The organism is Undibacterium sp. SXout7W (assembly GCF_049339385.1).
Lineage (GTDB): Bacteria > Pseudomonadota > Gammaproteobacteria > Burkholderiales > Burkholderiaceae_D > Undibacterium.
Map to the genome: position 1 here is coordinate 57672 of NZ_JBMPPF010000015.1, position 54055 is coordinate 111726.

Below are 54055 nucleotides of genomic sequence, written 5' to 3' on the forward strand. Positions count from 1 at the left end.
ACATTTAATTCCCTGTAGAAGCTCACCTTATTGTATTAAGTTATTTTTTTGAAAAATAATCTTAAAGAATCTTATTAAAAACATCTTTATGTTAACTCCCCGTAATAACTCACCATTCATAAATGGGTACATCAAATCGTTAGTTTTTACAAAATAAATAAAACTTTTAGAAACTCAATCTATATTTTTGGTGGCGATGATGAAGTTGCTTAAGTTATCCCTGTAAAGGCTCACCTTTGACAGTGATAAAGGGATATAGATCTAAAAAAAATCGCAAATCATTTGATTCGCGAAATATATTCCCGTAAAAGCTCACCATTTAAATATATCTACTCCCCGTAACTACTCACCTTCAATTTATAAAGCAGTGTGACTAATCCAGTTTTTTGATTTTATTTTTTTAACCTATTGATTTTTAAAGAGTCGATATTGCTAATTTTGCTGATTATTAAATGTTAAAAGGACCGAGGGCAACCATTTCTAGAGCAGGTGATTTATTGATATATGTTATTAATTCAGCCTAAAGGTGTAATTTTAGCAATCCCTGTAAAAGCTCACTCTTATGAACATGAATTCTCTTTCAGAGGCTTTTATTTTTCTTTTCCAGCTAAATTGACATAGTTTTCAAAAACGAGCCATATATGAACAGTTAGTCTGTTGAATATGTGTGTTTACAAGATCAGGAAGTAATTTGATTCCTGTATATGCTCACCTTTAGTCTGTAGTGATCCCTGTAACGTCTCACCTTGATACTCTATGACACTAAAAAAGGCGCGATTTGTTGTGCAATTTATTGCACAAGTTTAATGTCGGCAACACGAACCCCTATTTTTCTATATCAACAGAAGATTCTTAGCTTAATCAAGGCAGGAAATGGAAAAGAATATTGAAATATTAAGTTTGTTTGAATTGTGCTCGAAGTAGTTTTAGCTCACTCTGCATATCATCTATGCGTTGCATGAGAGTCAGTGCCAACATCATGCCGTGACTATCTAATTCAAAGTCGTCGCGCAGTCGGCGGGCGCCACTCACAATCGCTATGGAATGGATAGGAAATATCTTCACCAGCGCGTTGCTATCAATAGGAGTGAGTATATTATTTTCGATGAATAGATTGATTTCGCGTTCGGATAATCCTGATATTTCGCAGAGATTGGTGATAGAAAAGCTATTTTGAGCGTTGATTAGTGTCCATTCCGCGATTTGAACGTTCATTTTAACTCCATGTCAAAGCTGGTTCGTGGCTGAAAATGAGACGTACGAGAGAGCTGTTGGTAAAGGTCTTGTTCGGCTTTACTAATTTCTTTTGGAATCTGGATTTGCACAACAGCATAAAGATCGCCAGTTTGTCCATCAGCTTTGGGTAATCCTCGTTTTGACAAGCGTAGACGCTGTCCTGAAGATGTACCAGATGTGATCTTGAGTTCCACATTCCCCCCAGGGGTCGGTATCTGTATGTTCGCGCCCAGAGCAGCTTCCCAGGGGGATAACGGCAAGTCAACATACAGATCACTGCCATTCACCCTGAACAAATGATGCGAAGCAATCGTCAAAATCGCATACAGATCACCAGGTTGACCGCCGTTACGGCCAGCGCCTCCTTTGCCAGTAAGTCGCAGGCGTTGACCTTCTTGTGCACCTTTTAAGATGGTGATCCGAAAAGTATGCTGCCGGCGATGTGGCAAACCATGCTGATCATATTCAGGCAATTCGACAGACACATCAATTGCCCCACCCTGAAAAATTGTTTCTAACGGCACAGAAACAGGTATTGAATAGTCCTCCCCCTTGGCTGGAGAATAAGCCGTTGTTTTCCCTCTGGACCTGAATGTGCTGAAGAAATCAGAAATATCAACGTCATCAAAGCTTGAGGCATTTGTGTTGTATTGTGCTTGCCATGCAGGCGGCGGCGTGAAATTTTCACCCTCTTTATGACTACCGATCATGTCGTAATCTGCACGCTTTTCAGTATTCTTTAAAGTGGCATAGGCTTCAGCAATTTCTTTGAATTTTTCCTCACCTTTTGGGTCTTTTGATATATCGGGGTGATAAAGATGTGCCAATTTACGATAAGCTGTCTTAACGTCATCTAATGTCGCGCTTCTATCAAGACCCAGAATTTCGTAATAATCTTTATATTTCACGGTAGTCCTGTCTTTAATTTAGCCAGCGCCAATCACGTATTTCGGGTAGATCCTCGCCGTGCTCGTATATGTAGCGTTTATGTCTTTCTATCGCCGTCCAATATCGTGCCTGGGCATTCTCAATTTGATTGTTAAAGCGTGGTACGCGCATTATTGCGTCGAGAGCCAATTGGTAGCGGTCAAGATTATTGAGTACTACCATATCAAATGGTGTCGTCGTGGTACCCTCGCCACGATAACCACGAACATGAAAATGATGATGGTTTTGTCGACGGTAAGTTAATTGATGTATTAATTTGGGATAACCGTGAAATGCGAAGATAACGGGCTTATCCGTCGTAAATAATGACTCAAAATCATGATCATCCAGACCATGTGGGTGCTCGGATGAGGGCTGTAATACCATCAGATCGACGACGTTTACCACGCGAATACGAATACCCGGGATATCGTTACGTAACAAACTCACTGCAGCGATAGTTTCCAGTGTGGGCACATCACCAGCGCAAGCCATCACAACATCAGGGTTGCCCATGTCATTGCTAGCCCAATGCCAGATACCAGCACCAGCCGTGCAATGTCGAACCGCTGCCTCCATATCAAGCCATTGCCATTCTGGCTGTTTGCCAGCCACGATGACGTTCACGTAGTTACGACTGCGTAAGCAGTGGTCAGTCACTGATAACAAACAATTAGCATCGGGGGGCAGATAAATACGAACGACCTCAGATTTTTTATTGGCAACATGGTCAATGAAACCTGGGTCTTGATGCGAGGAACCATTATGATCCTGCCGCCAGACATGCGAAGTGAGCAAAAAATTGAGTGAAGCAATTGGCATACGCCATGGAATGCGTTGGCAGACTTTGAGCCATTTTGCATGTTGATTTAGCATCGAATCAATAATCTGAATGAATGCTTCGTAGCAAGAAAATACGCCATGCCTGCCTGTGAGCAAGTAGCCTTCCAGCCAGCCTTCACAAAGATGTTCGCTTAACACCTCCATCACCCGGCCATTGACGCTGAGATGAAGGTCAACCGCCTTCGTATCTGCCATCCACGCTTTACCGGTGACGTTAAAGACGGCATCAAGGCGGTTAGATGCGGTTTCATCAGGACCAAACAAGCGGAAATTCTTTGTGTCAAGGTTATTGAGCATCACCTGCCGCAAGAACTCACCCAGTACGCGCGTTGCCTCCGCTTTCACCGAACCTGGCTTCAACACTGGCACCGCATAGTCATACATAGGTGGCATTTGAAGTGCGTGTAATAGCCCGCCACCGTTAGTATGTGGATTGGTACCCATACGACGATGTCCGGTCGGAGCTAATTCTGCTAACTCTGGCAGTAATTGTCCGTGTTCATCAAAAAGCGTATTGACCTCATAGCTTTGTAACCATGCTTCCAGTTGTGTCAGATGTTGTGGATTATTGAAGTCAGCAATCGGAACCTGATGCGCCCGCCATGTATTTTCGACGGCAAGGTCGTCAACGAATTTGGGGCCCGTCCAACCCTTGGGGCTGGACAAGACGATCATCGGCCAGCGTGGTCGTTGTAGCTTATCTTTGGCAATCGTGTTGCGTGCAAGGTGTTGAATATCTCTGATTTTTTGTAATACCGCGTCCAGTGTGGCAGCAAAGGCTTGATGCATCAACGCAGGATCATCACCTTCAACAAAGTAAGGTTCATGTCCAACACCCCGTAAAAAGTCGCTTAATTCTTCGCGGCTGATGCGCGCCAGCAGTGTTGGGTTGGCGATTTTGTAGCCATTTAAATGAAGAATCGGCAGAACGACACCATCTTCTGCGGGATTCAAAAACTTGTTCGAATGCCAGCTGGTTGCCAGTGCGCCGGTTTCAGCTTCACCGTCACCAATAATGCAGGTCACAATCAGATCAGGGTTATCAAAGGCCGCACCATAAGCATGTGCCAACGAGTAACCTAATTCACCACCTTCATGGATAGAGCCAGGGATATCAGCCGACACATGACTAGGAATACCACCTGGCCATGAGAATTGGCGAAACAAACGCAATATACCGTTTTCATTTCTCTCTATGGCCGGGTAACGCTCTGTGTAGGAACCTTCCAGATAGGTATGCGCCACGATGCCTGGACCTCCGTGTCCGGGACCAATTACATACATCATATTGAGGTCATTTTCTTTGATTAACCGATTTAAATGTACATAGATAAAATTCAAACCGGGAGTAGTACCCCAATGGCCTAGCAGGCGCGGTTTTATATGTTCCAATGTCAACGGTTGACGGAGTAGCGGATTCGCTTGCAGATAGATTTGCCCTACTGACAGATAGTTTGCCGCCCGCCAGTAGGCATGCATTTTTCTCAGTAAGTCAGCAGAGAGAGGATTTAACGTATAGGGATTAAACGATGCCATGATCTATGTCTCCTCGTCAGTAGGTGAAATGGCCTTATCTACAATGGCTTGCGCTTCATGAATAATCTGCTGAAGATGAGCTTCACCCAGCATGCTTTCGGCATATATTTTGTAGGTATTTTCCGTGCCGGATGGTCGTGCGACAAACCAGGCATTGGTAGTCATAATCTTGATACCTCCAATAGCAGCATTGTTGGCGGGGGCGTGACTAAGTATTTTTTCTATTCTATCGTCTCCCAGATGGCTGACATCTATTTGCCTTGCTGATAATGCGGCGAGTTTTTGTTTTTGCAGCTTTGCGGCTGAGGCATCTCTCCGTTCAGAAAAATATTCTCCTAACTCACCAACCAGAGTTCGATACAGCACTCCCGGATCATCGCCTGTCACTGCCAGCATTTCTGCGGCAAGAAGGGCGGCGGAAATACCATCTTTGTCAGTCGTCCACACAGAGCCATCCATGCGCAAAAAACTTGCACCAGCACTTTCTTCGCCGCAAAAACCTAATTCACCATTATGTAAACCATCCACAAACCATTTGAAGCCCACCGGTACCTCATATAAGCGGCGATTGAATTTTTTGGTCAGGCGATCAATCATTTGTGTCGTGACGATTGTTTTACCAACGCCAACATTGCCGCTCCAATGGGGCCTGTGCGTAAAAAGGTAGTCAATTGCGACCGAAAGATAATGGTTGGGCGGCATCAAACCAGCAGTTTTACTGACGATACCATGTCGGTCGTGGTCGGTATCGCAGGCAAAAGCGATATCAAACTTGTCTTGCATGTTGATCAGACCTTGCATGACATAGATGGAAGACGGATCCATACGAATTTGTCCATCCCAATCGAGTGGCACAAATGCAAAGCGGGGATCAATCACATCATTGACTACCGTCAGATCTAACTGATAACGATCTGCGATAGCCTCCCAGTAATGGACACCAGCCCCACCCAAAGGGTCTACGCCAATATGTATCTGCTCATCACGAATGGCATTCATATTGATGACACTGCTCATTTCGCCCACATAAAAATCCATGAAGTTATAGCGATAAGTGGTGTTTGCCTGCATTGCCTTGCTGTAGGTGATGCGAAGCACACCAGCCAGTTCAGTATCGAGATATTGATTTGCTGCGTTTTCTATCCATTTGGTTATATGCTGATTGGCAGGTCCTCCATTGGGGGGATTGTATTTAAACCCGCCATCACGCGGTGGATTGTGTGAGGGTGTCAGAACGATGCCGTCTGCCAAGCCAGTAAGATGGTCTCGGTGTTTGTTATAACTTAATATAGCCAGTGAAATTGCTGGTGTTGGCGTGTATTCGTCCTTGCTGGCTAACATCACGTCTACGTGATTGGCGGCTAACACTTCCATGGCAGTAGTACATGCTGGTTCTGATAAGGCGTGCGTGTCCATCCCCAGAAAAAGTGGACCGTTGATATCGTTGAAGCTGCGAAAATCACAAATGGCCTGTGTGATTGCCAGTATGTGGGTTTCGTTAAATGAACAATCACATGCTGAACCGCGATGTCCTGACGTGCCAAATTTGATTCTGTGTTCCAGAATGGATGGATCCGGTTTTAAAGCGAAATAAGCCGTGATTAATGTCGCCACGTTGATCAGCGACGATACTGGTGCCAGTGTGCCGGCCAGTGGATGTATGGAGGTTCTCATGCCTATCCTCCGATGGATACGCGATGAAGTAAAACCTGTGCTCTGGCTGCGGCGACAATATGAGGGACATCGAAACCGAAATGTACTTCAATAACTTTTCCTGGCGCAGAAAGTCCAAATGACTGCATAGAGATCATCGTGCCATGCTGACCGGTATAACGCTCCCAACCGAATGCTGATGCCGCTTCGACGGATACTCTTGCTAACACGGTTGGTGGCAATACATGATCCTGATAGACCTTACTCTGGCGTTCAAATAAATCCCACGATGGCATACTGACCACGCGGGCGGCAATGCCTTCAGTCTTCAACTGTTCGTAAGCAGCGAGGCAGAGTGCGACTTCGCTGCCTGTTCCCAGCAAGAGTATGTCCGGCACTTGTTCTGCTGCGTCGGCGAGGATATACGCACCATTGGCGACGCCGTTGGCACTGGCGTATCTGTTTCTATCGATTGTTGGCAAGCTCTGACGTGATAACACCAGGCTGACTGGTGCATCTTTGATGTTCATCATTACACGCCAGGCTTCCCGCACTTCATTGGCATCTGCCGGACGTAATAGCACCATGCCTGGCATAGCTCGAAATGAAGCGAGTTGCTCTATTGGCTGGTGGGTAGGTCCATCTTCACCCATGCTGATGGAGTCATGTGTCCAGAGATAGATGACAGGTAAGCCCATCATTGCCGATAAGCGGATGGCGGGACGAGCGTAATCAGTAAAGACAAAAAAGCTGGCGGCAAATGGTCGTAATTTAGATAGCGCCATACCATTGGTGATGGCGCACATGGCATGTTCACGTATGCCAAAATGGAAATTCCGACCTGCATAGCTGGCGGACTGACTTCCTGGCTCTGCGCTGAAGTCGTGATTATCAGTGCTGACGGCGGCTTCAAAATCACCTGCCGCATTAAAACTTAAATGCGTCTTGGTCGATGGTGCCAGATCGGCTGCGCCACCGAGTAGCCATGGCATGTGTGTCGCAATGGCGTTCAGGACTTTACCTGATGCTTCACGGGTGGAAAGACCTTGATCATCTGCCTCGAAATGTGGCAAAGCGTGATCCCAGTCATCTGGCAGCGCGCCTTGCTGCATACAATCAACGTGCATGGCGAGTTGAGGATATTTCTCGCGGTAATCAACGAACAGGTTATTCCAAGTGGTGCGCGCATGACTTCCACGTTGCCCAAACTGTGCGCTGAAATGCGCCTGCACGCCATCTGGTACAAAAAATTGAATATCCGGATCCATCTGGTAAAACTGTTTGGTAAGTCTTACTTCATCAACCCCAAGGGGTTCTCCATGCGCTTCCCGGGTGTCTTGTTTGTGAGGTGAGCCATAACCAATGTGGCTTTGCACGATGATAAGAGTAGGTCGGTCCTGAGTATCAATAAAACTTCGGAGGGCCTTTGCTTGTTGTTCCAGGTTGTTTGCATCTGCGACACTGATGACTTGCCAGCCACACGCACGAAAACGTGCCACGACATCTTCAGTAAATGTAATTGCTGTTGATCCTTCGATGCTGACGTGATTGCTGTCGTATATCCAGCAAAGATTGGCGAGTTTCAAATGTCCTGCAAAAGACGCTGCTTCTGCGCTGACGCCTTCCATCATGTCCCCATCACCACATAAGGCATAGACGTTGTAATCAAACACTGCGTAACCGGGTCTGTTATAGGTCGCTGCCAGCCAACGCTGTGCGATAGCCATACCAACACTATTCGCCAAACCTTGACCCAGCGGTCCCGTAGTAGTTTCGATGCCTGCAGTCCAGCCATACTCTGGGTGACCTGTGCAGCGGCTGCCCGCCTGACGGAAGCTTTGTAGATCGTTCATGCTCACGGCCAGATCATCAGACGCTTGATGAGCATTTGTCTTTACTCCACACAAATACAGCATGCTGTAAAGCAAAGCTGACGCGTGGCCAGCCGATAAGACAAAACGGTCACGATTGAGCCAGTCTGGATCGTTGGAATCAAATGTCAGATAGTGTTGCCAAAGGCAGTACACAGTTGGCGCTGCACCCATAGGCGTGCCGGGGTGACCCGAATTCGCTTTTTGTACCATATCGATGGAAAGCGCACGCAAGGTATTAATGCAAACTTCGTCCAGTGGATCTTGTCCGGAGGTACCGCTATCGGTATTCATGGCGAGTTTTTTGCGACATCGTTGCCCAGATCATGCAACCGGCTGGTATGAACATTCATGATGTTTCCATTGATTGGTTTCGCTGTTAACTGTTGAATGGCCATGCGTTGTCCGCGACAGGACTATCAAAATTGACGAATGCGTTGTATTGCAAGTCCATTAGGTCTCCCAGGTGATCCACACTGATGTCTGCTGGTGGATACATAGCAAGCGTGTCTGCATTCAGCGCAAAGTGACCCTGGCGAACGAATACCGTAGTCAGATGGTGTTGCATCAGTTTTTTCATTGCGGTAAGTACCCGCAATTTATCGTCGATCATCACATAGTGCTGACCAGGATATTGCTCAACAATCGCAGCAATCATTTTTTCTTTGTGAATATAGATGAGTACACGACCATTGACCGCGTCCCATAAACCTGACCGCAGAATCTTTCGAGGTTGATAGGCGATATCGCCATCAGAGACAATCACAGTGCTGCCGATTGTTTCAAGTTGTGCGATCAACTCCTTAGCATAAGGATACAAGCGGTCTGCAAATAAATAATCCATCAAGAAACTTGATATTCTTAGTAATGCCTGATTATTGATTTCGTGTTGATGTCCCGTCTCGTTTCCAGTCAAAAAGGCGTGATCAGACCGAAAGAGCTGCAATGCACCAAAGTAATCAACATATCCTGATTCGATACGCATTTGCTCAACGATATGCCAATAACGTGCTGCACTGGCAGCGCCAAACTCCATATGAAGACGTTGACCGAATTCGTACAAAATCTGGTCATTGTCGAGGAGGGTGTTATCAACATCAATTAAAAATACCAGGTTTTTCCTGACTGGTATTTCGTTCACCCCAAGGTCTGATTCAATTCGCATTATGGTGCACTCTCTGCGGCTTGCTGGCTACTTACTTCCAGATGTCCACCAAATTCATTGCGCATTGCTGACAACATCCGATTAGTGAAGTCGCCTTGTCCACGGGAAGAAAAACGTTCAAACAACGCTGAACTGAGCGTGCTGATTGGTACTGCTTCTTCAATGCCGGCAATGAGCGTCCATCGACCTTCTCCTGAATCCGCCACGTTACCAGCGTAGGCATCCAGATCAGGATCGTGGAGTAAGGCTGATGCCGTCAGATCAAGCAACCAAGAGCTGATGACGCTGCCTCGTCGCCATACTTCCGTGATATCGGGCAAATTCATGTCGTATTGATAAAATTCTGGATTACGTAGTGGGGCACTCTCAGAATCGTGATCTTGCTTAAATTCAAGCTTGCCAATGTTGGCACTATGTAGAATATTGAGACCTTCAGCGTAGGCAGACATCATTCCATACTCGATACCATTGTGTATCATCTTGACGAAATGGCCTGCTCCAAAGCTGCCGCAATGCAAGAATCCTTGTTCTGCATCGTCGATGTCAAGCGACTTCAGTACTCGGCCGGGTGTACGTGTCGTTATCTCAACACCGGAAGCAAGCGATATAAATATTGGGCGCATATGTTCAACAATGTTGATCTCGCCACCGATCATCAGACAATAACCACGTTCCTGACCGGCAATGCCACCACTTGTTCCTACATCAAGATAGTGCATTCCTTTTTCCCGTAATTGAGTACCGCGCCGTATATCATCACGATAGTAAGAATTGCCACCGTCAATCACAATGTCACCCTTGGTAAGCAGGGGTAATAAACTTGTTAATACCTCGTCAACCATTGCTGCGGGCACCATTAACCAAATAGCGCGGGGTTTTGACAGTTGCTGCACCATATCTTTCAGAGACAAAGCTGGGCTGGCACCATCTTTTTCAGATTGTGTCATTGTTTGTTCTACAGAATCATGAACGATGCAGTTATGACCTTTTGCCAACAGACGTCTCACCATGCGTGAGCCCATCCTGCCTAAACCTATCATGCCTATTTGCATAGCTGTTCTCCTGCTGTAAACGAGAGTAGATACAAGCTAAAGACTAGGCTGATATATGCAGAGCATCTGTTCGAAGGCACACGGATGATGACGATTATTCTGCGATACTAAAAAGTGTTTTATTGATAACTACAATGTTATTAAGGTGAGTACTTACAGGGAGTTAATTTCTTTTGCGAGTCAACCTGTCAAGTCTGCATCCCGCAGGTCGGGGATACCAGCGTAGGAGGCGACAGCCTATTTACATAATACGCAGAGTCTGGAGGTAGTCGGATAATGTTGTGAGATCACTTGGGAAGGTCTCGGAATTCGTCATTTAAGTTACGTGAAGCAGATTGAAGGGCAGTGCTCAACGCTGAGAAAATAGTGCCCGATATGCGCTGGGCGATGTTCGGTATGCCCGATTGAAGTGTTGGCGCATTGATACGGCACTACCAAAACCGGCATGCTGCGCTATGTTCTCTATAGGTTGTTGCGTCGTTTCCAGCATTCTTTGCGCATATGCAAGACGTTGGCCAAGCAGCCATTGCCCTACATTTGTTCCTGTTAATTCTCTAAACCTGCGCGTGAAATTGCGTCGACTCATCGCAACGCGATCGGCCAATGTACTGAGATTATGCGGCTCATGAAGATGGTCTACCATCCAATTCAGTAAATCGGAAAGTCGGTCACCACCTTGTCCATCATGTAGCGGCTGTTCAATATACTGCGCCTGTCCTCCCTGACGGTGTGGTGCAACCACAAGTCGCCGCGCGATGCGGTTTGCGACTTCTGCACCATGCCATCGACGCACCAGATGCAGGCAGCAATCCAATCCGGCAGCAGTTCCGGCGGAGGTCACGAGTTGTCCATCGTCTGCATCTACATACAACACATCGGGTACTAGTTTCACATTTGGATAACGCTTGGCAAATATGTCTACACTGCTCCAATGCGTGGTGGCTTGATGACCGTCCAGAACACCCGCCTCGGCTAATACAAATGCACCCAGACATAACCCAACCACTGTTGCGCCACGTGCATGAGCTGATCGCACCGCTTCCAGCATCTGCTCAGGTGGTCGCTCCTGTGCATCCCGCCAGGAGGGAACAATCAGAACATCGGCATGGCTGGCATCTGCCAGAGTCAGTTCCGTTTGTATTGAAAATCCCGCATTCGTACGCAGTGCAGACCCCGGCGATGACTCCGCTGCGCAAATTCGTAATCTGGAAGACGGTAAGCCAGTTTCGGTGCAGTTGTCGAATACAAGACACGGCACCGACAAGTGAAATGGGCTCATGTTATTAAACGCCAGAACAGCAATTTCTTTGGAAGCGTGCATAGCCATATATTGGTGAGATCAGCTTTGTATGAGATGTTGGCCCGAATTCATCGTACATTGGCAACTGGGCCGCTTTTGAATAGCTTAGCGCTAGGGCAAGATTCTGTCTACCGGTTGCCGATGCTTCCGATAAGCCTCAACTTCCACTATCGAAAGGAACCAAATCATGTCCACCATTAAAAAGCGAGCCCTGATTGTTATTGATGTTCAGAATGAATATTTCACTGGCGGCCTGCCTATTGAATATCCAAATCCGCAGGAAACAGTTGTTAATATTGGTATCGCTATGGATGCTGCGCGCGCTGCCGGAATCCCAACTATCGTTGTGCAGCAGACCGCTCCAGCGAGCTCACCTCTTTTTGCTATTGATTCCGATGGCTGGCAATTACATCCAGTGGTGGCATCACGCCCGTCCGATCACTACGTACGCAAGACGTTACCTAGTGCTTATCCTGAGACTGACCTGGCGCAATGGCTCCAGGCTAATGGAGTTGATACTTTGACGGTAGTTGGCTATATGACTCATAACTGCAATTCGTCCACTATCAATCATGCTATGCACAATGGCATGGCCGTTGAGTTCCTGCACGATGCTTCCGGCTCTGTATCGTATCTGAATCAGGCAGGTTATGCGAGTGCAAAAGATATTCATCGCATTTTCAGCATAGTGCTTCAATCACGATTTGCAGCGGTCACTTCAACACAGGAGTGGGTTAAGAGCATTAAGTCGGGTGTAATGCCGATGAGTGACAGTATTTATAAATCCAACCAACGTGCTCGTGGTTTGTTACAGGATGAGGTTACTCCAGCATGACGCCACCCTTATCGAAGCTACGCTCGCTGTCCTTTCATGCTGAAACGCGCTGCCAGACTTATTAGTGGCGTCTCAGAAAATGAAAAATAAAGCGCCGACGTCTCCCAACATTGAAATATTTGGCAATGCATTCTTCCAACAGAGAGGTGAGTAGAACTAAATTATTCCCTTCTCTCGGGCCTTCGAAACTGCTTGTGTTCGATTTTTTGTGCTTAGTTTCAAGTAAATCCGACGTAAGTGTGTCTCCACCGTGTTTTCGCTTACGAATAGTTTTCTGCTGAGCTCCTTATTGGAGCTTCCTTCCACAACTAGCCTGAGGATTTGAAGCTCGCGTGGACTGAGCCCGCCCTCTTCGGTGCGACCTATCATTACCGACGGAGTGGATAGAAGGTATGCAACATTGTTAGCTGTAGAGGCTTTGATCAGTTTGACCTGCACCCCAAATTAGTACGAAACCAAATTAGAGTCCACGGTTAAAAAACTGTCTGCAAATTGATTCGGCGTCAGATAGCCAATCGAGCTGTGCGGTCGTTGCTCATTATAGTCCTGACGCCATTCTTCTATCGTTTCTCTGGCGTAGCGCAGGGAAACGAACCAATGTTCGTTCAAGCACTCGTCCCTGAATTTGCCGTTGAAACTCTCTATGTACGCATTTTGCTGCGGCTTGCCTGGTTCGATAAAGTGGAGTTTAAGCCCCCGTTCATAGGCCCATGCATCCAGCGCCTTACCGGCAAATTCCGGATCGTTATCGACTGTAATCGATGTCGGCAGCCCTCGGTTTTCTGCCAGCCGCTCCAGCACGCGAACGACCCGTAGCCCGGGCAAGGAGCGATCCACTTCAATCGCCAGGCACTGTTTCGTAAAATCATCGACGATGTTCAAGCACCGAATTCGTCGTCCATCCATCAGGCCGTCCGAGACAAAATCCATCGACCAGCTTTGATTCGGTGCCATCGCCGGCGCTTTGACTACGCGTTCGACGCCAGCAATACGTTTGCGTTTCCTTCGGCGAATCATCAGCCCGGCTTCCCGATACAGGCGGTAAGTGCGCTTGTGGTTAATCGCCCAGCTATCCCGCCGCAACAGGATGTGCAACCGCCGATAACCGTAGCGCCGCTTCAGGTTGGCCAAATCGTGCAGTCGTGCTTTGAGCGAGGCGTCGTCCTGCCGCTGGCTTTGGTAGCGGTAGTTCGATCTTGATCCCACAAGCACGGGTAATTCCTAGCTGATGCGCCGTCATCAAATACAAAACGGCGGCACGCTTGGCTTGTGGGCTTACCACTTTTGGTTGACGATATCTTTTAAAGCAGCGTTGTCGAGTATCGATTCCGCCAGCAGGCGCTTGAGTTGGCCATTCTCGACCTCCAAGGCTTTGAGCCTCTGCGCATCAGAGACGCTCATACCGCCGAATTTGGCTTTCCAGTTGTAGTAGGTCGCTTCGCTGATGCCGTGCTGACGACATAGGTCAGCCACTTTCTTGCCGGCTTCAGCTTCCTTCAACACACCGATAATTTGGGTTTCCGTAAATCGCTTTTTCATGCTGCCTCCTATAGGCAGACTCTACATCTTTATCGTACTAATTTTGGGGGGCAGGTCACCACCACCATCACCGGTGGTCAACTCAGCGCAGGTGGCACTGTAACCCTCCCATAAAATCGAGCCATGTATAACTGGAGTTCTTGAGGCAAACTGATATGCCAAAGGAGAACAGAAATGCGTAAAAGCAGATTTACAGAAACACAAATCATCGGAATATTGAAAGCCGTCGGAGCAGGCAGGTTGGTCAAAGACGTTTGTCGTGAGCATAGCTTTTCTGAAGCGACCTATTACCAATGGAAATCTAAGTATGGCGGCATGAGCGTGCTCGACGCGAAGCGCCTGAAGGAACTAGAAGTCGAGAATGTCAGGTTGAAGAAGCTATTGGCTGAATCGATGCTGGAGAACGAGGTCTGCGGAAAAAGTGGTAAGCGCACCGTCACGCCAAGCGCCAGCGCTTATCGCTACCAACCGGCATCGGATCGAAATATCATGCTGCGAGAGCAGATCGTGGCGCTGGCCCAGCGGCATCGGCGTTATGGCTCAGGAATGATCTATCTGAAGCTGCGGCAGTCTGGGTGGTCGCTTTGCATCGGGGCTTACCGCAGGCGATTCGGACCGACTTTGTGGTCATGCGATGCTCACCTGGGCGTATGAACGTGGCGTGAAGCTGTTGCTGATCAAACCGGGAAAGCCGAACCAGAATGCCTATATCGAATCGTTCAATGGTCGCTTCCGCGATGAATGCCAGAACGGACATTGGTTCACCAGTCTGTCGCATACAAAGGTGGTAATCAAGGCGTTGAGGCGGGAATATAACGAGGAGCGACTGAAAAAATCGCTGGGTGGACTCACGCCCGCAAACTATGCCCGGAAACTGGCAGAAAAAGCAGTTACATTAACCCCTGGGCTCTAAAGCCGGGGGCTACTGAATCCGGGGAGGCGTCGGTCTTTCCTTAACTTCGTTTGCGCTTACATCTAGGGTGCTTGATTGTTAACCGCCCCCAGGAATATTTCAAGAACTCATTCGCAAAGAGTATGAAATCTGCATAACGATAATAGGTAGTCAATTTTTATCGGGAGCGATTTATAACTAAAGTGAAGGTGAAATAACTGACTGACTCCATGACTATATTGTCGATTAGTCATTCATATTTGAATGATGCCAGTAGTGTAATCGGTTGTCCTTGAATACAATAATTATCACTTTTACGCGCATATAAAAAAATGAAATACATTTTTATGCGCGTAAAAATGTAAATATATTCATTATTACGCGCATAAAAATGCAAATTTAAGTACAATCAGATCTAAAATGTGACTGGAAAAATATGACAACATCGCTATTATTGCCATATTCTTAGGGGACATAATTGAAACGACAGTTACTTGACAAGCTAATCAATTGGAAATCGCAACAGCAACGCAAGCCGTTGCTGATTGATGGGGCACGTCAAACCGGAAAAACGTATCTGTTGAAACAATTATTCGGACAGGAATTTACTCACACGCTCCATCTCGATTTTCTGGAGCGCCCTGATCTTGCCCAAGCATTTGCGGGATCATTAGCTCCAAACGAAATTCTGTCAAATATTGAATTGCTCACTGGGCAAGTTTTTAATCCAGCTACCGATTTATTAATACTCGACGAAATTGGTGAGTGTGAGCGCGCAATCTCATCCTTAAAATATTTTGCAGAAAAAACTCCAGACTATTACATTGCTGCTAGTGGTTCTAATATTGGATTACTCAATTCTTTTCCCGTTGGCAAAGTCGAGCAATATAATTTGCGTCCTCTGACGTTTTACGAATTCCTACTCGCTTCAAATGAGCCCGCACTGATCAAGGCTTTCGAAAAACAAGTGAATAGCCCCGCAGCACACAGCATATTATTTGATAAGCTTACCGATTACTATTTCACTGGCGGACTGCCTGAGGCGGTAGCAGCTTGGTTTGTGAATCCAGCCGCAAGCATACTCGAACGTATATCAAACGTTACCCAAATTCATACAAATCTGGTAGAAGGGTACCGTCGCGATTTTGGAAAGTATTCAAACAAAGGCGACGCCCAATTGATTGAAGCTGTCTTCAATCAAATTCCTGCGCAATTGTCCGCGGTCGTCGATGAGTCTGTTAATCGTTTCAAATTCAAAGGTGTCTATGGAAAAAAATCACGATACGGCGAATTTGAAACAGCGATCAATTGGCTGCACAGGTGTCGCCTCGCATTGAAAAATCACCCGATAGAAGGAATGCCGAAAACACCGCTGGCTGCTTACCAACAAGAAAACAAAGTTAAACTCTTCATGTTTGACATCGGTCTACTCAACAATATGCTTGGTGTCGGCTACCTCGAAATCAAACGACAGGCATTCGAATATAAAGGTTACATTGCTGAAAATTTCGTCCAACAAGAATTGGCCGCAATTGGCATAGAACCTAGTTTTTCATGGAATGACGCACGCGCAGAAATTGAATTCATTGTCACCAATGATCAAGGCCAAATCATTCCGGTCGAAGTCAAAAGCGGCAAACGCACGCGCGCAAAGTCGCTGCAATCATATATTGAAAAATGCAAACCACATAAAACCATTAAGCTCACTGGCACGCAGGGCTCAGCAGAAATCGAGAAAACTCATATCGTGATGCCGCTTTATTACGCACAATATTTGCCAGCCCGCTGGTAGTGATGTAAGAACTCGGTATCGTTGTTGACCATCCGTCCCTAAATCGCTAGGCAGTCTGGTTACTTCCACTGTGAGAAAAAACCTTCAGAAAATACCAATGTCTTGTCGCTAATAGTTGGCAAAGGTATGAAACCTATATCAAGATCAACGGACAATCGAAATACTTGTATCGGGCTGATCATCGGAAAAAAAGGAGCTTGCGCCTGCATTTACTGGAATACGCATCAGTCAGTCCGGCAAGGTGATTGCATAGGTTAGCCGCCTCGGACTGAATGCTTTACGCTGTCTCGATGAAGTGCAAAGGAAGGAGGGCGCAGCCGAACTCAGAACTTGCCGTCAATGCTGGCGGCGCCGCTGACGCGGGCCAGGCTTGAGCGCGCGCCTGCCACTGCGCGCAAGCGTTCATCAAGGTAGGCGCTCACGCGAGGATGCTGGCTGAAGGCGACGTTGAAGCGGATGTGCTGGTCGGGCGTGTCGTTGGCCGAGAACGCGGCGCCACGCATCATCAGGATCTTGTTGCGGTAGGCGTCCTGCACCAACAAATCCACGTCCAGCCCTTCGGGCATGGTGCCCCACAGGAAAATTCCTGCATCACCGGGTTGTTCGAACAGCACGCCGGCCGCGCTCAGTTGCTGCATGCTGGTATTGCGCGCCACCATGATCTTGCGTTGCAGCCGCTCCAGGTGTTTGCGCAGGTTGCCGGCCTTGAGCACTTCCAGCAGAACGTATTCGTTCAACGCAGGCAAAGTCATGATGGCATGGATTTTGGTTCGCATCAGTAGCTTGAGCAGGGCGGGTGCCGCGGCCAAGTAACCCATGCGCAGGGCTGGGCTCAGCGCCTTGCACAGGCTGGAGTAGTAGATCACGCCGTTCAGCCCGGACAGTGATGCCAGCCGCGTGCTGTGGCCCTGCTGGAAATGGCCGTGCACGTCGTCTTCGGCGATCAGGACGCCATGCTGCTGCGCTACGATCAGCACCTTGTGCAGGTTGGCGGCGCTACTGCTCCACCCGGTGGGATTGTGCAAAGCCGTCTGCACGAATAGCAGACGCGGACGATGCGCGCGGCAGGCGGCTTCCAGTTCGTCCAGATCAAGGCCATCAGGACGGCGCTTGATGGGCACCAAGTGCACGCCTTCCTGGCCTAGCCTGCCGAACATCAGGAAATATCCGGGGTCTTCCACCAGCACCGTATCGCCGGGCTGTAGAAACGTGCGGCAGATCAGATCGATTGCATGAGTACCGCCGAAAGTGGTGAGGATATGGCTGGCGTCCGCAGCGATGCCGATGCTGCGCAACAGCAGCGCGATTTGCTCGCGCAGTTCGGCCAGCCCTTGCGGTGGACAGCGCGAGGCCATACCGGCCGCGCTGCGCGCCAGGCCACGTTGCACGGCGGCGCCCGGCACCGCGTCCTGCAGCCAAGTGGGAGGCAAGGCGCCGCTGCTGACCAGCAGCACGCCAGGCCGCTGGTCGTTCACTTGCTGGCTCAGCCAAACTGGCTCCTGCTCCTGGCCAGCTTCCAGCTCCACCTCGTCGGGAATGGCGCGGCTGGCGTCAGTTGGCGCGCAGACGAAGAAGCCCGTCGTTCCGTGTGTATCGATGACGCGTGAGGCCACCAGCCTGTCATAAGCCACCACCACGGTGTTGGTGCTAACCGCGAGCTGCGTGGCGAGCTGACGGATCGACGGCAGCTTGGTCCCGCCGGGCAGGACGCGTTGCGCAATCTGCTGGCGCAACGCGTCCTCAATCTGCTTGAACAGGGCGATGGGTGAGGAGCGGTCGAGGGGAATCATGGTGGAAGTCTAGCGTAAAAACATCACGGCGAGGAGCAGTAGGATGGCCCCCATCACCAGATTGAATATGCGCTGGTTGCGGGGCGCTTTCAGCATGCTGCGGATCGAGACGCCAAACAGCGCCCACATGGTGTTGCACGGCATGCCCACCAAGGTGCCGATCACGGACACCAGCAGCGCGTTGGCGAGCATGTTGCTCTGCGAAGGCATGAAGACCGATGCCATGGTGATCGCCTTGAGCCAGCTCTTGGGGTTCAGCGCCTGAAACAGCCCCGCCTGCGTAAACGACACTGCCTTCGGTGCGCTGGTTCCCGCCACCGAGGCACCGGCAAGCTTCCAGGCCAAAAACATCAGGTACAGCGCGCCCGTAATCCGCAGTACCTGCTGCGCCATCGTGTACGCGACGAACACGCTGCCCAGCCCCACGCACATGAGCATGGTCTGCACAAAGATGCCGACCTGTATGCCCAGGATAACCGGCAGCGCACCGCGATAGCCGAAATTAGCACCGGTGGTGGCAAGCATGACATTGTTTGGCCCGGGTGTTGCGGACATCACAAAGCAATAGCTCATCAGGGGCAGGAGTTCGGTCATGGTATGCAGTCGTAGCGTCGAGAAGGCCCCAGTCTAGACGCGTGGCACGGCATGGACAAGGCACAAGGTGCAGCTTACAAGCACATGCTGTATCAGTCGAACGACTGCTACAGCGGCGATACAGGCCGCCCCGCCCGGACAAACGTCAGAAACATCGTTTCATCTGTTACCGTGTCAAGCTGCTCGTGCAACTTGATGCGCAGGAGCAAGTGGCTGCTCTTATTGCGTAACGTGTTGGTCAGATACATGATGGTCTAACGGTTGGCCTTGAACTCTGCCGTGTGCACCCTGCGTTTTTTCCTTCAATCATGCGCTACCATCCTTTCAAGGACGACAGCTTAAACTACCATCTCAGATTCGCGGCCCACTTTAGATAGTCGGTTGAGCTTTGGTTGCGGGCGACACTTACTGCTGGCCAGCGTATAAAATAGCAAAGAGCGAATAGAGGGAGTAAACCATGGATAGGTCGGACGAACCATGATGGTAGGCGATGTGACACTGCAGTCTATGTTGGACCATGCATCATGAACCGACTAGCACCACGCGCACGCCTTGACTGGGTGAAACGTGCCGAGCCAATAGATGGCGTCGAGCGCATCGAAGCCTGGTTTAGCGGCAACGCGTATGCGATGCATCGTCATGACACCTATGCGATCGGTCGCACGCTCGCCGGCGTGCAAAGGTTCAGCTATCGGCGTGGCCAGCGAAACAGCCTGCCCGGCAACACGCTCGTGTTGCATCCCGACGAGGCGCATGATGGCCAGGCCGGCACCGATGAAGGGTTCCAGTACCGGATGATCTACGTCGAACCCGCGCTCTTTCAGGACGTGCTCGGTGGACGCGCGCTGCCGTTCCTTGACGGCGGCGTGACGACCGATCCGCGCATTGCTGCAGCAACTGCGACGTTGCTGCAGCATGTCGGTTCGACGCTCGATCCACTCGAACAGAGCGATGCGCTCGCCGAACTGGCGCATGCACTTGCCGCCGTTGCCGGCATGCCCGCGCGACGCCTGAAAGGCGACTACCTCGCGGTACGGCGCGCACGCGACTATCTGCACACGAACTGCACGCGCGTCGTCACGCTGGATGAACTCGAGGCGGCAACGGGCCGTGATCGCTGGAGCCTGTCGCACGATTTTCGCTCGTTCTATGGCACCAGCCCATACCGTTATCTGACGATGCGGCGCCTTGACGCGGTGCGGCGCATATTGCTTGCTGGAACCTCGTTGGCTCATGCCGCTGCGGCCGCGGGCTTTGCTGATCAGAGTCACATGACACGCCATTTCGCGCGGACTTTCGGGCTGACGCCGGGACGCTGGCTCCAGATCGCGGGCGGCCTCCAGCGCGGCTAGAAACACCCACGATCGTTCAATACGGCCACAAGGAGCATGCGTATCCTCGACGCATAGACCCATGAATGGAGAGAATAATGTCATTATCCTTGAACCACAATGCTGTACCTGCCGAGCGCGGCCAATGCCAGACCATCGATCTGATCGGCAAGATCGCACAGATCGACGGTCACTGGCAACCGCGCGTTGTCGCTGAAATGAACGACTATCAATTCAAGGTCGTGAAGGTTGAGGGCGAGTTCCTGTGGCACCGGCATGCCGATACCGACGAGACGTTCGTTGTGCTGGAAGGAGAGTTGCGTATCGATTTTCGTGCTGGGCCCTCGGGGGAAGGTTCGATCATGCTGCGCGCCGGTCAGATGGCGGTGGTACCAAAGGGCGTTGAGCACAAACCCTGTGCAAACGCCGAAGTGAAGCTGTTGCTGATCGAGCCTCGAGGTGTGGTGAATACGGGTGAGGGAGTTGCGAGGGAGCGTACTGTCGAGAACGACCAGTGGATTTAAGGCAGGCCCTCGCGCATGGCGGGTGAGATATCACCCTCACCCTGCGCGGTCTTCTTCGGCACAATCGCTGCCAACTTTGACTAACACTGTCGATGTCCTTTTAATTCTGAATTCGAATTCAAGTTAAATCAAAGACTTATCTTTTTGAGTTCGAGTCTAATCTGAATAAAAAATCAGCTAACTCTGAATTCTTACCGATTTTGTTCACTTAATTTTTCTTCGGATTTCCTGGAATTCTGGACACTTTGAAACATTTGGAAATACGAGGGGGCATGCTTATCTGTCCCCTCACTTAGAAATTAGGTGATATCAATAAGGTAATTAAATTTTATTTTTGCGGACTTAAAAAATTTTCTTATATTGTATGTGTAGAGGGGCCTACGACCCTGATGTGATCCAATTTGGTGGATAGCTTTTTGAGCAGCGAATTACTGTAGAAATTTAATGTAAACAGCATTGGAGTCAATATGCTTGACTCGTCGAGTTCTGCGAGCTTCTATTTGCTGACTCTCCTCTTTTTTAGATATAAAACTACGTTGATTATTCTTATAATCAACGTAGTTAAATTAGTGTAGTTTTGAGCTATACTTTTTCTATCGTTAAAATCTCGGAGTATCATTTCCCTTGAAAAACAAACACTTAATTTTGAAATTCACTTAATCCCGAAGTTTTGTTCAGTTAACTCTGAATTCTTTTGTAGCTTTATAGTCAAAAAAACTCTCCCAGTTTAGGAAGATAAAACGCGCTGGGCCAATATCAAAGGAATGATGCCGCCATGAGTCAAGACCACCATCATCAAGAAAACGACGCCGCATCCACCGAACGCGATAACATACAGAGGCTTGCCTCGAGCTGGTCTGAGTCTCGGGACAATTTGGCTATCGATCGGATATTGCAGCGTGCTGGCCGGCATCACTTCGCATTCTTCCGTGCATACCTTGAAGGTCTGGATCAATATGAAATGGCGAAGCGTTATTTGGAAAACGCCACCACGACCAGGATATCGAGTAAAGAAATAGTGATCACATTGCAATGGATCCGAAAGGATCTGTCTGTTATTGCAAAACGACACGGAAAATTTGCCTTTGCCCGTATTATTAATATTGAACCAGAGCAATTAAAGCCGATTTCTACTGTCGAGGTTCCCTCATTGGATGCGTATCGGGAAGAACGTGATCCCTATGAGATGTATTCCGAAGCAGACTTGATTGAACTATTTCAGGAGGAGTTCGGTGATGTAAAGCCTGATCCACGTCAACAAAGAAAAGCCAGTCTGTTAAGGAAACAAAATGAAGCATTAAACTGGTTGGAAGCCAAGGTGGCGATTGCTCCACTTCTTCAGGATCCTGTCGATGCCTGGATTATTCCTGCTGTGGCGCATAGGCTCATGAGCGCCCGGATTGACACTGTGGGCGCACTTTTGAACACAATTAATCAAAAGGGTCACCTATGGTACCGCCACTTAAATCAGGTCGGTGAAGTTACCGCTGCGCATTTGGTGAAATGGCTGCAGCTGTACGAAAAAGATTTAGGACAATCGGTCAGCACATTTGCCCTCGTTAAACACAGTGAGCTTGATGTGGCTGCACTGGAAGCCACCCGCCCAAAAGAGTTTGGCATCGTTCCACTGGAGTATTTTCTTCCCGACCCGTCGATGGACGGTAGTGTGGGAGAGAACCGTGCCGAACGAAATCGAAGTGGCGTCAATAACGACTATGATGCTATTCAGTTATGGCTCAAGCTGGTAGAGAATAATGCCAACACCTACCGTAATTACAGAAAAGAAGCAGAGCGATTTCTCCTCTGGTCTGTTCTGGAGCGTGGAAAGCCCCTCTCCTCCCTCATGGCTGATGACTGTATTGCTTATAAGAGTTTTTTAAATGACCTGGGCCGATTGACGCCGGAAGCATGGTGTGACAAGTACCGTATGGCACAGGATCACTGGCTTGGGAAACGGAATACTCAACGCTGGAGTCCACAATGGCGCCCCTTTGAAAATCCAGTCCGTGTAAAGAAGTCAGTAACGTCTAAGATCAGGAAGAAATTTGATGGAATGCCTCCAGATCTCTCCATAGAAAAGATTGGTGTACTCTCTTCCTCTTCACAGAAACAGGCAATTACAATCGTCAAAATGCTTTGTGAGACGTTGGTACGCCAGCGCTATCTTGATAGTAATCCTTTTGAGACAGTCAAGGCCAGCAAGTACGGTGTCTTTAAAGCGGACGCAACCAGGTCGTTTACTGAGCAGCAATGGAATTTTTTAATTGGTCACCTCGAAACATACGAAAAAAATAGTCGATATTTCAGGTTACGTTTCATTTTGACATTAGCATATGAAACGGGAATGAGGCTGTCTGAAATGGCTGCTGCACGCGTAGAGGATGTAAAGAGTTTTTCTCTGTTTGGTACGTCGGACTTTGGTTATCAACTCCAGGTATTAGGCAAAGGAAATAAACTACGTGATGTTGCGTTAAGTTATAACGTCATTCAAGAATTGAATGACTACCTTAGTCATCGTGGAATTACATCGTATCAAAATGCACCTGCTGAGACGCCGTTAATTAATGTGATACCTGGCTACACTTTGTATGAAACAGGTGACAAAGGGAAAAAAACGATGGAATTAAGACGACCGGAACGGGCGCTCTCGTCACGCAGAATTTTTGATATTCTTAAAGCGTTCTTTGTTGATGCCGCATATCGCAAGGCCAAAGAGTCTAAGGAAGATGCTAGGCACATGCACCGAGCCAGTACACACTGGTTACGTCATACATGTGGATCGCATGCGATTGCGAATGGTGTTCCTGTACAGATCATCCAAGATCAATTCGGTCATGCATCGATCGATACGACGACGATCTACGTGACGACTGAGCGCGATAATAAGTTCAGGGCTTTTAATCGTTTTTCAGAAATCGTCAATAAATGATCTGGTACTTGGTAATTAATTATGAGTATTTTTCTCCGGTAAACAACGATAAAGAAGTTTCTGAGCTATCTTCATCATTTGGCTTATATATACGGAAGTTGTACGCTGGCATCGCTAACTGTCGTCCGTCATACCAAAAAAGTGAGCGCCGCCCAAGCCTCTAGATTTGGGGAGCACACAAAATTTTCCTCGCATGAACTCTTTGAATTACAGTATTACTACCTTGGAAGTCGCACAGCATTGACTACAAGTGAGAGTGCTGATGAAGAGCAACGACTTGCGTAGTAGAGACGGTAACCAGGAAAGGTGATCACCAAGTCATCAAGAATTGTCACGAGCCGACCCGTGTCGAGATGTGCTTGAACCATGTTATCTAGAAGCCAGGCAAGCCCTGTTCGGCAATAGCAGTATTTGCCATCAGGTCGCTGAGATTGAATACAAGGCGCCCTTCGGCGTAGGCGGTAGAGATTTGCTCATCATTTTTGAATTCCTAGGCCAGTAAGCCGCCGTGGGTCGGTAAACACAAACCGATGCAGTCATGGTTGCTTAAATCGCATTGCATTTTGGGCAGCGGATTACACTCAAAATAGGCAGAACTGCCCACGACGGTTATCTGCATATCCGGTGCAATTCGCAATGCAATCATGTCTTTCCCAACATCACCCTCGAGGCTGGTACTGATATCGAAGCGCTCTGCCACGATATCAACAAATCGGTTGTCATTGCTGATTTCGATTTTGATGTCGGGATAGTTTGGTAACCAAGGTAAAAGTCTTGGCTAAATGATGGAACGTACGGCATGATTGGTCGCGGTGATTCTGATGGTGCCAACATGTCTGCTACGCATGTTGCCAAGAACTGCCAGCTCCTATTCGATTTCTGTCAGGTGTGTCTCTACGATTCAAAACAATTGCTCCTCTGCTTCTGTTGGCACGACGCTTCGCGTTGTTCGGTTAAGCAGCTTCAGGTCAAGCCTTTGTTCCAGTGGTAGTATTGTTTGGCAGAGAGAGGACTGGGTTACACCAATTTGTGCGGTTGTGCGCGTAAAGCTCCTCGTCGGCAGGCTGCAAAAGCAGTAAGGTCATCGAAAATTGCCATTAATTAGGCTGCAATGGCTCTACCGTTTCTGAACTCCGGCTTGGTTGTATGGGGCTTAGCTTTGGCCTTTGCCCCGCTTTTGATAAGGAGGAAGGGATCATCATGGTCAGTCTGGATAGCCATCCTAAACATATTCGAGAAGTCGTTACGCTTCATTGAAACGCTTGCTTACCAGTCATATTGATCCGGTATACCAGTATCGTTATTGAATTGAAATTTTGCTGTGCTGTTTTCAGCGTCAATATTTTGGCTTAAATTGGAATTCTTAATTTATTCCACTGGAATAAATAGCTGCGATTAAAAAATACGAATCGGAATTTGTATCGCATCATTGCAGTCGCGTTATTTTTATCAGCAGTTTTAATCGTAAGCATCTCATTTGTATAGTCTGTAAACTAGCACTTAAAAAGCGTTAAAGTAGTTCACGTTAGATTTTTTCGGAAGCTACCTTGGAGTTATTAGATACACACATTCACAGGACGCGGTGCTCCAACCATTCACCGGTATTCAAGAAGCAGCTTGCGTAGCGTACATCGGAATCTGGTGTGTCGATCTTCTACCACGAGAGAGTGATATCAATGTCAACAAATATACTGTGCAAATGGCACCGGTAATTGCGGGAAAGTCGATTGGATGACGTGATGCATAGGCGACCATGTTGCCAGTCATAATCGACGACGACAATCCAGATCGCTGAAGATGATGCAGCAGGGCAAACCACAGACGTTCCGGCACAGCCACGTCAGAAATCGATCCACAGGCCTTTTCCTGAGAACTTGCTGTGGTGAATAGCAGGTCATTAGGCTATTGGAGCCTGCTAACCTGCAATGCGAAGGTAAACTAAAATCAATGGATGAAGATGTATCCGAACAGCTAGAAGTGATTGAAGCATTGTCGCTACTTTGTGCTTCGTCTTTCAGATTTATACATTTATTCCACTGGAATAAATGTATATAAAAACATGAAAGTTTGTATTCGACTAATCTGCGGTAAGATCAATAGAACAAAAATAGAGTATCTACTATTTTTAATGAATTCAAATTTTGTAGATGTTTTTGTTGGCCTGTCCCTGAATTTAGTCCGAACTCTTTATAGAATTTATGATTAAAAAACTATCTGCAAATTAGTTCGGTGTCAGGAAGCTAAGTATGCTGTGGTGATGCTCCTAATTGCATTTCTGATGCCGTGCTGCGATGACTTTGAGAAAAACCAATACTCATTCAAACATTCATCCCCCTCCAGCTTACCGTTGAAGTTTTTAATATATGCATTCTGCTACGGCTTGCCAAGATCGATAAATAGTAATTGAAGTCGTTTTCGGTAAACCCATTTATCCACACCTTGCTAATAAACTCGGTGTCGTTATCCATAATCGCCGATCTAGGCAACCCTCGACTTTCTGCCAAACGTTCTAGAACAGCCACAATACAGTGGCCAGGAAGTGAAGTGTCGAATTCTATTGCCAAACACTCTTTTGTGAAATTATCGACGATATTTAAACAGCGCAGGCGATGTCCGTCAATAAATTCATCCTATACAAAGTCCATTAATCAACTCTGATTCTGTTCCTCTGTCACTACCTTCAGCTGCCGATCAATGCCGGCGATACACTTATACATGCAACTAGGCACCATCAAACTGGTTACATGGTATACCTGATATATGCCTTATAATTAATCAAGCAATCTTACCGACATAGCAGCACGTGTAGGCGTCGCTATCCTTGGCATCTTTTCTGACCGGCCCGGCCGACAACATTCTTGAGCGTCGCGTTGTCGAGTATTGATTTTGCCAGTAATTGTCTCTGCTTCAAGTTTCTTGAGTCGTTGTGCTTCGGATACTGTCATCCCGCCGAATTTCGCTTTCCAGTTTTAATAGGTGGTGTCGCTGATACCGTGTTTCCAGCAAAGCTCCGATTCTTTTAATGTGCCAATGATTGGTTCTTCCATGAAACATTTTTTCATGCTGCCTCCAGTTGGCAGACGCTAAAATTTTAGCGTACTAATTTTGATAAGCAGGTCTAACGAAATCAGATCTCATCTTACACTCGACCATCTGTGTTTTATTGATTGTACGAGGAGATGCACTACTTACTTATCCTAGTTTTATAACGATAGGAAGGTACGTACTTCATTTCGCAATACTCAATAGGGTCACGCCTGTCAGAAAGCATAACGCGCTCGCAAACCAACAATGGTGTGCCCAGACTGACATCAAGTAAGGTCACGTCGTCAGCAACGGCAGCGACCGCACCAACGCTTTCCAAACTTTCCGATGGATCAATACCGAATTTATCAATAAGGATGCGATATAGAGAACCTGCGCGTTCCAATTCTTTACGTTCCAGTTTAGCGCCTGGTGGTAATTTTAAATATGAATCTTGCAAGCCAACTGGCGCGCCATTCATCAGACGCAGGCGTTTAATTCTCAACAGCGGAACTTGTTGTTCAATTTGCAGGAGACTGGAAATTGCCATACTTGCGGCGACATTTTCCATGAGCAGAATCTTTTGCCCGGGAGTGCCACCTCGTTTGAGAGTATCTTCAGTAAAACTCCCCAATGAGCGCGACATTTGACGAACTGCTTCGGGTGCCGTGAAGGTACCACGACCATGATCGCTGTACAGTACACCCTGTTCTTCCAATAGACGTATGGCCTTTCTTACGGTGTCTCTGCTGACATTATAAGTGAGGGCCAAATCCCGTTCTGTCGGTAACGCTGTATTTGGGCCTAATTTGCCAGACTCCATAGTCTGTTGCAGTGTTTGTGCCAACTGCCGATAAAGCGGCATTGTGGATACTGTCGATGTTTCAGTGGAGGCATGAGGCGATGCTTTTTTTATTGGCATGGTATAGGTTTGTTTGAACGCATTCAGGATAACTTCACTGAAACAGATTGCTTATTTAAAAAATCATGTGCATTTCACATTTCAAAAAATGCTGGGTGCATTTTAAAAAATATTCGCTCTGAATATCTGTTAAAAAATTTGGTACGATCCCAAAATTGGATCGTACCATAAGCCTATTCAGATTTTTTTGGGGAACTATATTTTTCAAAATAAGTTACATGCTTAATCTGTATTTTTGTTTTGTCCCGGAATGAAATCTTCAGTCCGTAATAAGGGGCGACTGCTAATGAAATCACGTAAAACGTCAACGTCAATATAGTCGCTAGATACTATCCCTGGATGATCGGACAGAACAGGATAGCCATCACCACCCTTGGCATTAAAACTGGTGATCGCAAGTCGATAAACTTTGTCTTTTATTATAGGCTGACCGTTAATAAGTAATGACTTGGCTTGATTGCCATCACTGTCAATTTGTACACCCAGCATCTGTGGAAATGCGCCTGAACCCGGGGTCATCCTCGAGATTTGGTGTAAGTACGACTCCAGATCATTCCCTTGTATTTGAATCACATGCAAATGATTTTTAAATGGCAGTACTTTTACAATATCGCGATAGCTGATGTCACCTGCAGGCAGAGAATCGCGTATACCGCCGGAACTGATAATTGCCAGGTCAGCATGCATTCTTTCGCGCATTGCGGACGTGATGAGGATGCCGAGATTGGTTGCCTTATTTCTTATATTTTTTCGTTCCCCATCGAATTTCCCATTGCTCTGACCTACGATCTTCTCCATACCTGAGATGGCGTTTTGTTGAAATGGAAGCAGGAGCTTCAGCATTTCCGGGTCTTCAGTGATGCTGGTAGGCTGTTTTTCTGATGCTGGTGCTGTTAAGTTGACTGGTATCAGCTGGTATCGGATAAGTTTGAGTCCGTCATGAGTGAACTCAAAATCGGCTCGTCCGACAAATTTACCCCATTCCGCAGCCTGAACGATCCAGGTGCCATTCTGATAGTCCGGCATGCAACTATCGCCGGGGGTATAGGCTTCATTGCGTTGATTTTGTTCTGACATACAAACTGGGTGATGGCTATGGCCGCCAACTACCAAGTCAATACCTTTGACAGAGCGTGCTAACTCGACATCCCCAGGTGAGTTCACTCCATGTTTGCCGTCGACATAATGTCCCATATGGGTGAGTGCAATTAGAATATCAGTCTGAGGTTTTAGTTGTGGTAACAAGTCTTGTGCCTCTGTTTCAGGAGCACGAATGGTAATGCTGGGAAATTTTGTTCGATCAATCAATTTATTGGTGTCGTCCGTCGTCAGTCCTATAACAGCCACCTTGACATGCTCAAACTGGAAAAGTCGATAGGCTTCAAAAACTCGTTGCCCTGCTTGGTAAATATTTGCAGATAGCCATGGGAAATTCGACCATTCATGCTGCTGGCGCAGCTGAGTTTGAGGTGTCTTATCAAACTCATGGTTACCTACCGCCATTGCGTCATAACCGATATATGACATACCCCTGAAATCAGGCTCGGCATTTTGCAAATCAGATTCTGGTGTACCGGTATTGACGTCACCGGCATCCAACAATAGGGTGTAGCCGCCCTGAGCTGTAACTTCGTTTCGAATGTTGTCAATCAGCGTTTTGCGTGCAGCGAGGCCATATTCGTTATTTTTATTTTTCCAGAACCTGCCATGGTGGTCGTTAGTATGAAGTATTGTCAGTTTCAGAGAAGGAGAAATATCCTGACCCAGCACAGTTCCTGCATGGTTGCAGATCCATAAGATGATGGCTAGCCGTAGTAGTTTCATAAAAAGTTTCATAATCAGTGATTCAAAAAATGATTCGCCATGACAATCCGTATCTTCAATGAAGTTGGCCGCATATATATTTAAGTAAAAATCATCGCTCTTGGATAGATCGGCATTCATATCGGATCAGAATGTAATGTCTTTCGTGGCGTGGGTTCTTGTAAATTTTTCTTATAGTCGACGCATTGACGCTGCCCTAAATTCATAGAGTGGCCTCCTAACATATACGCCGATACTGTTGATCGTGAATTAAGCCACCGGCTACTTTGTTGAATTTGATAGCATTTCCACGATGTATTTGAGTGCCAGCAATATCCGTAGAGATTCATCGCAACAATGAATCGCGTTCAGCCATGACAAGCATTGCTAAACAATCGCAGCGCCGACACGCTTAATGACGTATCACTCGTTTGTTGTAAAGTGCGTAGTGATCGATTTTCTTTGTGCCTCCATTTTTTAGCCGCGAAAGTACTCATCATTTGACCGGATAAAACTATCCGAGATCCTTCGTCGTTATCAGGTGCGTATAGTAATTAGCCCCGGTAAGTATATTAAAAGCGAGTTTTCATCATTTTTCCGGAGAGTGTAGATTAAATTATTGGTTCGTACCAATAATTTAATCATTTGTTTTTAATTTTTTTTAAAATAATAAAAAACCGGTTTTTGTCATATTCCTGTCATATATGTGTTTGATTTTATACAAAAAATTTTATTTTTTTATAAACCGCATGTTTTTTCAAATATATCTTTGAAAATTGGTACATACCAATATAGAATTAAATCTATCGATCAGCATTGGTAAAAATAAAGCACATCCCTGAATAATTTGCAGATCGGGCACCTTTGGAAAAGTCGTAAATTTACTAACTCAATGGAGGTTATATGTGCAAGAAAGTAAGGTTGCTGGCGGCAGGATCTGCCATGGCAATACAGTGGACGTCAACGGTGCTGGCGCAGGAAAATCTGCAAGGGACAGAGCCTGGTTTGACGAAGGTCGAGGTCATAGGACAATTGGTTGGTAAAGGTGAAGCGCGCGCCAACAGTGTCATTGATAAAGAAATTATTTTGCAGCAACCGGCGGGTCTTGATCCTTTGAAGTTGCTGAATCGTATTCCTGGTTTGCAGGTTGGTTCAAGTGATGCGTTGACAGGTAGTTTTTCTATGCGTCTGTCCATGCGTGGTCTGAACAAAGAACAGATTGGTGTGTCAGTAGATGGCATTCCGAATGGCTCTACATTATCCAACGGTGGCACTATGCCAACCAGATTATTGGATACGGCAAATTTGGTACGTATCGATGCATCACAGACAGCTGGAGACCTTGGCACGCCATCAAATCAAGCATTAGGTGGATTCATTGATTTCCGCACCAGAGATCCTTCGAAAGTGCGCGGCGGTGACGCTGAGGTCTCGATGGGTAGCTTTGGTTATCAGCGTGAATTCGTACGTTACGATACAGGTAAATTCGCTAACGGCCTGAGTGCTTATGGTGACTTGTCGCATTCTTATGTGCGTACTTGGCCGGGCGATCAATCTGGTCGCAGCCGTCGTGATCATGCTGATCTGCGCATCTTGCAAGAATTTGACGGTGGTTCTAGCTTGCGTGCGACGGTAAGTTATAACGACATGGCGGACAATGATTATGATGCTGTGGCATTGACTGCATTGAGTGCGCCATTTTACAAAAGTAATTTTCAGTCCAACCCTGGGACTGATGGTTTAACAGATAGATGGACTGGTGATCCTGCAATTGATCAGAATTATCGTGGTACAAGGGGCATCAATAGTCGCGAACTGTTTGCCCACCTGGATTGGACTTACAAGTTCGGTGAAACCAGTAAGTTAACTGTAAAACCGTACATGCATACCATGAATGGTAATGGCTGGTTCTATGTGCCTTATAAGCAATTGCCTACTAATGGTCAAGTGTACAGTGCTGTTCCAGATGCAGGAAAACCGGTTAGCACCGTTCAGGAATGTTATGCCAATCAATACCAGAAAACGGCAAACGGTGAGTTGATTCCGCTCGCTTCAGCTACTTTCCCGGCAGGTGTCACCGCGGCTTCTTTGAAGGCTGCCGGTTGCCCGGCGGCGGCTAAATATGCAATGAATCCGCAAAATGCCTGGGGCGCACGCGAAGCGACTTCACGCCGTAGTGACAACGAGATTAATCGTAAAGGATTTGTATCTGAGTTAAGCACAAATATCGGTGATGTTCACACTCTGCGCTTTGGTGGATGGTACGAAGATATCGATCGTAAAAAAGTACGAAATTGGTTCCAGGTAACTGATCCAACTCTCAGTAGTGCGTTTAATGAAAGTTCCTTGTATTCCGTCACCCAGGATAGACGTTACAAATCCAAAACGACGATGGCATATCTGCAAGACAAAATGAATTTGCTCAACGATACTCTGGAGTTGGATGTTGGTGTGACCTATCAACGTTTTAACGAGACCTATAAGTCCGCAGTCGAGTTCAATGGCACTCGTGAACTGACAGTGTCATCAGGGCTATTGCCAAAGCTCGCTACGCTGTATCGCTTAGGAAATGACTGGGAGTTGTTTGCTAGTGCATCTAAAAATTTTAGTGCCATCCCAGATAGCGTATTTGAAGGAACTGCTGCAGTAGATTCCAAAAACGGTATTAAACCAGAAACCTCGGTCAATAAAGATGCTGGTATTCGCTGGATTAAAGGTGCTTACGGACTGTCATTGTCTGTTTATAAGATAGATTATCGTGACCGGATTTCTATTCAGAATGGCAATCCGAATGGCGATATTTTTTCTCGTGATGCTACGACCACATTCCAGAATCAAGGAGGTATCAGTTCAAGTGGCGCAGAGATTAGTGGACGTGCTGGATTTGGCAATATTGAACTGACCGGAAATTATTCGTATAACGATGCACATTATGTCTCCGATACTGTTGCTGAGGGTATTAAAGCGGGTGATCCGGTATTGGGTGCTGCTAAACATAATGCTTTTGTTGAAGTAAGCTGGAAGCCATCACAGACATGGCGATTGGCTGCTAATGCGAAGTATATCGGTGAATCTGCAGGTACCTATAACGTTGTTCCCAATACCGTCATCACAGGTGGGCCTGCTGCTTATCCAAGAGAGTACATGCCTTCCTATACTCTGGTTGGATTGTCTGCCAGTTACCGACCAAGTGGCAGCATGATGGGGATGAGCAAATTTGAATTGGGATTCAATGTTGAAAATCTGTTCGATAAAAAATACCTGTCAGGTGTTGGGTCTGAGCTGACGACTTCGAACCCATTGACATCCGGACGTTATTTCCTGGGAAGCCCGAGAACTATGTTTTTCACAGTACGCGCTCATATGTAAATTGACTACATTCTTGGTATAGTTAATTTTACAAAATAGATAAGAATCCTGCTCAAACAATGAGCAAGTAATACACCAGTACTGGATTGATTTTGGCGACAAATAAGTTCGGTACTGGTAAATCAATTCTTAATAAAATGCCGATAAGTATTGTTTTGTAAGAGTACAAGGTCTGTGACCATATTCCATATCCACTGGACGAGCGTTGCATTTGCATTCCTGCCTATGCAGGTTGCAATGTATCCCATTCATACAGTTTCTTGAATCATTGATTGTGAGATGTAGTGTGATGAATTTTTTCAAGACATTGATTTCGCAATTAGCGTGGGCGGCAGGTATTTTGCTGCTGCTGTACGGTGTTGCCGCAATGGGCAGGCTTGCTGAAGGCAGTAAATCTCGCCAGGTTCAATTACGTGTTGCATTGTTCATCAACGGTTCACTGGGGGATAAATCATTCTTCGATTCCGCAGTCAGTGGTTTGTATGCAGCAAAAAAGGACTTTCCCATCATGGCGAAGGTCATTGAAGGTGGAACAGATCCCATGCGCTGGGAATCGGCTCTGACAGACTTGGCGGATAGTGGTGATTATGACCTGATCATTGCTGGTACCTATTCTATGGTTCCGTATGTACAAAAAATAGCCAGTGGCTTTCCCGCAATGAAGTTTGTGGTTTTCGATGCCAGTGTGGATTACGCAGCCTGTGCTTGCAAAAATGTGCATTCCATACTGTTTCGTCAAAATGAGGGCGCGTATTTGGCGGGCTATTTGGCCGCACGTCTGATGGAGACAGGATTGCCAGATGTCCAGGCTGGTAGCGGTCTGGGGGTGATTGGTGGAATGCCAATTCCTGTGGTTGACGATTTCGTCGGCGGATTCCTTTCTGGAGCTAAAGCTGCGGTTCACGATATTCATGTAATGACTCAATATGCCAATGCATTTTCAGACCCTGCTGTTGGCAAAGAAATTGCGAAAGCTCAGTATCAGCAAGGTATTGGGCTCATTTTTCATGCCGCAGGAGCAACTGGGCAAGGCGTCAATGAAGCGGCCGAAGAGGCTCGAGGTTACGTGATTGGAGTGGATATGGATCAGTATGCTTTGTATGAAAAATCCAATCCTTCTCGCGCAGCTCGTATCGTTACTTCAGTCATGAAAGATGTCGGTATTAGTATCTACCGTTCAATACAGCAAGAATTAAATGGGCAAACCACCTATGGAAAAGTGGTATCTCTGGGGCTGGCTGAAGGTGGTATCAAGTTGGCGCGTAATTCCAAAGTGATGGCAAATACAAGACCGGCTATTGTGCAGGCGGTCAATGATCAGGAGCGCGCGATTATTTTACGTAAGGTCATTGTTCCCAGTGTTTTTGGAATGCATGAGACCTCTGTGACGAGCACGAACTCTACGCATACTTTGCCTTCAACCGATAAGGTGAGCAAACAATGATGATGAACTTGTCTGAACAAGACGACTACTCTGTGAGCAAACCGGATCTGATCTTGCAAGCAAACACTATGGTGGAATTACGCGGCATATCAAAGCGCTACGCCAACGGTAATCTGGCCAGTGACAATATCAGCATCTGCATACAGCAAGGTGAAATTCACGCAATTATTGGTGAAAATGGTGCGGGTAAATCTACTTTGATGAAAATGCTGTATGGCATGGAAAAGCCAGATACAGGCGCAATAATCATCAATGGCCAAACTTGTCTCTTTCAGCAACCTGCAGATGCTATTGCCGCAGGCGTCGGTCTTGTTCCACAACATTTACAGTTATTACCTTCTTTTACCGTTGCACAAAATATAGTGTTGGGGCACGAGCCCAAAAAGGGCTTGTGGATTGACGATGCACGTGCTGTGGCTGATGTATTAGCCACTGCGCATCAATATGGATTGGATATCGATCCAAAAGCCATTGTTGCGACTCTCTCTCTGGGGGAACAGCAACGTGTGGAAATTATTAAAACTCTGTATCGAGGCGCAAGCGTTATCTTGCTCGATGAGCCCACTGCGGTATTGAGTCCGCAAGAAGCGGAAGCCTTGTTTGTCACTCTGCGAAAACTGGTCAAACTAGGCGTTACTATCATTCTGATTACACACAAGTTGATGGAAGTACGCGAAGTTGCACATCGATTCACTGTGTTGCGCAATGGCAGAGTCACCGGGATGGGGGAGTCCGGAACTATCAGCGATGAGCAGATGACGCAAATGATCGTCGGTCGTCCACTCAAATCAATCCGAGTCAGAGCCAAGAAAAAGCATGACCCTTTAGCCGATCCTTTGATCACAGTCAGAAATATCTCGCTGACTCATGGGAAAGTCCTTAGTAAGTTGCATGGTCTTTGTTTTGATATCGCACCAGGTGAAATTTTGGGTGTTGCCGGTGTTGAGGGGAATGGCCAAAATCTGCTTGCGGAGATTGTCAGTGGGCTGACTAAACCAGATACAGGCGATATTGCCATCGCCGGAGTAAGCTATTCGGGGAAAGGTATCAGGGCCGCCAGGATGCATGGTGTTGCCTCTATTCCTGAGGACAGATTACACAACGGCATTGCAAAAAATATGAGTCTTATTGAAAACGTCATCGCCGTTGATTATCACAAGGCAACGTTGTCACGTATGGGTGTACTGGATATGCAAGCCGCCAGAAACATGACCGTCGACATTATAGAAAAATTCAAAGTAGTTGCTCATTCCCCCGAACTGTCCATCGGCTCTTTGTCAGGTGGCAATATGCAGAAACTGATCATGGGGCGTGAGCTGTCAACCTCACCCAGATTACTTGTTGCCAGCCAGCCGACTCGGGGCGTAGATATTGGTTCCACTCAGGATTTGCATCAACACTTACAGGATTTATGTAAAAGTGGCGCAGCGATCTTGCTTATCTCTGCAGACATAGACGAAATATTGACGTTGTCGGATCGGATTATGGTGATGTTTCAGGGGCAGATTGTCGCTCATTTTAAAAATGAAAATCTCACCGCGCAGGATTTGGGGGCGTTCATGACGGGAAGTAAGCGGCACGAAGGTGTACAGGCAATGCTAACTTCGCCATTGACTAACCCAACCCTCAAGGCGGCAGTATGAGTTTGCCATCTGGACTGTCTGATCAGCAATCTGATCTTGCTTTGATGCACCGTCTGCGTCTGCCTGTGGCAATTATTTTTGCTTTGGCGGTTGGTTTCGTTGTTACGGCAATATTCAGCAAAGAACCAGTGCGTGCATTCATTATTTTGATTACCGGTGCCTTGCCGGATATTCAATGGAGTGAAACAAGTGGTTGGCACATCATGCGAGTAGTGCGATTTTGTTCTGCTCTTGAAGATGCGATCACATTGACATTCTTAGGATTGGCAATTGCGATACCTTTCCGCGCAAGGCAATTTTCATTGGGTGCCGATGGCCAGATGTTTTTATCTGCACTAATGGCGACGGTCGTGAGTCTCTATTTGCCTGGCCCTGGCTTTTTAGTATTACCAGCGGCGTTTTGTGCAGCCATCTTCACCGGTTTTCTTTGGGGCTTACTACCTGGCTTATTGAAAGCTCGTTATCAGGCCAATGAAATTGTCACAACTCTGATGTTGAACCTGATTGCGATACAATTTTTTCGCTTTGTCATTGCGGTGTACCTACGCGATCCGAATGCTGGTTTTTTAGCCAGTGCAGTCATCCCGACGGCTACGATATTACCGAGCCTGATTCCGCAAACTAACCTGTCTGCCATGATCTTTATGGTTCCTGTGGTGGCAGCAGCGGCATGGTGGTGGTTGAACAGAACAACGCCAGGATATGAGATTCGTACCGTAGGTGAGGCACCTGATTTTGCCAAACAGGCAGGTATGCCGGTACATCGCGCCATCATTTTGTCGATGGCGACGGGTGGCATATTTGCTGCATTTGCAGGTATTCATATCAGCAATGCTTTGCTGAAACGATTACCCGTAGACATGGCGCCGGGCCTGGGATTTGATGGACTGGTAGTCGCACTTCTTGCACGTAATGATCCCAAAAATATTCCTCTCTCAGCTTTCTTTTATGCTTACCTGCGGACCGGGGCGCAGGCCATGGAGCGCGGCAGTGATGTCTCGAGAGAGATCGTTATGCTGATTCAGGCATTCATGATTTTATTCATTGTTGCTGACCGTTTGTTGCCGATCGCCTTCCCTCAATTGATTCGCAGCACTCTATTCCGATTTGGCAAACTTCGTGGAGTCAAACAATGAATATAGATACCTTGGCATGGATCAGTTTAGTCATCAGTGTTCTGGTGGCGATCTTGCGTGCATCTACGCCTATTATCTTTGCTACTCTTGGTGGTCTGATCTCGGATTTGGCGGGTAGCATCAATGTTGCCTTGGAAGGCTTGATGTTAGTAGCGGCATTCTTCGGTGTGATCGTCTCTATTTACGCGCCAGGCTGGTTTCCCGGGATGGCCGAATGGATATATCCCTGGTTGGGATGTCTTGCCGGTATTACTGCTGCGTTATTGTTAACTGGTTTGCTGGCAGTGTTTTATCTGGAATTGAATGCTGATCTGATTGTTGCTGGTATTGCGATCAATATTCTTGCCTCCGGCTTAACGGTATTCCTTTTACTGACCATTGTTGGTGACAAGGGCTCGACTGCTGGGCTGAACAGCCATCCATTGCCCTCAATACACATCCCCGGTCTGGATGCTTTTCCTGTTCTTGAATTGTTGTTGAATGGTGAAGCTCACAAAGGTCATCATGTCCTGATGATCGGAGCGCTATTCAGCGTATTCCTGATATCGCGGTTTTTGTACCGTACACGCTATGGCACATGGATCAGAGCCGTTGGTGAAAATCGCGAAGCTGCATTGGCTGCCGGGATTCCAGTCAAGCGTGTTCAGTACGTGGCATTTTTCCTGAGTGGACTGTTGGCTGCGCTAGGAGGTATTTATCTCAGTATGGGATATCTGACTCTCTTCCAGACTGAGATGACGGCTGGTCGAGGTTTTCTGGCGCTGGCGGCTATTTTTCTCGGCGCACGTCGTCCATTTGGCAGCTTTGCCGCCGCCATACTATTTGGTGCCACAACTGTACTTGCAACGCGCCTTGGCAGTTTTCAATTGCCGACGGAGCTGGTTTTCATGCTACCTCCGGCAATCACTATTTTGATGTTGGTCATGGTGGGGTGGCGTCGATCTGTATGAATAACAGAAGACCTTAAACGATATCAACGGTGATGACATTTTTCTGGAGGAACACCAAGTGCTACCAAATCAATTAAAAGATCGCATCTTTGCATCCCTGGCGTTGGCTGGTATGGGGGATGCACTGGGCGCGCCCACCGAGCAATGGACTATTGACGAAATTCGCTCAACACACGGCGGCCTGGTCACTGCTTTTACCGCACCCACAGCCGACACTTTCGCTGGTGCGCAAAATGGTAAATATGCTGAGGTAACCGATGATGCCAGTCAGATGTATTTTCTCGCCAGAGCGATGATTGCAGGACATGGCCCCCTGGATCAGGAACATTGGATCAATTGTTTGCTGGATTGGGCACAGCACAGCCCAAAAGCCGGATTCATGGGGCCAAGTACTGAGAGCATGGTCAAAGCACTTCTCGATGGTAGCGATACGGCAAAAGTCGGTGTCATCGGTAACTCTTTACGCAAAATGACAACGGTCGGAACCACCAATGGTGCTGCCATGCGCGTTGCACCGGCAGGTATGATTTTTCCGGGAAATATTGAGGCCGCATGCCAGCAGGCATTAATTACCTGCTTACCGTCACATGATACCGATGTCGCCATTTCGGCTGCGTGCGCAATCGCTGCCGCAGTATCAAAGGCTTTGGTATCGGGAACACTGAGAGAGGTTATTGCCGCCTCTTTAGAAGGTGGAAAAATCGGTGAACAATTGGCGGCACAACATGCCCGCATAGTTGCTGGACCTCACTTTTTGTCGCGACTAGAAATGGCTTTGCAGATTGCCGACGAATCAACGAGCGACTATGCATTCATGATGAAGATGGAAAAGCTGGTTGGTAATTCCGTATTGGCCGCAGAATCGGTTCCCGCAGCGTTAGGAGTGGTCGCATATGCCAATGGAGATCCTATGCGAACGATTTCTATCTGTGCGTCGATTGGTAACGATACAGACTCCATTGCCACCATGGCAGGTTCCATCGTCGGAGCGATGGCGGGTACGGCAGCCTTGCCACAACAACTGCTGGCTGAATTTATTTCTGCCAACGCTGCCGAGTTTGATCTGGATGCTCTGGCCATGGGCTTAGCTGATATCGCCTTTAAAAATGTCGAGAATGAAAAACATGAAACCAGATGACAATGAGCAGATACAAAGGGAAGGCAAGAAACGCCGGTGGGATATTCTGTCCTTTGGTGATCCGGTAGCAGATCTTGTTTTTGGCGTTAGTTTGCCACCGCACAATGGCGAAAAAGTTCTTGGACGCTCGCTTGGTATATGGCCCGGTGGAACTACTGCCAACCTCGCATGTGCTGTATCCAAAATTGGCCTTCAGGCTGCTATTTATGGAAGAGTGGGTGACGATGGGTATGCAGCAATATTGCGTGCATCATTCTCAGACTTTGCAGTCAATACTGATTATCTGGAAACCGTAAAACAGAGTAGTTCTTCACTCGCGATCAACATGTTATCGGATTCGGGGGAGAAGTCCATTGTCTTCATTCCCACAAAAGCTGAACCGCTAAACGAAATGCGGCTGCGAGAAGCAATGCAGCAAACGCAGATCGTCTATGCCATGCCCTATGACCTTGAGGAACTTGATACGCTCAGTCGATTAGCTAGGGCAGAGACTGTTCTGGTTGCTATTGATATTGAAGCTGCTGTCGCGCCTGATTATGCCGCGATGTGGGACCGGATATCTCGTGCTGACGTGGTGTTTTTTAATGAATCTGGGTTTATGGCTGGAACTGGAGAGTGTCCCAATGAAGAGTCCATCTCCCGGCTACTGGCAGCAGGTCCCCGTCTCATTGTTGTAACTTTGGGTGCTGGAGGTGCCATGGCTGCTAGCAAAAAAGGCTTTGCAAGACAAGCTGCATTTGCAACGCCTGTTATTGATACCACTGGCGCCGGAGATACTTTCAATGCTGTGTTTCTAGCTGCATATATAGAAGGGCAAACTTTGCAAGACACATTGCGCTTTGCCTGTGCGGCTGCCAGCAAAACTGTAGCAACCATGGGAGCGCGTGCCGGAATGCCGACACGTGACGAGATACTCTCAGCACTGTCAGGTGATGTATACAACTTATAGAAAGAAAATAAAATGGTCACAGTATTTGGTTCGATTAATCTTGATGTCTCAGTTCCAACTAAACATTTGCCCAATGTTGGTGAAACAGTTATGGGTGGCGCAGCGCTAATTTCACCCGGGGGGAAAGGTGCTAATCAGGCACATGCTGCTCGACTGTTTGACGTGCCTACGCGTCTTTTTGGCGTAGTGGGGCAAGACGCATTCGCTGAGCCGGCATTGGCCTCGCTCTCGAATATCGGTGTTGATATCACGGGAATCACAAGTACTGCGTCTCAAAGAACAGGCTTAGCTGTCATCACGGTCAATGAAAATGGCGATAATTCCATAGTGGTCTCAGCAGGAGCCAATCTGGAAGCATATTCTGCAATGGTATCTGACCATATTCTAGATGAAACCCGTGTCCTGTTATTGCAGTTGGAAGTACCCGCTGCTGAGTCTTTCAGATTAGCGCACCGTGCCAGACAACGCGGTTGCAAGGTAATACTGAATGTTTCTCCTATATCTGATGCAGTAGATATCGATTTCTCGGCAATCGATATCCTGATTGTCAATGAAATAGAAATCGAGCAAATTAGTCGGCGACTTGGCATTACTGCCACCGATTCAGTTGGTTTGGCAGTGGCAGTGTCACAAGCTCACAATGTAGATGTACTTGTCACCATGGGAGAAAATGGTTCGGTGCTGTCGCAAACGGATGATCGATTGTTCGTCACACCTACGATGCAAGTAACACCAATTGATACGACAGGCGCGGGTGATACTTATACAGGTGTTTTTGCGGCAGCCTTAGCGAGTGGTTCTTCGGCTGTGCAAGCGATGTCCAGCGCATCTGTGGCCGCAAGCCTTGTCTGTACGCGTCTCGGTGCACAGGCGGCACAATTTTCCCGTGAAGAGATAGAGAAACACTTAATCTCGGAGGCGCATACAACTGAGTTTGCGGCTGGATATGCAGACAATTACATCACGGGCTGCGCATGAGTAATGCAACATTCAATGCGACAGACATAGTCATCGATTGCGACCCCGGTATCGATGATGCCCTGGCATTACTATTAGCTGCTGCGAGTAGTCATTTGAACATGCTGGCAGTGACTACGGTTACTGGAAATCGTCCGGTGGCGTTGACTGCATACAACGCCCGCAACATTCTTGATCTCGCTCACAAACAGAATGTCCCCGTTTATGCTGGCGCGGAACGCTCTATTTTCGATGCTGGTTCGCGTTGTAACCTGGTACATGGAGAGGATGGACTTGGTGGATTAGACATACCAAGCACAGGAAAAATTTCTGCAGGTCATGCTGTATATCACCTGATCAGGTTACTGTCAGAACATCAGAGTAACAGCATTACCCTGATTGCCATTGGTCCGCTGACAAATTTAGCGCTTGCCGAACTTTTATCTCCCGGCATATTGCTGCGTGCAAGGAAAATCCTGATCATGGGCGGCGCATTGCGCTGTGCTGGCAATATCACACCGGCTGCTGAATTCAATTTTTATGCAGATCCGATAGCAGCCCAGATTGTGATGCAATCAGGCGCACAAATTGTCTTGTTCCCGTTGGATGTCACTAGTTCGGCAGTCATGTCGTCAGATTGGATTCGCTCCTTTGATCATATGGATAGCGCCTGTGGTAAGGCTGTTACTCATATGCTGGATGCATATTCCAAACTCGATCCTCTATTGCATGATGCTTGCCCAGTGGCATATTGCTTAGATGAGAGTTTGTTTTCAGGTGAATACTGCCGTGTTGAGATTGATTGCAGTTCTGAAGTAAGCGCAGGTCACTGCAAGGCTACTTTCTTTGACAGCAGCACCGACTCAATTTCGACAAACGTTCATGCCATGATCTACGTCAATAATGCAGCGTTATTGCCTCTGATTCACAAGCATATTTGTAATTTGCCATAGTACACTACAGAATACTCATTACGGAAAAACGATGACGATAGTCCAGAGCAATCTTCCAGGTAAACTGTTATTTCAACGCGCTAATTCTTTTAAGAGACTAAAGCGATTTTTGAATGTATTACCGATTTTGCTGGTGGTGGTTTCCATCAGTGCCTGTGTCACTACCACCGGCCAAATGGCCGCATTGCCGCACACGGTGGAAAACCTGCGTTTTATCGGTGAACAGCGTATTCCCCTGAAACATACTTATGAGGGGACGGTAGTCGGTGGCTTATCTGGTTTGGACTATGATCCTCGCTCAGGTAACTGGATACTTGAAAGTGATGATCGGTCTGACGTCAATGCTGCGCGATTTTATACAGCAAAATTGGACTACGACCAGTACAAATTTTCTAGCGTGACACTGACCGGCGTGAATTTTTTTAAGCAAGAAGATGGTAGCGTTTATCCTAATATTGAGCAACATGCCGCTCATAAAAAGGGAATGGTGCCCGATATTGAGAGCATACGATTTGACCCTCTCGATAGTACTGTTTGGTATGCCAGTGAAGGAAATCGAAAACTGGACATGCATCCCTTTGTTAGGCATGCGCAGGCCAATGGCAGCTATCTATCTACGTTGCCAACACCTGCCATGTTTAATGTCTCTAGCAAAGTAGAAATTGGATCGCGTAATAACTTAACTTTTGAAGGTTTGAGTTTTTCGCCAGACGGTAAGACCATATGGCTGGGAATGGAAGCACCTCTGTATCAGGACGGCGAAGTCGCCACGACGACAAAAGGCGCGTACTCGCGCATCACTCAGCTAGATCGCCAGGGGAAAATACTGGGACAGTTTGCATATCCACTGGATTCTATTCCCGTTGCTCCTGCCAAAGGGAAACTTGCTGATAATGGCCTCGCAGAGTTGTTGGCAATTAACGATCATCAGTTATTCGCAATAGAGCGCTCTGGCTCACAAGATAATGCCGGTGTTTTTCATTTCTACATACGTATTTATGAAATAGATGTGGATGGTGCCACGGATGTTGCTGATGTCACTGCTTTAAAAGCTACATCGTTTAAACCAGTCAAAAAGCGCTTGATTGTGAATCTGAATTCTTTAAAAGAACTGAAGGTGGTCGATAACATTGAGGGAATCGCCTGGGGTCACAAACTGGCAAATGGACACGACAGCATTGTTCTCGTGTCTGACGACAATTTTTCCGATACTCAGGTGACGCAATTTTTGGCATTCGAGGTATTGCCAAAAACACGATGACTGCATAGACGCAAACTGCATTCGCATAAAAGCGTCAAACAAATTTTATTCAAAGTAGTCATAAACAAATATGAAAAACTTAAAAATTGGTGTTCGCCTTGGTATCGCCTTTGGTGCATTGTTATTTTTGCTGACAATGGTTGCCTATATCGGCTGGTCTTCGCTCAGCAATACTAAAATGCAAGTTGATGTGATTGTCAACGAACACAATGCTGAAATCGCGGCTGCCAATGCTATGCGTGGAAATCTCAACATTGTTGCGCGAGCAGTACGTAACTACATTCTGTATTCAGAGAAAAATCTCAAACAGTCTCAATTGGAACGTATTGCTAACGCACGCCAGAAGTACGATGAAGATTTTAAGAAGTTGGGTTCGCTCATTCGTGACGAGAAGTCGAAGTTGTTATATACCGAACTTCAGGAACGTCGGAACGAGACACGACCTTTATATAACAAAATAATCGAGATGGTCGATGCTGGTAATTCTATCGAGGACGTAAGCGGTGTTTTGGGAACCACCGTTCAGCCATCCCAAGATAAATGGTTCAACATGATTGCAGAAATGATCGCGCTTCAGGAAAAATTGAACCGCGATGCGATCGAAAAAATGAATCAGGAATACGATTTTACGACAAACCTGTTATTGGTCTCGGTACTCGTTGCTGTAACGGCCGGCGCAATCCTGACATGGTTTATTACGCGTTCGATTACTGTGCCCATCAATCAAGCTGTGAAGCTTGCTCAAACTGTTGCTGCCGGTGATTTGACCAGCCACATCGAAGTCACCTCCGGAGATGAAGTCGGGCAGCTGCTGCAGGCGCTGAAAGACATGAATGGTAGTTTGCAGACGATCGTCGATCAGGTGCGTAGTGGCACGGATACCATCGCTACTGCTTCCAGCCAGATCGCCTCTGGTAATCTTGATCTTTCATCGCGTACAGAACAACAAGCAAGTTCGCTGGAAGAGACCGCATCTTCGATGGAAGAATTGACATCGACTGTCAAACAAAATAGTGACAACGCTCGTCAGGCTAACCAGTTGGCAGTATCGGCATCTGACGTGGCAGTGAAAGGCGGCATGGTTGTTGCGCAGGTAGTTGATACGATGGTGGCAATCAACGATTCAGCTAAAAAAATTGTTGATATCATCGGCGTCATTGATGGCATTGCATTCCAAACCAATATTCTCGCACTCAATGCGGCAGTCGAGGCGGCAAGAGCCGGTGAACAGGGCCGTGGCTTCGCAGTTGTAGCAAGTGAAGTCAGAACCCTGGCTCAACGCTCAGCTGGGGCAGCAAAGGAAATCAAAGCTCTGATCGGTGATTCAGTTGAAAAAGTCGACGCTGGTAGCAAGCTGGTCAATCACGCAGGAGCGACAATGGATGAGATAGTTGCCAGCGTTAAGCGCGTTACAGACATCATGGGCGAGATTACATCTGCCAGCAAGGAGCAGGAAGTCGGTATCGAACAGATCAACCAAGCTATCTCGGAGATGGATACGGTTACACAACAGAATGCAGCACTAGTGGAGCAGGCTGCCGCAGCAGCCGAATCGTTACAGGATCAGGCAGGTAATCTGGTGCAAGTAGTGAGTATATTCAAGGTAGATGGCATACACACAGCAAAGGCTACGTCTGTTGATGGGTTTAATTCCGTTGTGCGAGCTGCACCTGTCGTGATGCCATTTAAAAGAAAGCCGATACCAGTCAGAATCACTGCTAATAATAGTGTGAGGACCAGGAAATTTGCAAACGAGCAGGCGGCTACTAACGATGGATGGGAGGAGTTCTGACCCATAGTATCAATACAGCTTATTCGATCTAAGAAATTATTCCTCTGGAATAATTTCTAGACTGACTCAGTCTCTCTCCATGTGTACATAGCCCCTCAGAGCATCTGCAATTCGTTGAGCGACCTCGACGCTATCGAGTTCGCTGGCTTTGATTTTTACACTGATTTCATTACCTTTTTTCTGAGTGGTGAACATCGTTCTTCCGGCTTTGTCAGTGATAGTAATTTTGTCTGGATTATGGGGAAGCGAATTTCTCGCTTTTACCATTTGTTCTACCCAGCCTTTTAGCGAGTCTTGGGTTGCACCATCAGAAATTCTTTGTACACCTTGAAGAACAAGAGCCGACTCATCCGGGTGATCTTTCAGAAGCTGTAAAATTACTTGCGCAGTTCTACCCGTGATTAAATCTTCTTTGGCATCCAGCATTCGTAATACTTCGGCAGGAAGTCTCAGCATAGAAAGGCATCGCGATACGCTTGCCTGGTTTGTGCCAAACATTTTCGCAATGTCTTCTTGTGTTTTCGTGAATCCGCGTTCCTTCGATTTTTCATATAGACGCGCATGTTCATAGTCGGTGAGGCCTTCACTTGCCTCGTTATGAACCATCGTCGATTTTTCAGCGTCTTCGTCGGATAAACGCAAAACAATAGCCTGAATTGTTACCCAGCCTAAGGTGCGTGCTGCGCGCGTTCTTCTATGGCCTGCGATGAGTTCATATCGTCCATTTGCCATTTGCCGAACTTGAATACGTTCTTTTTGCCCTGCTGATGCGAGAGTGTGGGCAAGCTCATCAATTTTCGTTGGATCGTAATAAATTCTTGGCTGATATGGACTATCTTCAATCAGATTGACCGGAATATCTGCAAATTTTCCGTTGTCAACAACCAGGCCATTGTCTTGCGCAGATTGGTTGGTTGTACTGGCCGAGCTATTTTTTTGTGACTCATCTGGATTGGCGATAGTTGCCAAACTATCGAAACTTGGAAGACTCCCAGTGGGAGCCTGCGGGTTAATTCTTCCAGATTGAATCAAGCCGGATATTTTGATTGATTTATGGTTACTCATGATATTTTTGCACTCGGTGTTGATAGCTTTACTCCGTAAAGTTTGATCAGTGATTTAGTGACATCGATGATATCTCTGGCGCCAACACTATTTGGTTCCCGTTCCAGTACAGGTCCTGATCGCTCGTCACTATGTAAATCTGTTTCACGCAAAAAACCGACAAAGTCATGTATGACCGTATCGTTCAGTATATTGCCGTATTTGCTTGCCAGCATTTCTAATGATTCCTGGTGCGGGCGTTTTGTCTGGTTATATTTATTAACCACGACGTGTAGGTTTAAATTGAAGTCGCGGTGTTGAAATGCGCTATTGATTTCCAAGATATTGGATTCCAAAATGTCCATTGCTTTGAGAGATTGTGGTTCGGGCGTTACTACTGCTAGTAAGGTCTTACAAGCGACCATAAAGCTGGTGGTCAACAGGGATGACGAAGGCGCGCTATCAATAATGATTGCCTCATATCCCAGGAAAAATTCCCGTTCATTTTCAATCAAGCGTTGGAACACAGTTTCACGTCCCATGAGGGGCATCATCCAACTCTCAGCGTTTGCCATAGTAATGTCAGCCGGGATCAGATCAAGCATGCCATTTTGGTAAATTGACACAGTTGCATCTTTAATTCCGGATGGGCGTCCCTTTGAGAACCGCTCCATAATATCGCCGATGTGGGTGATTCTGGAATTGATGTCGACTCCAAACATCGTACTGATAGATGCTTGAGGATCCCCATCGATCAATAGCACTTTATGGCCAAATTGCGCCATACATGCCGCAATATTTGCTGCGACCGTTGTCTTGCCCACCCCACCTTTTGCCATTCTGGTATCAATGACTGGCGGCAGATTTTGCTGGCGTTCATCATACAAGCCAAGTAATTGAAGCCGGATAGCCCGTATTTCATGCGGTTGATAGTATTTGTGGCTATTGTCAGTTACTGGACTGTCTCTGAAAAGTTCACGAAATTTCTTATCGCTTCCTGTAAATCCAGAGAGCTCCTTAGCCAATTTCATCCTGACGCCTTCGTACTTGCGCATTGTTAACCTTGATGATTAAAGAATAATGCAGTCATATTAACTACATGAAAGATTTTTTGCAATTTAAATTGAAATAAAAAATCCAATTTAAAATAAAAGTATAAATATGATAAAAAGAGCTTGGTTCTTATTTTTTGATTCTATAAATTGAAAAATCTAATAGAGATATTTTATTAGATGAGCGCGTAACACTTGTCTTTCAGGTCGTGAATACCAACCTGGGAGGCGATAGTGTCCTTGCCTTTGTATTGATGCTCATAAATAGTTCGAAAAAATACAAGATGTATAAATCTACCGATCCATGTAGGTTTCAAGGGAGTTAAGGAAGAGCAAAGGGGACAAAAATACCTTGCTTTGTGTAGCGCATGTGCTACAGCAATAAAGTGCTGCAAATTGTTAAAACCAAAGACTATGTAGAATGGTTTGCTAAGCTATGGTAGCTCGTGCGGCCAGAATTGCTTCGGCGACAGATTTTTTGGAATCGACACGTGTTCAGTTTTCTACGCGAGTATCAAAAGCAAAGAATCGATTGAGTTCCGTCGAAACCGGAGTACTTGCCGGACCGGTAGCACACGGCACCGATAATTCACTTGATTGAAAAGCCACCTGGCCTCGCGCAAGGTAGTTTTTTTCGCCTATCGCCTTTGTGCGAAATTACGTTTGAATGCATTTACCAGAACTGAGCGTAAAGCTCGATCCTTCTTCACAGGCTAACAAGCGGTATCCCCGCTCTAAAATATTGATCGCGCCAACGACATCGGCGTGATTTTCGTAAGCGCAATCGACGCATAAGAATTTCGCTTGTGTTTGCCGATTGTCTTTCGATACATGGTCGCAGGTCGGGTACGTCTGGCTTGTATGGTGTGTCGGAACGGCCAGCAACATGCCACCGTGCCAAACTACCTTATACTCCAGTTGCCTTCTGAACTCACCCCACCCCTGATCAAGAATGGCGCGGTTCAAGCCTGACTTCTGTTTCACCATGTTGCCCGGTTGTTCGCTGTTGCCCTTGGCCGACCTGGATGATCCACCCCGGATCAACTGTCCTTATTTGATTTCAGCCCTGTTTCTTCTGACATTCAACAGAACAAACAGCCAAAGAAACCAACCGAGGCTACAAAGGCCAGACCCAATCAGCCACAGAAAATGGATACTGATCTGGATCTTGACTTTGATGAGTTGCCGCAAGATGCCGAAGACCATCTGGTCAATGCCTACCTTGCGATTGGTTGCCTACTATTTACTGGGTTGAATCTCCACTCAACCCAGCTTTACTTTAGCTAAGTACGTAATAGCATTAAAATACCACCGTAACTTTTCCAGCCGTCTTGAGTGTACTTGCATCATCATAGTCCGTAACTTCAACAGGTAATCCACGATCTACATAACCTTCACCTTTTTGCAATTTACTATAAAGATAGGCTGCACCTGCATTTTTTGGCCCATTAGGCCCACCTGCTGCCGAATCTGGATTATTAGGGTCATCAGAATGGTGGAAGCGATCATACGGCGCAACAATACCCCAATCCCCAACTTTTGCACCTGCTGGAGCACCATTGAGAATGTCACCTTGAAATCCTGAATGTTTGCCGTCACTGGAATAGATGCGCATGTTCGAGTTGGCACCGTAGATGTAGCTCATATCGAAATAAATTTCGTGATGTTGCTCATCGAATGTTAATTCTCCCTGATTCCAGACAGAGCCATCGCCTTTGGTACTCTTAAAATTCGGTTTGGATCCTGGTGCGAAAGTAATGTCAGCCGATTGTCCTGGAGGAATCGTGAATTCTCCGTTAAGAGGTGCTGTTTGCTTTACGCCAGGTGGCATCGTATCACCAGCACCCATGGTCAGATGAACAGTAATTGGCTCCGATGTGGTATTGCTGAACCTGACTGTATGCCAGTCTTCAGCATAGCTTGGTTGTGACGTAGTTGGTGTAGTTGATGTGGTTGTTGGTGTTGTTGGTGTTGTTGGTGTTGTTGGTGTTGTTGGTGTTGTTGGTGTTGTTGGTGTTGTTGGTGTTGTTGGTGTTGTTGGTGTTGTTGGTGTTGTTGGTGTTGTTGGTGTTGTTGGTGTTGTTGATGTTGTTGATGTTGTGGGTGTTGTGGGTGTTGTTCCCGTCACTGCAGGTGTCGATTCAGTAGTTGAACTTGAGTTATTGCCGCTATTGTTTAAACCTAAGCTCTGCATAATCAATGTCATGAGTTGCATCAGTATATTGAGCAGCGTTTGTATTATTGAATCCTGTGATCCGCCAATGTTATTTGAAGTATCTGAATTCAAGGCAGTACTTGGATTTCCGCCAATATCGCCAGAATTAAAGAATTGCGATAGCTCCGTGTTATTCGTTGACGTTGTAGTTGTCGGTACGTAGCTATTGTAAGAAGTAGTGTTCGTATTGGTGGTAGGAATGTTATTCATAGCACAAACCTTTATTAAGAAAAACAGTGTTTTCGATCATCAACATTCAGACTATGTGCTACCGAAAAAATTTTCGGTGTTTTGCGTAGGCACATCCGACTGATCAATTCATGTTCGCAACGATCTGTCGGGTTACACGCTCTGGCACAGAGTTGGCATGGCATTGATTTTGATACTGACAATATTGCCGCTTTTGCGAAACCTTGAAATCAGAATGCCGAGTTGAAGTTCTCACAAAAAGAGAGTCGCAGCCAGTAACGACTCTCATATCGCTTATTGCTGGTCGTTAACTTGCTTGGCCATGCTATGGAACATTTTCATTTTGTTCATCGCCATTCCTTGTGCAGCAGCCCAGAGACTCTGATCAATCTGTTCCTTAGTCATTTGCTGCATTTTTTGAACACCATCAAGATCAGATGTTCCTGCCCCTGGAATATTCGGCATTGGTTGATATAAGCTGGTTGAATTATTCATGATTGATTTCCTTAAATTGGAATACATAAAAGAAAGTTTTGTGTGGCGAACGTGAGGGCGAGGTAATGCCTCGCCCTCTACAAGTGCAGTACAAAACAATGTTTTCACATGTTTGTATCTGCACATACCACAATAAACTAACCGCTCTATTGCCCGATCGCCGAAACCATCGCTGCACCGCCTTTTTTCAGCAACTCGTTCAATGCTTTCACGCAATCCAGAATCATGTTGCATAGTGCTGCTACTTCTGCATTTTTTACCTGAATTGCCGTTGTTTGGAGCATCATTTGTCGTTGATTTGAGGCAATCGCCTCTTGCGCTGCCATGTTTGCTGCTGAGTCAGCAATACTTGCTGCTGCCACGCCACCTGCTGCTGCACCTGCACCCATAATTTTCTCCTGGTTAATGAAATGAAATGAAGTGATCGATTGTGTCGCTACAGTTCAAATGCAATCGTCTTGATTATGTGAATTGGCAATGCAAAATAGTTCCATGCAAAGATAAATAATTGAATGGAACAAAACATCGCACAAGAGTTACTCATCGTTCGAGCTTCCATGATGAATCAGTCTCATCATGGCTTACGCCAGAAAATACACTGTGAAGTGATCGGAAGGATGGGATTGATGGATACACTGAGAATGACAGATAAAGCCGATCTCAAGGTTTTTTATGATGCAGATATGCGCATCTATACACCTGAATGGGTTGAAGCACATGGTATCAGTGAGGAAGATTTTATTGCTTATTATCGCGACTCTCCCTCAATTGGTTTTGAGTGTGGGAATGTCCCGTTTGGCGGAGCTATTCTGCATGGGAACGATATCCATGTCGCCATATTGCCCGAGTTTCATGGCAAATGGGCCACCTTACTACCATCCGCGCTGGAGTGGATATTTTCCCAAAGAGATGAGGTCTTCGGTAAAGCGCACCGAGCCAATCGCCAGAGTCTGCGGTTCATTCGACGATTTGGCTGCAAACTTATCAGAAGTGATGAGCATTTCCTCATTTTTAGCATTTCCCGGGCAGAAATACCGCCTGCATTGAGACGCTCAAATAAGTAATAGGACTGACGCAAAATTGTTCCAGCAAGGCATGGCGACGAAGGCAGTACGCTTGTACGACAAGGAGCCATAACGCTGCTGGGGCGGTTTTGCGTAAGTCCTAAATAAAACAGAAAGAGCCTGACTAGTTTTTAGCATCAGCTCACAGTTCTCTCAATGAAGTGATTTACGTTGATGAACCTCTATTTAGAGAAGTGCTTACTGTTTTTTTTGAGAACCTCATTTTCCATTTTCCATTTTCCATTTTCAGTTTACTTTTTAATTTGATGTTCCAAGGAAAAATCATGTCAGAAAAATCTCAAATGCTTTATCTGGAACTGTTGAAGAAAACACTTTCCTTCACCTTGTGGCCAGAACCGCCGATTCCAGTCAAGGCCTTTAATTACCTGCAGCCACCGTTAAAGCGTTTCTGGTTTTCTTTACTCTCCCGTGTATTGAAACTTGGTCAGTTTCAGCTTGTGCGCGATTTTCACTACAAACCAGCTCAGCGTTATGAAGGTCAAATCTGGCCTTCCTGTGCAGATACCATGATAGGCATGAAGCGACTCGATAATCTGCAGGCTGCGATCGAAACCGTGATTCGTGAAGGCATAGAAGGAGACCTGATCGAAACCGGTGTCTGGCGCGGCGGAGCCTGCATTTTTATGCGAGCTGTACTTGCTGCCAATGATGTGCAAAATCGGCGTATTTTTGTTGCTGATTCATTTCAGGGGTTACCTGAGCCTGATGATAAATATGCCCTGGATCAGGGTGATACACATCATCAGCATCGCTTTCTCGCCGTATCACGTCAGGACGTCGAAAACAACTTCCGTCGCTATGGTTTGCTGGATGACAAAGTAGTGTTTCTACAAGGATGGTTTAAAGATACATTGCCGTCTGCCCCCATTGAAAAACTATCTGTTCTGCGGCTTGATGGCGACATGTATGAATCCACGATGGATGCACTAATTCACCTTTATCCCAAACTCTCCAGCGGCGGATTCTGCATCATTGATGATTACGCACTTCCCGCATGTCGCGCGGCGGTCAATGATTTCAGGGCGGAACACGGTATCACCTCAACTTTGCACGCCATCGACTGGACAGGCACTTTCTGGCGCAAAGACTGAGACAAAATAAAGATAGGACTTACGCAAAACCGCCCCAGCGGCGTTATGGCTCCTTGTCGTACAAGCGTACTGCCTTCGTCGCCATACCTTGCTGGAACAATTTTGCGTAAGTCCTAGAACAAAAACAAACAGGCATAAAGCGGGACAAAAGCATCTGGGTGAAAAAAATTAGTCTCGCATGGAACTTTTCAGTAATAGATACCACTCATTTTTACCGCACTGGCAACGCAGGCTGGCGGCAAGCCACCATCAATTAACCAAGGACAGGAGAATATTATGGCGACAGTAGACGGACAGCAAATCAACATCGAAAAAATGGAGAAAAACAAATACGACGACCAGACGTTGTACCTCACTAATGGCTTGATATTTCGTTGTAAATATGATGTTTGCAGCAATCAGACGATTAGCAGCATGTATGCCCCAACAGGTGAACTGCTCAGTTCTTTGCCATCATCCTCACCAGGTAATTTTGTTCGTGAAGAACTGGAAAAAATGGAGGCATTGCTGGATTCGCACGAAGCCATCGAAGACATTCGTGATCGAGCCCTGTCTAACGTTGGTGTGAATACTTCTGATGCGAATAAAGCAGAGTTTGCTGAGCAAGCGTGGAACTGAAATACTGAGATTCAGTGCAATACAGAAGTGGTCTGAGAATTAATTTTGTACATTTAAGGAGAATATAATGGCCGTAACGCCCCCAGCAGGATTTCATCAGGTTGATTATGGTACCAACAAGGCAGGTACCGGTACAGGTAAAAATGGTGAAGTCATGTTTAAAAAAGACGATAGTGATATCACCATCCTGGAAGTTAACGAAGGAAACAAAACTGTCGCCATAGAATTTGATGATAATCACGTCATTGGATATGCGGATAATATCGATCCTAATAATTCCAGTGGCTGGAAATTTGTTGAGGGCACCACTGGCAGCAATGGTCAGCCGGATAATCAAGCATTAGACGCGATCAATAGAGCGAAAGATGCCAAAAATCAGGCGAATGCGCAGCAACAGCAAACGCAGCAACCACAACCACAACCACAACCACAACCACAACCACAACCACAACCACAACCACAACAACAACAACAACAACCGCAGCCAACCGCTAATGTGAACACACAACAAGCGTTGCAAAACCTGACTGGTAATCAGAAGGTCTGGGACATGGCAGCACAACTCAGTGGTAATAAGGCTGGCGGTGCGGTGACGGAAGAAGGTCTGAGGAAAATGGCTGCGCTGGATGATAAGGATCCGCAATGGGCACAATATGGTGTCACCGGCGCAGATATTCAGGCAGCGAACAAAGCTGCGACGCAGGTTGTGGGAGATTCACAAGCATTGTCAGCACTCAAAGCGGCTCCGGGCGGCATGACCAAAGATAACTGCAATTACTATGCAACGAATGGTAAAGCACCTACGACAGGAACGAATGGTACAAACACCACCACTGGCGTAAGCACATCGCAAGCGTTGCAAAATCTGACTGGTAATCAGAAGGTCTGGGACATGGCAGCGCAACTTAGTGGTAATAAGGCTGGAGGTGCGGTGACGGAAGAAGGCCTGAAGAAAATGGCTGCGCTGGATGATAAGGATCCGCAATGGGCACAATATGGTGTCACCGGCGCAGATATTCAGGCAGCGAACAAAGCTGCGACGCAGGTTGTGGGAGATTCACAAGCATTGTCAGCACTCAAAGCGGCTCCGGGCGGCATGACCAAAGATAACTGCAA

The 54055-nt window shown here is 46.9% G+C and carries 39 protein-coding genes and 4 pseudogenes; 20 read left to right on the top strand and 23 right to left on the bottom strand.

The window, feature by feature from the left end; genetic code table 11:
• Nucleotides 1-894 precede the first annotated feature (894 nt).
• From ACO0LB_RS14360 to ACO0LB_RS14395, 8 genes are all read right to left on the bottom strand, one after another.
• On the bottom strand, nt 895-1215 hold the full coding sequence (locus tag ACO0LB_RS14360; protein WP_423050195.1) for a chaperone modulator CbpM: 321 nt from the start codon (nt 1213-1215) through the stop codon (nt 895-897).
• The gene (locus ACO0LB_RS14365) at nt 1212-2144 is read right to left on the bottom strand and encodes a DnaJ C-terminal domain-containing protein (protein ID WP_423050197.1); all 933 of its coding nucleotides are present in this window, start codon (nt 2142-2144) and stop codon (nt 1212-1214) included. The genes ACO0LB_RS14360 and ACO0LB_RS14365 overlap by 4 nt, the downstream gene beginning before the upstream one ends.
• Before the next feature lie 13 nt (nt 2145-2157).
• Nucleotides 2158-4542, bottom strand: a complete 2385-nt coding sequence (locus tag ACO0LB_RS14370) for a phosphoketolase family protein (protein ID WP_423050199.1) — start codon at nt 4540-4542, stop codon at nt 2158-2160.
• A gap of 3 nt (nt 4543-4545) precedes the next feature.
• The gene (gene pgm, locus ACO0LB_RS14375; RefSeq protein ID WP_423050201.1) at nt 4546-6216 is read right to left on the bottom strand and encodes a phosphoglucomutase (alpha-D-glucose-1,6-bisphosphate-dependent); all 1671 of its coding nucleotides are present in this window, start codon (nt 6214-6216) and stop codon (nt 4546-4548) included.
• Between the two features lie 2 nt (nt 6217-6218).
• Nucleotides 6219-8360 (bottom strand): transketolase, encoded by a 2142-nt coding sequence (gene tkt, locus ACO0LB_RS14380; RefSeq protein ID WP_423050203.1) that lies wholly within the window; start codon nt 8358-8360, stop codon nt 6219-6221.
• Nucleotides 8361-8445: 85 nt separating this feature from the next.
• Nucleotides 8446-9207 carry an HAD family hydrolase gene (locus ACO0LB_RS14385; protein WP_423050205.1) on the bottom strand — a complete coding sequence of 254 codons (762 nt, stop codon included), beginning with the start codon at nt 9205-9207 and terminating at the stop codon, nt 8446-8448.
• 23 nt (nt 9208-9230) lie between these two features.
• A complete protein-coding gene (gene gnd, locus ACO0LB_RS14390; protein ID WP_423050207.1) occupies nt 9231-10283 on the bottom strand; it encodes a phosphogluconate dehydrogenase (NAD(+)-dependent, decarboxylating) in 1053 nt (350 codons plus the stop codon).
• A 349-nt stretch (nt 10284-10632) separates the two neighbouring features.
• Nucleotides 10633-11610 carry a GlxA family transcriptional regulator gene (locus tag ACO0LB_RS14395; protein ID WP_423050209.1) on the bottom strand — a complete coding sequence of 326 codons (978 nt, stop codon included), beginning with the start codon at nt 11608-11610 and terminating at the stop codon, nt 10633-10635.
• 160 nt (nt 11611-11770) lie between these two features.
• Between ACO0LB_RS14395 and ACO0LB_RS14400 the strand changes: the two genes are divergently transcribed.
• Nucleotides 11771-12418: a cysteine hydrolase family protein gene (locus tag ACO0LB_RS14400; protein WP_423050211.1), complete on the top strand. Its 648-nt coding sequence runs from the start codon at nt 11771-11773 to the stop codon at nt 12416-12418.
• A 156-nt stretch (nt 12419-12574) separates the two neighbouring features.
• Here ACO0LB_RS14400 and ACO0LB_RS14405 read toward each other — a convergent pair whose 3' ends face one another.
• Together ACO0LB_RS14405 and ACO0LB_RS14410 are read right to left on the bottom strand one after the other, a co-directional pair.
• A complete protein-coding gene (locus ACO0LB_RS14405; protein WP_423050213.1) occupies nt 12575-12787 on the bottom strand; it encodes a response regulator transcription factor in 213 nt (70 codons plus the stop codon).
• Between the two features lie 75 nt (nt 12788-12862).
• A pseudogene (locus tag ACO0LB_RS14410) lies at nt 12863-13957 on the bottom strand (IS3 family transposase).
• Nucleotides 13958-14131: 174 nt separating this feature from the next.
• Here ACO0LB_RS14410 and ACO0LB_RS14415 point away from each other — a divergent pair.
• Nucleotides 14132-14870 (top strand): annotated as a pseudogene (locus tag ACO0LB_RS14415) (integrase core domain-containing protein).
• Nucleotides 14871-15327: 457 nt separating this feature from the next.
• Nucleotides 15328-16641 carry an ATP-binding protein gene (locus ACO0LB_RS14420; RefSeq protein ID WP_423050215.1) on the top strand — a complete coding sequence of 438 codons (1314 nt, stop codon included), beginning with the start codon at nt 15328-15330 and terminating at the stop codon, nt 16639-16641.
• 323 nt (nt 16642-16964) lie between these two features.
• Here ACO0LB_RS14420 and ACO0LB_RS14425 read toward each other — a convergent pair whose 3' ends face one another.
• A complete protein-coding gene (locus ACO0LB_RS14425) occupies nt 16965-18431 on the bottom strand; it encodes a PLP-dependent aminotransferase family protein (protein WP_423050217.1) in 1467 nt (488 codons plus the stop codon).
• 9 nt (nt 18432-18440) lie between these two features.
• Nucleotides 18441-19025: a LysE family translocator gene (locus ACO0LB_RS14430; protein WP_423050219.1), complete on the bottom strand. Its 585-nt coding sequence runs from the start codon at nt 19023-19025 to the stop codon at nt 18441-18443.
• A gap of 524 nt (nt 19026-19549) precedes the next feature.
• Between ACO0LB_RS14430 and ACO0LB_RS14435 the strand changes: the two genes are divergently transcribed.
• From ACO0LB_RS14435 to ACO0LB_RS14445, 3 genes are all read left to right on the top strand, one after another.
• Nucleotides 19550-20377, top strand: coding sequence for an AraC family transcriptional regulator (locus tag ACO0LB_RS14435; RefSeq protein ID WP_423050221.1), 828 nt, complete (start codon nt 19550-19552; stop codon nt 20375-20377).
• A gap of 77 nt (nt 20378-20454) precedes the next feature.
• Nucleotides 20455-20880, top strand: a complete 426-nt coding sequence (locus tag ACO0LB_RS14440; protein ID WP_423050223.1) for a cupin domain-containing protein — start codon at nt 20455-20457, stop codon at nt 20878-20880.
• A 775-nt stretch (nt 20881-21655) separates the two neighbouring features.
• On the top strand, nt 21656-23809 hold the full coding sequence (locus ACO0LB_RS14445; protein WP_423050225.1) for a tyrosine-type recombinase/integrase: 2154 nt from the start codon (nt 21656-21658) through the stop codon (nt 23807-23809).
• A 901-nt stretch (nt 23810-24710) separates the two neighbouring features.
• Here ACO0LB_RS14445 and ACO0LB_RS14450 read toward each other — a convergent pair.
• From ACO0LB_RS14450 to ushA, 5 genes and pseudogenes are all read right to left on the bottom strand, one after another.
• Nucleotides 24711-24872 (bottom strand): helix-turn-helix domain-containing protein, encoded by a 162-nt coding sequence (locus ACO0LB_RS14450; protein WP_423050316.1) that lies wholly within the window; start codon nt 24870-24872, stop codon nt 24711-24713.
• Between the two features lie 1255 nt (nt 24873-26127).
• On the bottom strand, nt 26128-26430 hold the full coding sequence (locus tag ACO0LB_RS14455; RefSeq protein ID WP_423050318.1) for an integrase catalytic domain-containing protein: 303 nt from the start codon (nt 26428-26430) through the stop codon (nt 26128-26130).
• Nucleotides 26431-26651: 221 nt separating this feature from the next.
• Nucleotides 26652-26871: pseudogene (locus ACO0LB_RS14460) on the bottom strand (transposase); the annotation flags it as partial.
• 122 nt (nt 26872-26993) lie between these two features.
• Nucleotides 26994-27755 carry a GntR family transcriptional regulator gene (locus ACO0LB_RS14465; protein WP_423050227.1) on the bottom strand — a complete coding sequence of 254 codons (762 nt, stop codon included), beginning with the start codon at nt 27753-27755 and terminating at the stop codon, nt 26994-26996.
• Between the two features lie 222 nt (nt 27756-27977).
• A complete protein-coding gene (ushA, locus tag ACO0LB_RS14470; RefSeq protein ID WP_423050229.1) occupies nt 27978-29699 on the bottom strand; it encodes a bifunctional UDP-sugar hydrolase/5'-nucleotidase UshA in 1722 nt (573 codons plus the stop codon).
• Nucleotides 29700-30500: 801 nt separating this feature from the next.
• On the opposite strand from ushA, the gene ACO0LB_RS14475 reads away from it, so the two are divergent.
• From ACO0LB_RS14475 to ACO0LB_RS14525, 11 genes are all read left to right on the top strand, one after another.
• Entirely contained in the window at nt 30501-32927 is a 2427-nt protein-coding gene (locus ACO0LB_RS14475; protein WP_423050230.1) for a TonB-dependent receptor domain-containing protein, read from the top strand.
• Between the two features lie 289 nt (nt 32928-33216).
• Nucleotides 33217-34371, top strand: a complete 1155-nt coding sequence (locus ACO0LB_RS14480) for a BMP family lipoprotein (RefSeq protein WP_423050320.1) — start codon at nt 33217-33219, stop codon at nt 34369-34371.
• Nucleotides 34368-36014, top strand: coding sequence for an ABC transporter ATP-binding protein (locus tag ACO0LB_RS14485; RefSeq protein WP_423050232.1), 1647 nt, complete (start codon nt 34368-34370; stop codon nt 36012-36014). Before ACO0LB_RS14480 ends, ACO0LB_RS14485 begins: the two co-directional genes overlap by 4 nt.
• A complete protein-coding gene (locus ACO0LB_RS14490) occupies nt 36011-37150 on the top strand; it encodes an ABC transporter permease (RefSeq protein ID WP_423050235.1) in 1140 nt (379 codons plus the stop codon). Before ACO0LB_RS14485 ends, ACO0LB_RS14490 begins: the two co-directional genes overlap by 4 nt.
• Entirely contained in the window at nt 37147-38100 is a 954-nt protein-coding gene (locus ACO0LB_RS14495; RefSeq protein WP_423050237.1) for an ABC transporter permease, read from the top strand. Before ACO0LB_RS14490 ends, ACO0LB_RS14495 begins: the two co-directional genes overlap by 4 nt.
• A 58-nt stretch (nt 38101-38158) precedes the next feature.
• Nucleotides 38159-39238: an ADP-ribosylglycohydrolase family protein gene (locus ACO0LB_RS14500; protein WP_423050239.1), complete on the top strand. Its 1080-nt coding sequence runs from the start codon at nt 38159-38161 to the stop codon at nt 39236-39238.
• A complete protein-coding gene (locus ACO0LB_RS14505) occupies nt 39225-40187 on the top strand; it encodes a carbohydrate kinase family protein (RefSeq protein WP_423050241.1) in 963 nt (320 codons plus the stop codon). Before ACO0LB_RS14500 ends, ACO0LB_RS14505 begins: the two co-directional genes overlap by 14 nt.
• 12 nt (nt 40188-40199) lie before the next feature.
• On the top strand, nt 40200-41165 hold the full coding sequence (locus ACO0LB_RS14510) for a ribokinase (RefSeq protein WP_423050243.1): 966 nt from the start codon (nt 40200-40202) through the stop codon (nt 41163-41165).
• On the top strand, nt 41162-42097 hold the full coding sequence (locus ACO0LB_RS14515) for a nucleoside hydrolase (protein ID WP_423050245.1): 936 nt from the start codon (nt 41162-41164) through the stop codon (nt 42095-42097). Before ACO0LB_RS14510 ends, ACO0LB_RS14515 begins: the two co-directional genes overlap by 4 nt.
• Before the next feature lie 31 nt (nt 42098-42128).
• Entirely contained in the window at nt 42129-43358 is a 1230-nt protein-coding gene (locus ACO0LB_RS14520; protein WP_423050247.1) for an esterase-like activity of phytase family protein, read from the top strand.
• A 70-nt stretch (nt 43359-43428) separates the two neighbouring features.
• On the top strand, nt 43429-45150 hold the full coding sequence (locus tag ACO0LB_RS14525) for a methyl-accepting chemotaxis protein (RefSeq protein ID WP_423050249.1): 1722 nt from the start codon (nt 43429-43431) through the stop codon (nt 45148-45150).
• Between the two features lie 66 nt (nt 45151-45216).
• Here the strand turns inward: ACO0LB_RS14525 and ACO0LB_RS14530 are convergent, their stop codons facing one another.
• From ACO0LB_RS14530 to ACO0LB_RS14555, 6 genes and pseudogenes are all read right to left on the bottom strand, one after another.
• Nucleotides 45217-46215 carry a ParB/RepB/Spo0J family partition protein gene (locus tag ACO0LB_RS14530; protein ID WP_423050251.1) on the bottom strand — a complete coding sequence of 333 codons (999 nt, stop codon included), beginning with the start codon at nt 46213-46215 and terminating at the stop codon, nt 45217-45219.
• On the bottom strand, nt 46212-47225 hold the full coding sequence (locus tag ACO0LB_RS14535; protein ID WP_423050253.1) for an AAA family ATPase: 1014 nt from the start codon (nt 47223-47225) through the stop codon (nt 46212-46214). The genes ACO0LB_RS14530 and ACO0LB_RS14535 overlap by 4 nt, the downstream gene beginning before the upstream one ends.
• Before the next feature lie 678 nt (nt 47226-47903).
• Nucleotides 47904-48272: pseudogene (locus ACO0LB_RS14540) on the bottom strand (RNA-guided endonuclease InsQ/TnpB family protein); the annotation flags it as partial.
• A gap of 274 nt (nt 48273-48546) precedes the next feature.
• A complete protein-coding gene (locus ACO0LB_RS14545) occupies nt 48547-49671 on the bottom strand; it encodes a hypothetical protein (protein ID WP_423050255.1) in 1125 nt (374 codons plus the stop codon).
• 273 nt (nt 49672-49944) lie between these two features.
• On the bottom strand, nt 49945-50145 hold the full coding sequence (locus ACO0LB_RS14550; protein WP_423050257.1) for a hypothetical protein: 201 nt from the start codon (nt 50143-50145) through the stop codon (nt 49945-49947).
• Nucleotides 50146-50291: 146 nt separating this feature from the next.
• Nucleotides 50292-50534: a hypothetical protein gene (locus ACO0LB_RS14555; protein ID WP_423050259.1), complete on the bottom strand. Its 243-nt coding sequence runs from the start codon at nt 50532-50534 to the stop codon at nt 50292-50294.
• A gap of 123 nt (nt 50535-50657) precedes the next feature.
• On the opposite strand from ACO0LB_RS14555, the gene ACO0LB_RS14560 reads away from it, so the two are divergent.
• The 3 genes from ACO0LB_RS14560 to ACO0LB_RS14570 all read left to right on the top strand — a co-directional run bounded on the left by ACO0LB_RS14560 (nt 50658) and on the right by ACO0LB_RS14570 (nt 52939).
• Nucleotides 50658-51209, top strand: coding sequence for a GNAT family N-acetyltransferase (locus tag ACO0LB_RS14560; RefSeq protein WP_423050261.1), 552 nt, complete (start codon nt 50658-50660; stop codon nt 51207-51209).
• Nucleotides 51210-51493: 284 nt separating this feature from the next.
• On the top strand, nt 51494-52321 hold the full coding sequence (locus tag ACO0LB_RS14565) for a TylF/MycF family methyltransferase (protein ID WP_423050263.1): 828 nt from the start codon (nt 51494-51496) through the stop codon (nt 52319-52321).
• Nucleotides 52322-52597: 276 nt separating this feature from the next.
• Nucleotides 52598-52939, top strand: coding sequence for a hypothetical protein (locus tag ACO0LB_RS14570; protein WP_423050265.1), 342 nt, complete (start codon nt 52598-52600; stop codon nt 52937-52939).
• The last annotated feature ends 1116 nt before the right edge of the window (nt 52940-54055 follow it).

Coding starts and splice junctions, on each gene's coding strand:
- ACO0LB_RS14360 (WP_423050195.1), bottom strand. CDS start 1,215: ATGAACGTTCAAATCGCGGAATGGACACTAATCAACGCTCAAAATAGC.
- ACO0LB_RS14370 (WP_423050199.1), bottom strand. CDS start 4,542: ATGGCATCGTTTAATCCCTATACGTTAAATCCTCTCTCTGCTGACTTA.
- pgm (WP_423050201.1), bottom strand. CDS start 6,216: ATGAGAACCTCCATACATCCACTGGCCGGCACACTGGCACCAGTATCG.
- tkt (WP_423050203.1), bottom strand. CDS start 8,360: ATGAATACCGATAGCGGTACCTCCGGACAAGATCCACTGGACGAAGTT.
- gnd (WP_423050207.1), bottom strand. CDS start 10,283: ATGCAAATAGGCATGATAGGTTTAGGCAGGATGGGCTCACGCATGGTG.
- ACO0LB_RS14395 (WP_423050209.1), bottom strand. CDS start 11,610: ATGGCTATGCACGCTTCCAAAGAAATTGCTGTTCTGGCGTTTAATAAC.
- ACO0LB_RS14400 (WP_423050211.1), top strand. CDS start 11,771: ATGTCCACCATTAAAAAGCGAGCCCTGATTGTTATTGATGTTCAGAAT.
- ACO0LB_RS14405 (WP_423050213.1), bottom strand. CDS start 12,787: ATGATAGGTCGCACCGAAGAGGGCGGGCTCAGTCCACGCGAGCTTCAA.
- ACO0LB_RS14425 (WP_423050217.1), bottom strand. CDS start 18,431: ATGATTCCCCTCGACCGCTCCTCACCCATCGCCCTGTTCAAGCAGATT.
- ACO0LB_RS14430 (WP_423050219.1), bottom strand. CDS start 19,025: ATGACCGAACTCCTGCCCCTGATGAGCTATTGCTTTGTGATGTCCGCA.
- ACO0LB_RS14435 (WP_423050221.1), top strand. CDS start 19,550: ATGAACCGACTAGCACCACGCGCACGCCTTGACTGGGTGAAACGTGCC.
- ACO0LB_RS14440 (WP_423050223.1), top strand. CDS start 20,455: ATGTCATTATCCTTGAACCACAATGCTGTACCTGCCGAGCGCGGCCAA.
- ACO0LB_RS14445 (WP_423050225.1), top strand. CDS start 21,656: ATGAGTCAAGACCACCATCATCAAGAAAACGACGCCGCATCCACCGAA.
- ACO0LB_RS14465 (WP_423050227.1), bottom strand. CDS start 27,755: ATGCCAATAAAAAAAGCATCGCCTCATGCCTCCACTGAAACATCGACA.
- ushA (WP_423050229.1), bottom strand. CDS start 29,699: ATGAATGCCGATCTATCCAAGAGCGATGATTTTTACTTAAATATATAT.
- ACO0LB_RS14475 (WP_423050230.1), top strand. CDS start 30,501: ATGGCAATACAGTGGACGTCAACGGTGCTGGCGCAGGAAAATCTGCAA.
- ACO0LB_RS14480 (WP_423050320.1), top strand. CDS start 33,217: ATGAATTTTTTCAAGACATTGATTTCGCAATTAGCGTGGGCGGCAGGT.
- ACO0LB_RS14485 (WP_423050232.1), top strand. CDS start 34,368: ATGATGATGAACTTGTCTGAACAAGACGACTACTCTGTGAGCAAACCG.
- ACO0LB_RS14490 (WP_423050235.1), top strand. CDS start 36,011: ATGAGTTTGCCATCTGGACTGTCTGATCAGCAATCTGATCTTGCTTTG.
- ACO0LB_RS14495 (WP_423050237.1), top strand. CDS start 37,147: ATGAATATAGATACCTTGGCATGGATCAGTTTAGTCATCAGTGTTCTG.
- ACO0LB_RS14505 (WP_423050241.1), top strand. CDS start 39,225: ATGAAACCAGATGACAATGAGCAGATACAAAGGGAAGGCAAGAAACGC.
- ACO0LB_RS14510 (WP_423050243.1), top strand. CDS start 40,200: ATGGTCACAGTATTTGGTTCGATTAATCTTGATGTCTCAGTTCCAACT.
- ACO0LB_RS14515 (WP_423050245.1), top strand. CDS start 41,162: ATGAGTAATGCAACATTCAATGCGACAGACATAGTCATCGATTGCGAC.
- ACO0LB_RS14520 (WP_423050247.1), top strand. CDS start 42,129: ATGACGATAGTCCAGAGCAATCTTCCAGGTAAACTGTTATTTCAACGC.
- ACO0LB_RS14525 (WP_423050249.1), top strand. CDS start 43,429: ATGAAAAACTTAAAAATTGGTGTTCGCCTTGGTATCGCCTTTGGTGCA.
- ACO0LB_RS14530 (WP_423050251.1), bottom strand. CDS start 46,215: ATGAGTAACCATAAATCAATCAAAATATCCGGCTTGATTCAATCTGGA.
- ACO0LB_RS14535 (WP_423050253.1), bottom strand. CDS start 47,225: ATGAAATTGGCTAAGGAGCTCTCTGGATTTACAGGAAGCGATAAGAAA.
- ACO0LB_RS14545 (WP_423050255.1), bottom strand. CDS start 49,671: ATGAATAACATTCCTACCACCAATACGAACACTACTTCTTACAATAGC.
- ACO0LB_RS14550 (WP_423050257.1), bottom strand. CDS start 50,145: ATGAATAATTCAACCAGCTTATATCAACCAATGCCGAATATTCCAGGG.
- ACO0LB_RS14555 (WP_423050259.1), bottom strand. CDS start 50,534: ATGGGTGCAGGTGCAGCAGCAGGTGGCGTGGCAGCAGCAAGTATTGCT.
- ACO0LB_RS14560 (WP_423050261.1), top strand. CDS start 50,658: ATGGAACAAAACATCGCACAAGAGTTACTCATCGTTCGAGCTTCCATG.
- ACO0LB_RS14565 (WP_423050263.1), top strand. CDS start 51,494: ATGTCAGAAAAATCTCAAATGCTTTATCTGGAACTGTTGAAGAAAACA.
- ACO0LB_RS14570 (WP_423050265.1), top strand. CDS start 52,598: ATGGCGACAGTAGACGGACAGCAAATCAACATCGAAAAAATGGAGAAA.